The 57671-nt window shown below is 45.7% G+C and carries 50 protein-coding genes, 1 tRNA gene and 1 pseudogene (1 of these 52 running past the window's edge); 22 read left to right on the top strand and 30 right to left on the bottom strand.

The window, feature by feature from the left end:
- The 3 genes from OQJ86_RS07415 to OQJ86_RS07405 form a co-directional block, all read right to left on the bottom strand.
- Positions 1 to 653, bottom strand: partial view of a membrane dipeptidase gene (locus OQJ86_RS07415; RefSeq protein WP_045402513.1) — the 5' portion only. 340 nt of this gene lie to the left of the window's left edge; only the first 653 of its 993 coding nucleotides appear in the window; the start codon lies at positions 651 to 653; the stop codon falls past the left edge of the window.
- A gap of 67 nt (positions 654 to 720) precedes the next feature.
- Positions 721 to 2181, bottom strand: coding sequence for an aldehyde dehydrogenase family protein (locus OQJ86_RS07410; RefSeq protein ID WP_265987359.1), 1461 nt, complete (start codon positions 2179 to 2181; stop codon positions 721 to 723).
- Positions 2182 to 2279: 98 nt separating this feature from the next.
- On the bottom strand, positions 2280 to 2678 hold the full coding sequence (locus OQJ86_RS07405; protein ID WP_009704646.1) for a RidA family protein: 399 nt from the start codon (positions 2676 to 2678) through the stop codon (positions 2280 to 2282).
- A 155-nt stretch (positions 2679 to 2833) separates the two neighbouring features.
- On the opposite strand from OQJ86_RS07405, the gene OQJ86_RS07400 reads away from it, so the two are divergent.
- Entirely contained in the window at positions 2834 to 3730 is an 897-nt protein-coding gene (locus OQJ86_RS07400; RefSeq protein ID WP_039975208.1) for a LysR family transcriptional regulator, read from the top strand.
- A gap of 340 nt (positions 3731 to 4070) precedes the next feature.
- Here OQJ86_RS07400 and OQJ86_RS07395 read toward each other — a convergent pair whose 3' ends face one another.
- From OQJ86_RS07395 to OQJ86_RS07325, 15 genes are all read right to left on the bottom strand, one after another.
- A complete protein-coding gene (locus OQJ86_RS07395) occupies positions 4071 to 5165 on the bottom strand; it encodes an NADH:flavin oxidoreductase (protein WP_265987358.1) in 1095 nt (364 codons plus the stop codon).
- 203 nt (positions 5166 to 5368) lie between these two features.
- Positions 5369 to 5797: a hypothetical protein gene (locus OQJ86_RS07390; RefSeq protein ID WP_230676717.1), complete on the bottom strand. Its 429-nt coding sequence runs from the start codon at positions 5795 to 5797 to the stop codon at positions 5369 to 5371.
- Positions 5798 to 5813: 16 nt separating this feature from the next.
- Positions 5814 to 6683 (bottom strand): hypothetical protein, encoded by an 870-nt coding sequence (locus tag OQJ86_RS07385; protein WP_265987357.1) that lies wholly within the window; start codon positions 6681 to 6683, stop codon positions 5814 to 5816.
- 177 nt (positions 6684 to 6860) lie between these two features.
- Entirely contained in the window at positions 6861 to 7733 is an 873-nt protein-coding gene (gene cyoE / locus OQJ86_RS07380; RefSeq protein WP_265987356.1) for a heme o synthase, read from the bottom strand.
- A gap of 8 nt (positions 7734 to 7741) precedes the next feature.
- A complete protein-coding gene (gene cyoD / locus OQJ86_RS07375; protein ID WP_005443825.1) occupies positions 7742 to 8053 on the bottom strand; it encodes a cytochrome o ubiquinol oxidase subunit IV in 312 nt (103 codons plus the stop codon).
- Entirely contained in the window at positions 8053 to 8652 is a 600-nt protein-coding gene (gene cyoC, locus OQJ86_RS07370) for a cytochrome o ubiquinol oxidase subunit III (protein ID WP_265987355.1), read from the bottom strand. The genes cyoD and cyoC overlap by 1 nt, the downstream gene beginning before the upstream one ends.
- The gene (gene cyoB / locus OQJ86_RS07365) at positions 8642 to 10678 is read right to left on the bottom strand and encodes a cytochrome o ubiquinol oxidase subunit I (protein WP_265987354.1); all 2037 of its coding nucleotides are present in this window, start codon (positions 10676 to 10678) and stop codon (positions 8642 to 8644) included. Before cyoB ends, cyoC begins: the two co-directional genes overlap by 11 nt.
- Before the next feature lie 5 nt (positions 10679 to 10683).
- On the bottom strand, positions 10684 to 11565 hold the full coding sequence (cyoA, locus tag OQJ86_RS07360; RefSeq protein ID WP_265987353.1) for a ubiquinol oxidase subunit II: 882 nt from the start codon (positions 11563 to 11565) through the stop codon (positions 10684 to 10686).
- 912 nt (positions 11566 to 12477) lie between these two features.
- Positions 12478 to 13236 carry an SDR family oxidoreductase gene (locus tag OQJ86_RS07355; RefSeq protein WP_265987352.1) on the bottom strand — a complete coding sequence of 253 codons (759 nt, stop codon included), beginning with the start codon at positions 13234 to 13236 and terminating at the stop codon, positions 12478 to 12480.
- Between the two features lie 59 nt (positions 13237 to 13295).
- Entirely contained in the window at positions 13296 to 14216 is a 921-nt protein-coding gene (gene mmsB / locus OQJ86_RS07350; protein WP_265987351.1) for a 3-hydroxyisobutyrate dehydrogenase, read from the bottom strand.
- Positions 14217 to 14227: 11 nt separating this feature from the next.
- On the bottom strand, positions 14228 to 15352 hold the full coding sequence (locus tag OQJ86_RS07345; protein ID WP_265987350.1) for an enoyl-CoA hydratase/isomerase family protein: 1125 nt from the start codon (positions 15350 to 15352) through the stop codon (positions 14228 to 14230).
- Positions 15353 to 15360: 8 nt separating this feature from the next.
- On the bottom strand, positions 15361 to 16149 hold the full coding sequence (locus OQJ86_RS07340) for an enoyl-CoA hydratase (protein WP_265987349.1): 789 nt from the start codon (positions 16147 to 16149) through the stop codon (positions 15361 to 15363).
- Positions 16150 to 16216: 67 nt separating this feature from the next.
- Positions 16217 to 17371, bottom strand: coding sequence for an acyl-CoA dehydrogenase family protein (locus OQJ86_RS07335; RefSeq protein ID WP_265987348.1), 1155 nt, complete (start codon positions 17369 to 17371; stop codon positions 16217 to 16219).
- Between the two features lie 17 nt (positions 17372 to 17388).
- Positions 17389 to 18882, bottom strand: a complete 1494-nt coding sequence (locus tag OQJ86_RS07330) for a CoA-acylating methylmalonate-semialdehyde dehydrogenase (RefSeq protein ID WP_265987347.1) — start codon at positions 18880 to 18882, stop codon at positions 17389 to 17391.
- Positions 18883 to 18918: 36 nt separating this feature from the next.
- Entirely contained in the window at positions 18919 to 20130 is a 1212-nt protein-coding gene (locus tag OQJ86_RS07325; protein ID WP_265987346.1) for a thiolase family protein, read from the bottom strand.
- A gap of 290 nt (positions 20131 to 20420) precedes the next feature.
- Here OQJ86_RS07325 and OQJ86_RS07320 point away from each other — a divergent pair, with 290 nt between their 5' ends.
- The 5 genes from OQJ86_RS07320 (at position 20421) to OQJ86_RS07300 (ending at position 25474) form a co-directional block, all read left to right on the top strand.
- Positions 20421 to 20804: a MerR family transcriptional regulator gene (locus OQJ86_RS07320; protein WP_005440681.1), complete on the top strand. Its 384-nt coding sequence runs from the start codon at positions 20421 to 20423 to the stop codon at positions 20802 to 20804.
- Positions 20805 to 20914: 110 nt separating this feature from the next.
- Positions 20915 to 22084 (top strand): isovaleryl-CoA dehydrogenase, encoded by a 1170-nt coding sequence (locus OQJ86_RS07315; RefSeq protein ID WP_105067310.1) that lies wholly within the window; start codon positions 20915 to 20917, stop codon positions 22082 to 22084.
- Between the two features lie 21 nt (positions 22085 to 22105).
- Positions 22106 to 23710: a carboxyl transferase domain-containing protein gene (locus OQJ86_RS07310; RefSeq protein WP_265987345.1), complete on the top strand. Its 1605-nt coding sequence runs from the start codon at positions 22106 to 22108 to the stop codon at positions 23708 to 23710.
- A 25-nt stretch (positions 23711 to 23735) separates the two neighbouring features.
- Positions 23736 to 24581: an enoyl-CoA hydratase-related protein gene (locus OQJ86_RS07305; RefSeq protein ID WP_104047525.1), complete on the top strand. Its 846-nt coding sequence runs from the start codon at positions 23736 to 23738 to the stop codon at positions 24579 to 24581.
- Positions 24578 to 25474, top strand: coding sequence for a hydroxymethylglutaryl-CoA lyase (locus tag OQJ86_RS07300; RefSeq protein ID WP_265987344.1), 897 nt, complete (start codon positions 24578 to 24580; stop codon positions 25472 to 25474). The genes OQJ86_RS07305 and OQJ86_RS07300 overlap by 4 nt, the downstream gene beginning before the upstream one ends.
- Here OQJ86_RS07300 and OQJ86_RS07295 read toward each other — a convergent pair.
- Together OQJ86_RS07295 and OQJ86_RS07290 are read right to left on the bottom strand one after the other, a co-directional pair.
- Positions 25471 to 26022 (bottom strand): DUF2301 domain-containing membrane protein, encoded by a 552-nt coding sequence (locus OQJ86_RS07295; RefSeq protein WP_045420822.1) that lies wholly within the window; start codon positions 26020 to 26022, stop codon positions 25471 to 25473. The two genes, OQJ86_RS07300 and OQJ86_RS07295, sit on opposite strands and share 4 nt — an antisense overlap.
- A gap of 74 nt (positions 26023 to 26096) precedes the next feature.
- Positions 26097 to 26975 (bottom strand): DMT family transporter, encoded by an 879-nt coding sequence (locus OQJ86_RS07290; RefSeq protein WP_104035523.1) that lies wholly within the window; start codon positions 26973 to 26975, stop codon positions 26097 to 26099.
- Positions 26976 to 27318: 343 nt separating this feature from the next.
- On the opposite strand from OQJ86_RS07290, the gene OQJ86_RS07285 reads away from it, so the two are divergent.
- The 5 genes from OQJ86_RS07285 to OQJ86_RS07265 all read left to right on the top strand — a co-directional run bounded on the left by OQJ86_RS07285 (position 27319) and on the right by OQJ86_RS07265 (position 32441).
- The gene (locus OQJ86_RS07285; protein ID WP_164492026.1) at positions 27319 to 27489 is read left to right on the top strand and encodes a hypothetical protein; all 171 of its coding nucleotides are present in this window, start codon (positions 27319 to 27321) and stop codon (positions 27487 to 27489) included.
- Between the two features lie 398 nt (positions 27490 to 27887).
- A complete protein-coding gene (locus tag OQJ86_RS07280) occupies positions 27888 to 28250 on the top strand; it encodes a c-type cytochrome (RefSeq protein WP_104035524.1) in 363 nt (120 codons plus the stop codon).
- A gap of 15 nt (positions 28251 to 28265) precedes the next feature.
- Positions 28266 to 29675, top strand: coding sequence for a cytochrome-c oxidase, cbb3-type subunit I (gene ccoN, locus OQJ86_RS07275; RefSeq protein ID WP_038877236.1), 1410 nt, complete (start codon positions 28266 to 28268; stop codon positions 29673 to 29675).
- 1 nt (position 29676) lies between these two features.
- Positions 29677 to 30288, top strand: coding sequence for a cbb3-type cytochrome c oxidase subunit II (locus OQJ86_RS07270; protein ID WP_045420816.1), 612 nt, complete (start codon positions 29677 to 29679; stop codon positions 30286 to 30288).
- Entirely contained in the window at positions 30285 to 32441 is a 2157-nt protein-coding gene (locus OQJ86_RS07265) for a c-type cytochrome (protein WP_265987343.1), read from the top strand. The genes OQJ86_RS07270 and OQJ86_RS07265 overlap by 4 nt, the downstream gene beginning before the upstream one ends.
- Positions 32442 to 32523: 82 nt before the next feature.
- On the opposite strand, the gene OQJ86_RS07260 is transcribed toward OQJ86_RS07265, so the two are convergent.
- Positions 32524 to 33717: an acetate/propionate family kinase gene (locus tag OQJ86_RS07260; protein ID WP_038866598.1), complete on the bottom strand. Its 1194-nt coding sequence runs from the start codon at positions 33715 to 33717 to the stop codon at positions 32524 to 32526.
- A gap of 363 nt (positions 33718 to 34080) precedes the next feature.
- Positions 34081 to 36024, bottom strand: a complete 1944-nt coding sequence (locus OQJ86_RS07255) for a DEAD/DEAH box helicase (protein WP_265987342.1) — start codon at positions 36022 to 36024, stop codon at positions 34081 to 34083.
- A 379-nt stretch (positions 36025 to 36403) separates the two neighbouring features.
- Here OQJ86_RS07255 and rnb point away from each other — a divergent pair, with 379 nt between their 5' ends.
- Both rnb and OQJ86_RS07245 read left to right on the top strand, forming a co-directional pair.
- Positions 36404 to 38407: an exoribonuclease II gene (gene rnb, locus OQJ86_RS07250; RefSeq protein ID WP_265987341.1), complete on the top strand. Its 2004-nt coding sequence runs from the start codon at positions 36404 to 36406 to the stop codon at positions 38405 to 38407.
- Positions 38408 to 38479: 72 nt separating this feature from the next.
- Positions 38480 to 39274, top strand: a complete 795-nt coding sequence (locus OQJ86_RS07245; RefSeq protein WP_038877240.1) for a helix-turn-helix transcriptional regulator — start codon at positions 38480 to 38482, stop codon at positions 39272 to 39274.
- Between the two features lie 24 nt (positions 39275 to 39298).
- Here the strand turns inward: OQJ86_RS07245 and OQJ86_RS07240 are convergent, their stop codons facing one another.
- Positions 39299 to 39655, bottom strand: a complete 357-nt coding sequence (locus tag OQJ86_RS07240; RefSeq protein ID WP_102386898.1) for a DUF3024 domain-containing protein — start codon at positions 39653 to 39655, stop codon at positions 39299 to 39301.
- Between the two features lie 298 nt (positions 39656 to 39953).
- Between OQJ86_RS07240 and OQJ86_RS07235 the strand changes: the two genes are divergently transcribed.
- The gene (locus OQJ86_RS07235) at positions 39954 to 40781 is read left to right on the top strand and encodes a phosphate ABC transporter substrate-binding protein (RefSeq protein ID WP_265987340.1); all 828 of its coding nucleotides are present in this window, start codon (positions 39954 to 39956) and stop codon (positions 40779 to 40781) included.
- Between the two features lie 64 nt (positions 40782 to 40845).
- Here OQJ86_RS07235 and OQJ86_RS07230 read toward each other — a convergent pair whose 3' ends face one another.
- The gene (locus tag OQJ86_RS07230) at positions 40846 to 41526 is read right to left on the bottom strand and encodes a MaoC family dehydratase (RefSeq protein WP_265987339.1); all 681 of its coding nucleotides are present in this window, start codon (positions 41524 to 41526) and stop codon (positions 40846 to 40848) included.
- 330 nt (positions 41527 to 41856) lie between these two features.
- On the opposite strand from OQJ86_RS07230, the gene OQJ86_RS07225 reads away from it, so the two are divergent.
- Together OQJ86_RS07225 and OQJ86_RS07220 are read left to right on the top strand one after the other, a co-directional pair.
- Positions 41857 to 41947: transfer RNA gene (locus OQJ86_RS07225), tRNA-Ser, on the top strand.
- Positions 41948 to 42199: 252 nt separating this feature from the next.
- Positions 42200 to 43648: an ATP-binding cassette domain-containing protein gene (locus OQJ86_RS07220; RefSeq protein WP_265987338.1), complete on the top strand. Its 1449-nt coding sequence runs from the start codon at positions 42200 to 42202 to the stop codon at positions 43646 to 43648.
- A 4-nt stretch (positions 43649 to 43652) separates the two neighbouring features.
- On the opposite strand, the gene OQJ86_RS07215 is transcribed toward OQJ86_RS07220, so the two are convergent.
- Positions 43653 to 45119, bottom strand: coding sequence for an EAL domain-containing protein (locus OQJ86_RS07215; RefSeq protein WP_265987337.1), 1467 nt, complete (start codon positions 45117 to 45119; stop codon positions 43653 to 43655).
- Positions 45120 to 45568: 449 nt separating this feature from the next.
- Between OQJ86_RS07215 and OQJ86_RS07210 the strand changes: the two genes are divergently transcribed.
- The 3 genes from OQJ86_RS07210 to OQJ86_RS07200 all read left to right on the top strand — a co-directional run bounded on the left by OQJ86_RS07210 (position 45569) and on the right by OQJ86_RS07200 (position 50440).
- Complete coding sequence (locus OQJ86_RS07210; protein ID WP_038869667.1) at positions 45569 to 46303, top strand: IclR family transcriptional regulator; 735 nt, start codon at positions 45569 to 45571, stop codon at positions 46301 to 46303.
- Between the two features lie 6 nt (positions 46304 to 46309).
- Complete coding sequence (locus tag OQJ86_RS07205; protein WP_038869659.1) at positions 46310 to 47149, top strand: arginase; 840 nt, start codon at positions 46310 to 46312, stop codon at positions 47147 to 47149.
- Between the two features lie 315 nt (positions 47150 to 47464).
- Entirely contained in the window at positions 47465 to 50440 is a 2976-nt protein-coding gene (locus OQJ86_RS07200) for a DUF6701 domain-containing protein (protein WP_416236446.1), read from the top strand.
- 80 nt (positions 50441 to 50520) lie between these two features.
- Here OQJ86_RS07200 and OQJ86_RS07195 read toward each other — a convergent pair whose 3' ends face one another.
- The gene (locus OQJ86_RS07195) at positions 50521 to 51813 is read right to left on the bottom strand and encodes a DEAD/DEAH box helicase (protein WP_038869656.1); all 1293 of its coding nucleotides are present in this window, start codon (positions 51811 to 51813) and stop codon (positions 50521 to 50523) included.
- A gap of 289 nt (positions 51814 to 52102) precedes the next feature.
- Here OQJ86_RS07195 and OQJ86_RS07190 point away from each other — a divergent pair, with 289 nt between their 5' ends.
- Positions 52103 to 52345 (top strand): hypothetical protein, encoded by a 243-nt coding sequence (locus tag OQJ86_RS07190; RefSeq protein ID WP_265987335.1) that lies wholly within the window; start codon positions 52103 to 52105, stop codon positions 52343 to 52345.
- Between the two features lie 209 nt (positions 52346 to 52554).
- Positions 52555 to 52830 (top strand): hypothetical protein, encoded by a 276-nt coding sequence (locus tag OQJ86_RS07185; RefSeq protein ID WP_265987334.1) that lies wholly within the window; start codon positions 52555 to 52557, stop codon positions 52828 to 52830.
- Positions 52831 to 52907: 77 nt separating this feature from the next.
- Here OQJ86_RS07185 and OQJ86_RS07180 read toward each other — a convergent pair.
- From OQJ86_RS07180 to pcp, 4 genes and pseudogenes are all read right to left on the bottom strand, one after another.
- A pseudogene (locus OQJ86_RS07180) lies at positions 52908 to 54493 on the bottom strand (diguanylate cyclase domain-containing protein).
- Between the two features lie 163 nt (positions 54494 to 54656).
- Positions 54657 to 55643, bottom strand: a complete 987-nt coding sequence (locus OQJ86_RS07175; RefSeq protein ID WP_038882276.1) for a CobW family GTP-binding protein — start codon at positions 55641 to 55643, stop codon at positions 54657 to 54659.
- Positions 55644 to 55707: 64 nt separating this feature from the next.
- Complete coding sequence (locus tag OQJ86_RS07170) at positions 55708 to 55971, bottom strand: hypothetical protein (protein ID WP_265987333.1); 264 nt, start codon at positions 55969 to 55971, stop codon at positions 55708 to 55710.
- Between the two features lie 174 nt (positions 55972 to 56145).
- On the bottom strand, positions 56146 to 56784 hold the full coding sequence (gene pcp, locus OQJ86_RS07165) for a pyroglutamyl-peptidase I (protein ID WP_265987332.1): 639 nt from the start codon (positions 56782 to 56784) through the stop codon (positions 56146 to 56148).
- 262 nt (positions 56785 to 57046) lie between these two features.
- On the opposite strand from pcp, the gene OQJ86_RS07160 reads away from it, so the two are divergent.
- Positions 57047 to 57295: a hypothetical protein gene (locus OQJ86_RS07160; protein ID WP_038869647.1), complete on the top strand. Its 249-nt coding sequence runs from the start codon at positions 57047 to 57049 to the stop codon at positions 57293 to 57295.
- Positions 57296 to 57671 lie beyond the last annotated feature (376 nt).

Here is a 57671-nt window from a genome sequence, read left to right as displayed (position 1 = left end):
TGGCTACCATTTGGTAAGTGGAATGGGTACAAACTAAAGCCAATCAAACCACCTCGTTCGGTGAGTGCTTTGATGACGGTATTCGATTTGTTGCGTAGCGCATCGTGAGCAAAGGTTGGATTCGCATGGCTGATACAAATTGGGCGAGAAGAAAGGTCTATCGCTTCCAACGTTGAGCGCTCTGCACTGTGGGACATGTCGATGATCATACCGACACGATTCATCTCTTCGATGGCTTGTTTACCGAAACGTGTGACACCCGAGTCATTCTGCTCATAGCACCCCGTCGCCAATAAGCTTTGGTTGTTGTACGTCAGCTGCATAATCAGCAAACCTTGGCGACGCATGACTTCTATTAAGCCGATTTCATCGTCAATTGGGGAGCAGTTCTGCGCACCAAAAAAGACACCAACCTTACCCTCGGCCTTTGCTTTCTCGACGTCAGCCATCGAGTAAATAGGCATAATCAGGTCTGCATTTTGTTCGAATCTCAGGTTCCATTCGGCAAAGCGAGTTAAGGTTTCTCGTGCATTTTCGTGATAAACGATCGTTGCATGTACAGCTGTAATACCGCTCGCCTTCAGCGTTTGGAAGTATTCTCGATCCCAATTGCAGTACTGCAATCCGTCAATCACAATCCGTTGTTGGTACATAACCACTCCTTAAACGTTAATGAGCCTTTAAGGTTGGGCAGCGGAATCCTCGGCTGCCCTATTTCACTTAGTAAGGACGTTGATAAGCGGTTTTCACCACGGTGTAGAACTCTTTTGCGTATTGACCTTGCTCGCGTGGACCAAAGCTCGACTCTTTACGACCACCAAACGGCACGTGATAATCCGTACCCGCGGTTGGTAGGTTGACCATGACACAGCCAGTTTGAGCTTGTTGTTTGAAGATCGCGCTATTACGGAGGCTTTGTGTAATGATGCCGCCCGTCAAACCAAAGCGAGTATCGTTCGCTACAGCAATGGCTTCATCCAAATCAGAGACTCGAATCACACTTGCCATTGGCGCAAACACTTCTTCTTGGTTCACTTCCCAACTGTTTTGCGTATTGAGGAAAAGGGTTGGCGACATGTAGAAACCATCATGTGCTAAGTTCAAGCGCTCGCCACCGAACGCTAACTCCGCACCACTTTGACGTGCTTTCTCAATCCATTCGAAGTTGGCATTCAATTGGTTTCCATCCACAACGGGTCCCATGAACACACCGTCTTCTAATGCGTGACCGACTTTAAGCTCACTCATACGTTTAATCAGTGCTTCCACGTAGGCATCGTGAATGCCATCCATAACGACGAGACGAGATGACGCAGTGCATTTCTGACCTGCGCCAGAGAAAGAACCTGCAATGGTTGCTTCAACGGCGATTTGAATGTCAGCATCGTCGGCAACCACAAGCGCGTTCTTACTGCCCATTTCTAGCTGGCAGCGAACAAAATTTGGTGCCGTCGCTGCGGCGACCTTGCGTCCGGTATCAACCGAGCCAGTAAAGCTCACACCATTTACATCTTTTGAGTTGATAAGCGTGTTACCTACTTGCGAGCCGCTGCCTAACACAAGGTTAAATGTGCCTGCTGGTAAACCTTGACGATGGATAATCTCCGTCAGTGCAACCGCACTAGCCGGCGTTAGGTTAGCGGGTTTCCATACTACACTGTTGCCGAAAGCAAGCGCTGGTGCGATTTTCCATGCAGCTGTAGCGGTTGGGAAATTCCAAGGAGAGATAATGGCGATAACGCCAACAGCTTCGCGAGTTACCTCAACGGAAACGCCTGGACGGACGGAAGCCGCGTTATCGCCAATTTGACGCAGCACTTCAGCCGCAAAATATTGGAAGAATTGACCAGCACGGTAGATCTCACCGCGACCTTCTGCAAAAGGCTTACCTTCTTCACGAGAAAGCAACGTACCAAGTTCATCACAACGGGCAATCAACTCATCACCAATTGCTTGCAATACCGCTTGTTTACGCTCAATTGGCGTTTTTTCCCATTCGGGCTGTGCAACTTTAGCAGCTTGAATCGCTTGCTCTACTTGCGCTCCACTCGCCTGTGCAAAGTGACCTAAATTTTCACTGATGTCTGAAGGGTTAATGTTGGCAATCGTATCAACGCCCGATTGCCATTCGCCTGCAATATAGAGGGATTTTTCTGCTTGAACATTATTGATAAAAGTCATTGCTCTGTCCTTGTTCTTCCTGACGTCCAGTGGTCTTCCACCAGTTCATTAATCTGACTTACAAAACCAACTAAGTATTGGCTCTGTGCTTTTATAATTTACTCGGGCTGGCTCGCCGATGCGTACACCACAAATTCCACCAGCATTTCTTCGCGAGCTAATCCTGCTACCACCATCGCGGCACGGTTTGGATAAGGCGCCTCAAAATACTCCGCGTACACTTGGTTAACCGTTTTGAGATATTCACGATCAGTCACGTAAATCAGTACTTGTAAAACGGAGTCTAACGATTCACCCGCGCACTCTAAAGTATGGACGAGGTTATTGAAGGTTTGGCGTGTTTGCGCTTCGATACCACCCTCTACAACAGCACCTGTATCATCAATCGGAATTTGTGCCGTGTATAAAGTGCCATTGTTAACGATGGCCCACTCGAGTGGTGCTTTAGAAGCAAACAATGCGGTTTTGACTGGGTATTTTTTCGTAGAAGTATTCACGTGCCTTTCAACCTTTGTAACAACCTTGTTTCAAGATAGTTAAATACTGCACATTGACAGGCGATAAATCGAACGGTAAATTTTTTACATTTGATAAGAAAAATCTATCACCTTATTAAGACTAAGGTAAATAAAGGGATTGCAGAGGTTTCGCCATGAGTATCAAGCTTCAACAATTAAAGCATTTTGTGATGGTGGTCGAGGAAGGTGGTTTTCGAGCGGCATCACATAGAGCGAACCGCTCGCAAGCGGCGCTGTCAACGTCGATCAAAGAACTGGAAAAAAACCTAGGGCAAACGCTGTTTGAAACGGGCAACAAATCCAAGCTCACTCCCTTCGGTGAAATCTGTTTACCTAAAATTATTCAATTTCTCAACATCTACAGTGCATTGGATAATGACTTGAAAGCCGCCGCCGCGGGCCAACAAGGTCGAGTACGCATCGCTAGCGTTCCCTCCGTTGCGGCTAAATTGATTCCAAGTGTTCTAGGCGCGTTTTGCGAACAGTACCCAAACGTTGAAGTCAGCTTGATTGATGATAACGCCGCTGGCGTCGAAGCCCGTTTGTTATCAGGCGAAGTCGATTTAGCGTTAGGTAACCCATCACATTTAGACGAAGGCGGTATCGAGTTTACCCCGCTAATCTCTGACCCCATTGGTGTAGTGTGTTTGAAGGACAACCCTATCGCTCAGCATCCAGAAGGGATTGAGTGGCAAACACTGTTAGAACAACCTTTTATTCGAAACGGGACTTGTACCCTACTCGATCCCACTCCTGCGCGCGCACTAAGTGAACAAGCTTTGTATTCTGTTGAAAACATCACGTCTTTATTCTCAGTTCTTGAGCTTGGTATTGGTGTCACCACCTTGCCCAAATTAGCGTTCCCGACCAACGAAACTCGACTGGTTTGGATTCCACTGATCGATCCACCTTTGGAAAGACAAGTTGGCATCTTTACTCTGACGGATAGAACCATCTCCCCTCAGGCAAAAGCGTTTCATGATTTGTGCATTCATTACTTGAACTACCAAGAAGAAGTCGAAACTGCGTAAGCATATACCCAAGTGACTTCAAGATGCAGGATTCAGAGCGTTGTCATTGATTCGAGGGCAAGGAAGACAACGCAGCGTAATAGCCAGCTATTTCCAAGTTGTTTGACGCAGCAATCGGGTCAATGACACGCTCCCAAAGGGCGAGTTGCCTTGGCTTGTATACTTTGTTGTCGATTCTTGATTTAGAACCACCAAACCTTTAAATCGCCGCCGCGTCTACAAACCAAATCATTCTCGCTGAACCAGCATCTCGAGGTTACTTGGGTATAACTCACAACTAAAAAAGCCCCTGACACGTTAATCATCAGGGGCTTTTTAAAATTTCATGCGTCAAAACACGTTACTTTCTGCGCTTGTAAACCACGCAGAAGTTGCCACGCTTGGTGCGACACTTAGAGCAACGTTCGCAGTCCACTTCGGCGCGGTTACCGTCTTTCCAGCGCTTGATCAATTGTGGCTCTGCCAATAACGGGCGAGAAAGCGCGAAGAACTGAATCTTGGTATTTTCAGCCAAGTCTTCAATCGCGCAGAAGTCGTTTAAGCCACCTACGGTAATTACCGGTACGTTCACATCTTGGCTGATCACTTGACCGTATTCGTGGAAGTAGCCTTCTTCTTGTAACGTGTAACCGTCGAACGATTCACCTACCATGGTGCTTGCGTTGCCGTGAATGTTACCCGATACAATGATCGCATCCACGCCCACTTCTTCTAACTTCTTACAAACAATGCGCGTTTCATCGAACGTCAAACCGCCATCGAAGAACTCTGTTGCTGTCAGTTTCACCAGAATCGGGAAATCGTCACCAACTAGCTTGCGTGTTTCGGCATAGATCTCCATAAGGAAACGCATGCGGTTCTCAAGACTGCCGCCGTATTGGTCTTCACGACGGTTGTAGTATGGGCTTAAGAACTGGTTGATCAAGTACGTGTGCGCCGCGTGGATTTCTACACCATCAAAGCCAGAATCTTGTGCACGCTTGCTCGCTAGCGAAAATGCTTTAACGATGTAGTCGATCTCATCTTGAGTCATCGTTTTGCCTTCAGTTTTGGTGCCGCGCTCCGGCACTTCACTTGGAGCAAAAATCACACGCTCGCCAACGTTGAAGGTCGTTTTTGTGCCGCCGTAAGCGATCTGCATAACGATCTTAGAGTCATGCTCATGAACAAGGTCAGTCAGCTTTTTGTATTCATCGATGAAAGAGTCGTTGTAGATCCCCATCATGCCTGCGTTCGGCTTCTCTTCTTCTACGATGTTTGCGTAGCCAGTAACGATCAGCCCCACTTCACCTTTGGCAAGTTCTTCATAAATGTCGTACAACTTCTCGGTCATGTGACCGTCTTCTGTCGCCATATTTTCCCACGTTGCACTACGTACAAAGCGGTTCTTTAGTGTCATGTTGCCAATGCGGGCTTCTGAAAACAAAATGCTCAAGTCCAGTCCTCTTAAAATATGTCTTTTTAGATACATCACTACCGAGCAGGAACGAAAAAGGAACAGCGATACACAAAGCATGGCTGTTCCTTCTCTGAATTTCTGTTCAGTGCGATGAGCGACGCGAACCTTACCGCCGAAACTGCGGCAAAACTTTAATCTGGATTAAGGTTTGGTGAGATAAATAGGTAAGCAAACAAACTCTATTCTACCTCTTCGTGTTCTTTTACTGAGCATTCTGGTTGCATGATTTTTCCGTTGTTGAATGAGACTTCACAGTCGACAAGGACACTCCCACTTTGCAAATAAAAATAATCCAATACAAAAAACAGCTTAGTGCCTCGTTTTCCGTAATCTTCGACAAAAACGCCTGCGGAGTCAGTAAAAGCTAAAACCTCTTTATCTAATAAAATAGAGGTTATCTTCTTGGAATCATTGAGCCTATAACTGGGTGTATCAATGGTATCTATCTCAATTAAAGGATTTATTTCCATATTGTGAATCGCAATCCGCACTAACTGCTCATTTACTCGATAGCTACTTACAGAGCTTAAAGATGCAGGGAGTGCAGCGTAAACACTATAAGGAATCAAAAAAACGATGCACATCAAGATACTTTTCAAATTAGTCATATTAATCACCTTAAGGCTATTGTAGGAACTTAGCTCTAGCCTCAAATCTATCTTGAGGCACACTCTGCCAATTAGCACGGTTACTCATAACTTCTTTGAATGCTTTAACATCATTTTTTACCACAATAGGCTGAATTAATACTCTCGTTAAAGGACTGTAATCACCTCTAAATTTTAAATCAACAAGAACTTCTTTTATTTTCTCATCTAAATTATCCCAATCTGTAACTCCGTAGCGATTAACTACATCTAACTTTTTACAAATTCTAATAACTTCTGACTCTTCATGGTTATAACTAATTTTAAATAGCTTAATCTGAGCATCGGTTGTTAGCTCAAAATCTAATAAATCATTATCGATTATGAAGCTTCGCGCTTGAGCGCCTTTTAAGCCTTTAGCTTTGAGTAGTATTGTTATTTTCTCTTGCTTGATACCAGAGAATGCAAGGTCACGACGAATCGTTGTGATTGATTTTAGTTTCAAATCATAACCTCTTCCTAGTGTAAGCCCTGAGTTTTCACTTGGTACGTGTAGTTTTCTACTATGAAACCTTCCTCCCTCATTACCTTCTGAGTTCCAAGTTAAAGATCCTTCTTTCGGTGGACTAACTGACTTAACTGTAAACGTCTTAGCTAAGAACTCCTTAAGGACTTTAAAAGTATTCCCATTGGGTATTACACTTTCATCTAATAGCTGTTTATGTTGGAAGGATTTCTTAAAATTAAGCAGCGATTGTGATGTTTTTTCGTCAAATACTCCCGTTATATTGATGATAGATAGACCCTTCTTACGATTGAAAACATTTAGAAGAGCCTGGATTTTCTTTACATCACTACTTTTGTTAGCTCTATTTTTTCCTACTGGTTTCTCTATTGTTAATAGCACTTTATATTGCCTAGTCGAAATATGATCAAACTCATCGATGAACAAACATGTTAAACGTGACCAATTTAACTAGACTTTACTTAGTAAGAAAATTTAGGCATTACTTTTTCGATACTAGCTTAATAAAAATGCAATATATATGTTTATCATAAAGAGCGAACCACATAGATATGCTCTTTAATGAATAAACGGCAGTGGAATCAACTCTAAACCAAGCACGCCGCTGATGCTCATCACGACCAATAACGACACCTTAAACACCGCTTTGGACCATTGGATATAGTTGTTGTAATTCACTTTTTGGAATGTCACCCGTGTCCACATAAAGCACACCGCTGCCGAGACCGCTAAATACTCGTACCCAGCTTCACCCAACATAAACAATCCGATAGCAACTACACCAAAAGCAACCACGTACGCTTTCATATGCTGATGCGCTTTAGCGATCCCCTCTTTAACAGGAAGTACTGGAATGCCTGCGTCACGGTAATCTTGCATGCGGAACATGGCAATCGCGTAGGAGTGCGGCATCTGCCAGAGACAAAACATGATGAAGAGTAAGATCGCTTCTAAGCTGATGTAGTTCGTCACAGCAAGGTAGCCCACCAGCGGAGGAACGGCGCCAGAAATGCTGCCGACTAAGGTGCCGTAGACTGAATTTCGCTTGTACCACATGGTGTAGAAGAAGACGTAAAACACGTAACCCAAGAGTACAACCACAGCCGAGAGCGGATTCACAAGTTGAAACAGTAACGCTGTGCCATTCAACAGCAATACCAAAGCGTAAACAAACGCCGCGTCGATGTTGATGTTTCCCATCACCAATTCACGGTTTTGTGTGCGCTTCATTTTTTGGTCGATATCGCGGTCGAAGATGTTGTTCACCACGCATCCTGATGCAATCACAAGCCCGACACTAACTAACGTTGTCAGCAACAACAGAAAGTTAGCGGGTTCTGATTTTGCGGCGAGGAAGAACCCCGCCGCAACAGAAATCAGGTTGCCGAAAATGATGCCCGGTTTAGTAATAGACAAATAACTTTTCAGCATACCCTAGCCTACAACTTCATGTTGACGTTCATGTTGTAGATGATCCAGATCGAACCAGCGATCAGAATCAACACAACAATGGCGGTAAACATCAGTGACACCACGTTCCACTGACCTTCTGACGTCTTCACTTCCATGTGCAGGAAGTACTTAAAGTGCACGAAGATCTGCACAATCGCACAACCAAATAACACGGCATAAGTCGCGGTATCTGGCAGCACTTGCGCCCAAACACAATAGAAAGGAATCACGGTCAGGATCAGAGACGCAATAAAGCCTTTTACGTAATCAGAGGCACCTGTATCTAGATGTTGTTCCATTACATAACCCCCAATAAGTAAACGATGGTGAATACACAAATCCAAACGATGTCTAGGAAGTGCCAGAACAAGCTCAAGCACTGGAATCGCATCGACATGTTATCGTTCAAGCCTTTGGTTGACAGTTGGTGGTAGCACACGGCTAACCAGATCAAACCAAAGGTTACGTGCAAACCGTGTGTTCCGACCAAAGTGAAGAACGCAGATAGAAATGCACTTTCTTGTGGACCATAGCCTTCAACAAACAGGTGATGGAACTCGTACACTTCCATCCCGATAAAGCCAGCACCAAGTAAGAAGGTCACTTTTAACCAACGTTTTAATCCTGCAACGTCTTTGCGCTTCATCGCAATCATGCCGAAGCCAAACGTGATACTACTGAACAGCAGCAACATGGTTTCTACAAACACAAACGGCAGTTCGAAAATGTCTTTACCGGTTGGACCCGCAATAGAGCCACTTTCTAGTACTGCGTAAGTCGCGAACAAAGTCGCAAACAATACACAGTCACTCATTAGGTAAATCCAGAAACCAAACAGCTTAATGCCTGCAGAATCATGGTGATGATCGTGGTCGTGAACCGCAACATTAGCTTGCATAAGTCACCTCCAGATCGTCTTTCTTATCGTTGTCTTTCACTTCGTTTTTCTTCGCTTCTTCAAGTTGAGCTCGACGCTCCGCTTCAATCGCTTTGATTTCTTCTACTTCAACGTAGTAATCCACGTCGTCGTTGTAGCTGTGTTGGATACACGTCACGATGATGCCAACAAAGCTTGCAGCTGCCAGCCACCAGATGTACCAGATCATGGCGAAGCCAAACACCAACGCCCATGCAGACACATAGATACCTGTTGGTGTGTTCTTCGGCATATGAATGCGTTCGTATTCCACTTCTTTGGTTGGATCGAATTCGCCATTCTGCTTTTGGTACCAGAACGCGTCTAGCACATCACCTTTTGGTAGGTGCGCAAAGTTATAGAACGGCGGTGGTGAAGACGTCGCCCACTCAAAGGTACGACCGCCCCATGGGTCACCCGTTAGGTCACGGTTTTGCTCGCGGTCACGAACACTCACGTAAATTTGGATGAACTGACAAACCACGCCAAGCGCAATCACTGCCGTACCTGCTGCTGCAACTGCCAACAATGGGAAGTATTCTGGGTTAAGGTCTTGGCTTAGACGACGCGTCATGCCCATAAAGCCCAGCGCATAAAGCGGTAGGAACGCCATTAGGAAGCCAACAATCCAGCAAATGAATGCACGTTTGCCCCATGTTTCGTTCATGGTAAAACCCGTCGCTTTCGGGAACCAGTAAGTGATTGCCGCGAAACAGCCGAATACCACACCACCAATGATTACGTTATGGAAATGCGCAATCAGGAACACAGAGTTGTGCAGAACAAAGTCTGCCCCCGGAACCGCCATCAGTACGCCCGTCATACCACCAACTGAGAAGGTAATCAGGAAACCAACTGTCCACATCATCGGCGTGGTAAAGCGGATTCGCCCTTTGTACATGGTGAATAGCCAGTTGAAGATCTTCACCCCGGTAGGGATGGAAATAATCATGGTGGCGATGCCGAAGAATGCATTCACATTTGCACCTGAGCCCATGGTGAAGAAGTGATGCAGCCAAACGACGAACGCCAAAATCGTGATTACGATGGTTGCCCATACTAACGAGGTGTAACCAAACAGCTTCTTGCGTGAGAAGGTTGCCGTTACCTCAGAGAACACACCAAAAATAGGCAAGATCAGGATGTACACTTCTGGGTGACCCCATGCCCAAATCAGGTTGACGTACATCATTACGTTGCCGCCAAGGTCATTGGTGAAGAAGTGCGTACCGATGTAGCGATCCAGCGTTAGTAGCGCGATGGTTACGGTTAGGATTGGGAATGAAATGATGATTAGAATGTTGGCACACAGGGACGCCCACGTGAACACTGGCATCTTCATCATTGGCATAGACGGCGTACGCATGCGCAAAATAGTCGCAAAGAAGTTCACGCCCGTCAGCGTGGTGCCGACACCGGATATTTGCAGCGCCCATATCCAATAATCCACCCCAACTCCGGGACTTGCCTCAATACCAGACAGCGGCGGATACGCCAACCAACCAGTACGACCAAACTCACCCAAGCCAAGTGACATATTGGTGAGGATCACGCCCACAATAAACAACCAGAAACTTAGGTTGTTTAGGTAAGGGAATGCCACATCACGCGCACCAATTTGCAGCGGCACGATGATGTTCATCAAACCAATCACTAACGGCATTGCCACGAAGAAAATCATGATTACGCCATGGGCAGTAAAGATTTGATCGTAGTGATGTGGTGGTAGATAACCGGTCTCACCTGCCGCAGAAAGCAGCTGTTGGCTACGCATCATGACCGCATCAGCAAAGCCACGAACCAACATCACCATTGCCACAGCGATGTACATAAAGCCTAGTTTTTTGTGGTCTACCGAAGTAAACCATTCATTCCATAAGTATTGCCACTTACCCGCTTTGGTTATCGCCGCAACGACAGCCAAACCAACGATCGCGATCACCGCTAGAGTGACGACAATAATCGGCTCGTGATAAGGGATTGATTCAAGTGTTAATCTTCCAAACATTGCGATTATCCTAGATTTTCCGGCAAACAGTTCATTGAACCCGGATGCTGGGTCACGACGTCGGTGAACAAAAATGGTGGAATACTAGAGAACATCTTCACAGGCTCCGCCACCGTTGGTGATGCAAGCGCACGAAATTGCTCCCAGTCTTCGATTCGATCAGGGCTGGCTTTCACTTGCTGTACCCAATTCAGGAATGCAGTGCGATCTTCCATTGCTGCTGCGGTAAATTTCATCTGCGAGAAACCCTTACCGCTGTAATTAGAAGCAAAGCCTTTGTAATCCCCTGTGTGGTTCGCAATCAGATTCAACTTGGTCACCATGCCTGGCATCGCATAAATCTGAGTACCGAGACGCGGGATAAAGAACGCGTTCATGATGTTGTCTGAGGTCAGTTTGAACTGAACCGGAGCATCTTTCGGAAACGCCACATAGTTCACTGTCGCAATGTTCTCTTCTGGGTAGATGAACAGCCATTTCCAGTCGAGTGACACCACCTCAATGGTGATGGGTTTGACGTCACTTGCGATGGGCTTGGATGGCTCTAACTCGTGAGTAGAACGCCAAGTGATGGTTGCCAGAATCGCGATGATGATGATTGGAATCGTCCACACCACCACTTCGATCTTGGTCGAGTGCGCCCACTCTGGAGCGTATTCCTCGCCAGTGTTCGACTCTCGGTAGCGGTAAGCAAAATAGATTGTCATTAAAATCACAGGGATCACGACAATCAGCATCAGTAAAAGCGCTGTAATGATCAGTTCTTTTTCCTGAACGCCAATACTACCTTTCGGGTCAAGTAGAGCAGAGTTACACCCTGAAAGCATAAGAATGGTTCCTGCCAAACTTATCCTCGCTAAGATGCGTTTGTATCTTGAAGCTTCCATTAACTTTCTCGATGGTTAGCCAACAACAGAGCAAGCCCTGCGATTGGTTGTCTTGGTCATTAGAATATTTTTGTGTTGAGCTTGTGCAGCAATGAACTTCTTGGTGGGAGGTATCAAGTTGCTTGATGGTTAAAACCACATTCGCAACGTGAGTTTATTGTTACACTTTGAAATACATTGTTACATTCGAGCGCATTATGCGGAGGGAAAAAGGAAAGCTCATCAGCCACAGATGGAAACTAACGTTCCATTTATGAAAGCTAATATTGATATAGGAATAGCAAAGCTGGTGCACAATATTAACGCACTACAGCGTATATTCTTTTCTTTACAGCAACTTAAGTAACGCAAACGAGAAGAGTAATCAGTTGCGTATTCGGCGCGAGAGTGTGAGCTACATTAGAAAGTGCGAATTAAGGAAAGCGTGACCAGCATCATAGTTATGAATTCACATACTATTTACATGGCATTTCAAATTTCAATCACCGCGAACGATATATCATTCACGAACTCTATGTTTTAACGAGTAACGGGGAAAACGCCCACTGAACTGTTAACTCAATTAAAACTAAGTAGCGACGTCTTTAGCTTGAGATCATTTCATTCTGTACATTTAAATTCGTGAGTTCATTCGAGGCTAGGAAGCTAACAGTCTTTGTTGGGCTTACGATGAGTTTATTGTTTGATTACGGTGAAAAATCAGGCATTCCGGTCATGTCCAAACTTCTTATTCTAACGTTCTATTACGTCATCATTTTTTCTTTCACAGTGTGGCTCTGGTCTGACGCAGACGACTCGACTAAAACTGGTTTGTTTTATTTCGTGTTCGGAATAGCATTCTTCCAAAATGCTTATCACACACACAAAATTGAGACACTCAAAAACAAGAAAGAGCCTTAATCGGCTCTTCCTTCACATTCTCATCCCACCATCCACTTCGAGCACTCGCCCTGTGAAGTAGTCGTTTTCAAGAATGTATTTCACGGCATGAGCAATCTCGCCCGTCTCCCCCATCCTACCGACGGGTATCATCTTTTGCAGCCGGTCTATGGCTTCTGGTTTCATTTGATCTGCCATTGCCGTTTTGATGACACCGGGCGCAATAGCCGCAGAGCGAATTCCATATCTGGCGAGTTCTCTTGCCCATGTTGTTGCCATGGTTGCGACGGCAGCTTTCGAGGCAGAGTAATTGGTTTGTCCAATATTGCCCGCTCTCGCCACGCTGGAGATGTTGATAATAGCTCCCTTCGAGCCACTCTCGATCATTTTGACTGCCGCTTCTCGAGCACACAAGAAGGTGCCCGTGACATTGACGTTCATCACTAGGTTGAACTGCTCAAGCGACATCTTAGTGATCTCGCCGTCTTTGGCTTTGACTAACAATCCATCTCGCAAGACGCCAGCGTTATTAACTAAGCCGTTTAACTGTCCAAAATCTTGAAGAATCTCATTAAAGGTATCTTCCACCTCAGATTCATTGGTGACATCAAGTCGATAGATCAATGCTTTGGCACTGAGCATCCGGCATTGTTCTTGGGTATTCAGCAGTCCCGTTTCGTTAACATCAAGCAGCGCTAAATCCGCGCCCGCTTGAGCAAGGCTGACCGCCATCATCTGCCCTAGCCCCTGACCCGCACCTGTGATTGCAATGACACTGTTTCTTAAATCCATATCTGTTCTCCATTACTGGATGACTTCCATGCTTAAACGCCTGATAAGGAAACTAGCTTTTAGCCCTTCTGATTCTTGTCCTTCTGGTTCTTATAGAATTCAAACAAGCTGGAGAAGTCGAGTTCTGCATGACCTGCTGCGTTATGAAATGCATAAAGGTTACGAGCCAAAGAGCCCATAGGGACAGAAGAGTTAGTTTGCAGTGCTGCGTCTAAACCCAAGCCAAGATCTTTTAGCATCAACTTGCTCATAAAACCTGGGTTGTATTGATTGCTCGCTGGCGCAGAATCCATCACGCCGGGACACGGGTTATAGAGCTCTAACGCCCAGTTTCGACCAGAACTTTGCAGCATGATATTGGATAGAACTTTCGGGTCGAGACCATGATCGATACCGAGATTGAGCGCTTCACAGGTTCCCGACATCAAAATGCCCAGCATCAGGTTGTTACAGATTTTTGCCATCTGACCGTCGCCCGCTTTCCCAGCATGGAACACGTTCTTACCCATGTATTGCAAAATCGCATTAGCTTTGGAGAACGCTTCATCCGAACCACCAACAATAAAGGTCAGCGTTGCCGCTTTTGCGCCTGCGACACCACCAGAAACAGGAGAATCGACAAACAACAATCGTTTGTTCTGCGCTTCATTTGCCACTAAGCGAGCGGAATCTGGATCGATGGTCGAACAGTCAATCAGCAATGCGTTGTCCTGCACAATGTTGAGTAGACCGACACCACCGTGTAAATCCCCCAAATACACCGTGCGCACGTGTGCGCCTGCTGGTAGCATGGTGATGACTGTTCCTGCGCCATCTACGGCTTCTTTTAACGTACTAGCAACCACCGCGCCAAACGGTTCGAGTTGCCTCGCCGCGTTCATATCCACATCGAACACTTGCACGTGAAACCCTGACGCCAATAGGTTTTGTGCCATTGGACTGCCCATGTTGCCCAAGCCAATAAATGCAATGGTACTCATGTTGTTTCTCCTTATTTTCCTAGCTGTGCAAGTGGATGTTCATCTTTTGACCAAAGAGAAGTGAACAAGGTGTCGATGACGCTCTCATCGACTTCACTGACGCTGTTAAACATCCATTTTGGATTGCCGTCTTTATCAACTAATCGAGAGCGCACGCCCTCTTCAAACTCACCGAGTAATGCGCTGCGAACTGACAAGGTTAGCTCTAAACGGAAACAATCCGCCAACGACAAACGGTGGTACTCTTTGACTTGTCTAAAACAGATATGTGCGGTGATCGGACTGCCCGCAACAAACGATTTTTTAGCGACTTCAAGCCATTGGGTGTCGCCTTCCATTGCTTGAATACGTTGGGCAATCTGATTTAAGTCATAGCCTTTGCAGGCTTCTTTAATTTGGTCGAGATAAGGGCAAATCTGTGTTGTCGGCTTACTGTCTATGACTTGATCTTCCATCAATTGAAGTAACGCACTGACGAGCGATTTGGCATCGGCAGAGCCCCATTCGACTTGTTTTAGCTCTTCTAACAGTGCCGGATATTGCTCTTCCAACAGCAACCATTCCGCCAACCCTATAGTGACAGCGTCACTTGAATTCACCATTGCACCGGTTAGCCCAAGGAACAAACCTATCTCTGGGTCGATTTGACTTAAGAACCAAGTGCCACCCACGTCCGGGTAAAGCCCGATATTGATCTCTGGCATCGCGAGACGAGATTTAGGGGTGACGACTCTATGGCTAGTGCCCATAAACAAGCCCATGCCACCGCCCATCACAATGCCCTCTCCCCAGCCAATGATTGGCTTTTGGTAGGTATGGATCAGATAGTCGCATTCGTATTCGAGCGAGAAGTAGTTAGAACAGAACTCTGCGGTCTCTTCTTTGCTTTTCTCGTGCATGACGTTGTACATGGTTCGTACATCGCCCCCTGCACAAAACGCTTTTTCACCCGCTCCATTGAGGATGACGCACACCAAATCAGGGTCATCTTGCCATTCGATAAGTTGGTCGTTGAGCTCTGCCAACATGTCGTAAGTCAACGCGTTCAAAGAAGCCATGTTGTCTAACGTCGCGATACCAATTCGGTGCACGCCGCCTAAGCAATCTATTTCGCTAATGGTTACTTTCCCTGTCATGCGACCTCCTATTGATTCTTCCAGTTGGGTTTACGTTTTTCTAAGAAGGCACGAACCCCCTCGGTTTGATCTTCGGTATCGAATAAGTTTAGAAACAGTTCTCGCTCTTTAATCAGACCATGTTTGAGTGGCGCTGAACGCATGTTTTGGATAAGCGCTTTACATGCGGTTACCGAGGATGGAGATTGATTGGCAACCGATTCTGCAAGCTCAATGGCTTTATTAAGCGCTGCACCTTTTGCCACCACTTCTTCTGCTAGTCCGAGTTCTCGCGCTTGTGCTGCACCGACTTGTTCACCGCACAATATGATGCGCTTCGCCCAACCTTCACCGACCAATGCGGTTAGGTTTTGCGTACCACCAGCACAAGGCAGTAAGCCCACTTTCGCCTCTGGCAGTGCCAGCACAGCTTGCTCTTCCACCACGCGAATATCACACGCCAATGCGACTTCTAATCCGCCTCCCATTGCGTAACCGTTGATGGCAGCGATAGAAACCCCACGAAATGCAGACAGCGTTTCAAAGGCTTCACCAAAGATGCGCGCCATTTCTAACGCCACCGCTTTATCGCCATCGGCAAACAACTTGAGGTCTGCCCCTGCAGAGAAAAACTTCTCACCATTCCCTGTGAGCACTAGAGCGTAAACGTCTTTATTGTCGTTTAACGCCAGCACAAGCTCTTTCAATGCGGTTAAGCTTTGTGACGTCCAAGTATTGGCGGGCGGGTTGTTCATGGTCACCACCGCAACATGATTGCTGATGGTATGTTGAATCGCTTGTTGTTCTGTTAGTGACATATCTCTGAATCCTTTCTTGATGAAAATGACCTGAGCGTTATGAATAAAAGCAGAGCTTGGGCTGCACTTATAGCAATGCAGACTCTTCTGCGAGCAATCGACGCGCGATGATCAACCGCATGATCTCGTTAGTACCTTCCAAAATTTGGTGTACTCGAACATCACGGAAATAGCGCTCCATCGGGTATTCTTTGATGTAGCCATAGCCACCGTAAAGTTGCAGCGCTTGGTCACAAACTTGAAAGCCGACGTCGGTTGCAAAGCGTTTTGCCATGGCACAATAAGTCGTGGCATCTGGGTCACCTCGGTCTAACTTGCTGGCGGCGTAACGTACCAGTTGGCGAGCAGCGACAAGCTCGGTTGCCATGTCTGCCAGTTTGAATTGTAATGCTTGGAATTGAGCTAATGATTTGCCGAACTGTTTACGTTCTTGCATGTACTGCGCCGCTTGATTCAACGCTTGTTGAGCCGTGCCGACTGAACAGGTCGCAATGTTGATGCGTCCGCCATCCAAACCTTTCATGGCGAACACAAACCCTTGTCCTTCTTCCCCGAGCAGATGTGATGCGGGAATAGAAACACTATCGAAAGTCACCGCGCGTGTCGGTTGACTGTTCCAGCCCATTTTCGGCTCTTTACGTCCATAGCTAATGCCGTCTGCATCGGCGGGGACAACAAACGCGGATACACCTTTCGCGCCCGTATCGCCGGTTCTCGCCATCATGACTAAAACGTCGGTATCGCCTGCGCCGGAGATAAAGGTTTTTCCGCCGTTGAGAATGTAGTTATCACCTTGTTTAGTCGCAGAAGTCGTTAGAGACGCCGCGTCCGAACCTGCGTTTGGTTCAGTTAAGCAATAAGATCCGAGAAATTCACCCGTAATGAGTTTTGGGCAGAATGCGTCTTTCACTTCATCGGTCGCAAAGCTCGCAACCATCCAAGTCACCATGTTGTGAATGGTCATAAATGCGGTGGTCGATGTGCACCCCATAGAGAGCTGCTCGAAAATGATAGATGCATCCAAACGGCTTAAACCCAAACCGCCTTGTTCTTCTGGGGTGTAGAGGCTCAAGAAACCAAGCTCTCCTGCCTCTCGTAGGATGTCTTTCGGGAAGATTTGTTTCTCATCCCACTCTGCTGCCATTGGCGCTAAACGCTCTGCCGCAAACTGTTGAGCGGTATCGGTAAACATACGTTGATCTTCGTTGAGTTCAAAATCCATATGAGCTCCTTACTTCGTTAGCGCAAGTTAATGGTGAGATTTGGACCGGTTGGGATGTCGTCATCAAACCAACGAGCCGTCACGGTTTTGGTCTCGGTGTAGAAGCGCACCGCTTGTTTGCCGTAGGCGTGTAAATCACCGTAAAAACTGCCGCGCCAGCCCGTAAACGAGAAGAATGGCAAAGGCACAGGAATCGGAACGTTGACACCTACCTGACCGACTTGAATCTCATGTTGATACTTTCTCGCCGCCGCACCATTCGCAGTAAAGATGGAAGTGCCGTTGCCGTATGGGTTGCGATTCACGAGCTCTATCGCTTCTTGTAACGTGTCGACCTCAATACACACCAAAACAGGTCCGAAGATTTCTTGGGTATAAATCGACATCTCGGTGGTGACGCCACTGAATAAGGTTGGACCAACCCAGTTGCCCTCTGGGAAGCCTTCCACTTCACATTGGCTACCGTCAAGCTCACACACCGCCCCTTGTTGTTTGCCTTCTTCAATCAAACCGAGCACACGCTGTTTTGCCTGTGCACTGATCAAAGGACCATACGCTGCGTTTTCATCATCCCAAGCGCCAGGGTGCACTTTCGCCATCTCTTGTTTTAAATCGGCAATCCACTCTTTCGAACTGCCTACAAACACAGCAACAGATATCGCCATACAACGTTGCCCTGCTGCACCAACCGAAGAACCAACTAAGTTATTCACCACTTGGTTTTTGCTCGCATCTGGCATTACTACCATGTGGTTTTTCGCGCCAGCAAAGGCTTGAACACGTTTGAAGTTCTGCGTGCCTGTGGTGTAAATGTATTGCGCTACAGGTACCGAACCGACAAAAGAAATGGCTTGGATATCGGGATGCTTCAGCAGCAAGTTGACCTGCTCCTTACGACCATGCACGATTTGCAGCACACCTTTTGGCGCACCCGCTTCTTCGAACAGCTCAGCCAAGCGAATTGACGTGAGAGGCACTTGTTCAGAAGGTTTGAGGACAAAGGTATTTCCGCTCGCAATCGCGATTGGGAACATCCACAAAGGGATCATGGCGGGGAAATTAAATGGCGTAATACCGCAGCACACTCCAAGTGGTTGAATCAGCGAATAGCTGTCGATATCGGTCGCAACGTTCTCGACGGTTTCTCCCATCATGTTGCTGGCAATATTGGCAGCTTGCTCGACGACTTCGATACCACGCCACACATCCCCTTTTGCATCCGCAAAGATCTTACCCGTCTCGTGAGACAGCAGCGTCGCCAGCTCATCATGATGTTCTTTCAGTAGATGTTGGTAGCGCAGCATTAAGCGTGCGCGCTCCGAAACTGCGACATCTTTCCAACAGGTAAAGGTGGCTTTTGCACTCTCAATTGCCGCGTGCATCTCTTCATCCGTTGCGCATGGCAAGCGCGCAATCACGTCATTTGTGGCTGGGTTTGTCACTTCTACCCAATCCGTTGCTTGAGATTCACGAAACTCACCATCGATGAATAAGGGAACCGTGCGAGTCATAATCTAGTCCTTTGTTAACGTTTGTCGTAATTGGAATTAAAGCGGTATCTCGATACCAATGGCAGTGGCTTCACCACCACCGATACACAGTGATGCAACACCTCGCATCACCTTTTTATTGTTGTTGTCACCATCTACACCAAGCGATTGCAGTTGGCGTAGGCTATGAATGAGAGTCACTAAAATACGAGCGCCACTTGCTCCAATTGGATGCCCAAGCGCACACGCACCGCCTTTGATGTTTACTTTGTCTTTATCGATGCCTAATTGGCGCACCGCGATTTGCGTGACAACGGCGAACGCTTCGTTGATCTCCCAAAGATCGACTTCGTCTACTGACCAATCGAGTTGAGATAACAACTGCTCTATTGCAAAGACGGGCGCGAGGGTAAATTCGGCGGGCTTTCTGGCGTGGGTCGAGTGTCCCTTGATGATTGCTAATGGCGTTAAGCCTTGATGCTGTGCCACCTGCGAGTCCATTAACACCAAGGCTGCAGCACCATCGGATATCGCACTTGAGTTTGCAGCCGTCACCGAGCCGTTCTTATCGAATGCGGGTTTGAGTTGAGGGATCTTATCGAGCTTGATGGAGCGTGGATGCTCGTCATAATCCAATGTTGAAGTGCTATGACGCGTCGTGATTTCTATCGGCGAGATTTCATCGTCAAACAGACGCTGCTCTTGCGCTTCCAATGCTCTTGTCGCAGATAGGATCGCCCATTCATCCATTTGTTCACGGGTAAATTCAGAACGATCAGCCGCTTGCTGCGCATAGACTCCCATCAAGTGCCCTTCATACGCATCTTGAAGACCGTCGAGAAACATATGGTCGTGAGTAGATTGGTGACCCATTCGCATGCCGTTACGTGCTTCTTTAAGCAGGTACGGCGCATTAGTCATGCTTTCCATACCACCAGCAATGGCACTGCGAATGCTGCCCGCTTTGATAAGATCGTGAGCTAACATGACGCTTTTCATGCCAGAGCCACACACTTTGTTGATGGTGGTACAGCCTGTCGTCAGTGGAAGATCTGCACCTAGTGCTGCTTGTCTGGCTGGTGCTTGCCCGCACCCCGCAGGTAATACGCAGCCCATATAGACTTCGTCGACTTCGCTAACCCCGCTCGCATCCATTGCCGCTTTGATAGCAAATGCCCCTAATTGAGGCGCTGAATAACCTTGTAACTGACCTTGAAAGCGCCCGATTGGCGTTCGCTTTGCACTGACAATCCAGATGTCGTTTCCCATGATCTCGTCCCTTCTGACGATATTTCACAGTTCACGAACTCATCCCTCACACCTGCTACCACGGAGCTTTCACACAGAATGTGGTGTCACTCCAGCCTCTCATAAAACGATGAATTTTCGCACTGTGATTTCTTGACGTTTACGTAAGCATAGCACTAACATTTACGTTAACGTAAAGAAACACATTAATAACAACACAAATTTACTCTCATGCTTTTAGCTAGCCCGTTTAGTTCAAGGCTTGAAGGGATTTTAAGAAGCCAAAACTATTCATTAGAGGGAAAAACCGAGTGGATAAATTCAAGATAAGTGACCTCGCCAAAGAGTTCGACATCACGACCCGAAGCATTCGTTTTTATGAGGATGTCGGGCTGATAGAGCCGGAACGAAAAGGCAACATTCGCGTATATCAACGCAGAGATAAGATCCGTCTCAAGCTGATTTTACGTGGTAAGCGACTGGGCTTTTCGCTTGCGGAAATTCGGGAATTGTTCGAGCTGTACGATACCCAACAAAGCGATGGTCAGCTGCTTAAAATGCTAACCATCATTGATGAAAAGCAAGCGCACTTACAACAGCAACTGGATGATATTAGCGTTGTAATGAACGAGCTAGAAACCGCTAAAGAGCGCTGTAAACAAGCGCTAAGCGACAATAAAGCTAACAGCCAATAACTAAAAACTTGTAACGACTAAAACAAACAAGAATAACGATAATTTCCAAGCCCAAGCAGTGTAACTCGAACCTTATCCGTACTAATGAGTACTTTCAACAGGGAAATGTTATGAAAAGCAGCTACACCCCACTCAACTTTGGGCTTGATGAAACCATCGATATGCTCCGAGACCACGTCAACGCGTTCGCCACCGAGCATATCGCCCCCATCGCCGCAGACATCGACCGCGATAACCAATTCCCCAATCATTTGTGGTCCAAGCTTGGTGACATGGGTTTGCTCGGCGTAACCGTCGATGAAGAGTTTGGCGGTGCAGGCATGGGCTATCTTGCTCACGTTGTTGCTATGGAAGAGATCAGCCGAGCTTCGGCGTCTGTCGCGCTCAGTTACGGCGCGCATTCCAACCTTTGTGTTAACCAAATCTTTCGCAATGGCTCCCCTGCTCAACGAGAAAAGTACCTACCTAAACTCATCGATGGTTCTCACGTCGGCGCACTAGCCATGAGTGAGCCGAACTCAGGTTCTGATGTGGTTAGCATGCAGCTCCGTGCTGAAGACAAAGGCGACCACTTTCTGATGAACGGCAACAAAATGTGGATCACTAACGGTCCTGATGCCGACACTTTAGTAGTTTACGCGAAAACCGATCCCAGTGGCGGGTCTCGCGGCATCACCGCCTTCATTATTGAGCGGGACTTTGAAGGCTTTAGCCATGCGCAAAAGCTCGACAAACTTGGTATGCGCGGCTCCAACACCTGTGAATTGGTGTTCCAAGATTGTGCCGTGCCAAAAGAGAATGTGTTAGGCGAGTTAAACCGTGGTGTCGAAGTGTTGATGAGCGGTTTGGATTACGAACGCGTGGTATTAGCAGCCGGTCCACTTGGCATCATGCAAGCCTGTATGGACGAAGTGGTTCCGTATGTTCATGACCGCAAACAGTTCGGCAAATCCATCGGTGAATTTCAACTCGTGCAAGGAAAGCTTGCTGACATGTATTCACGCATGAACGCCGCTAAAGCTTATGTTTATGCTGTCGCAGCCGCCTGTGACCGAGGTGAATGCACGCGTAAAGATGCCGCTGGCGTGATCCTTTACAGCGCAGAGCTTGCCACACAAATGTCGCTCGATGCTATTCAGCTGTTAGGCGGCAATGGCTACATCAACGAATACGCGACTGGGCGTTTACTCCGTGACGCCAAGCTGTATGAGATTGGTGCTGGCACCTCTGAAATTCGCCGCATGTTAATTGGACGAGAGTTGTTCGAAGAGTCTCGCTAACCCACCGACAAGGAAGTCACTATGGCAATCATTAAAAGTAAAACCAAGCCAACCGACGAACTGTTTTTGTCGAATAAAGCGGTCATGACCGAGTTGGTGAGCAACCTTAAAGCCAATATCAACGCCATCAAACAAGGTGGCGGACAAAAAGCCATTGACCGCCAACGCCTGAAAGGAAAGCTGCCCGTTCGTGAGCGTGTAATGCACCTTTTGGATGAAGGCAGCGAGTTTCTTGAAGTCGGACAGTTTGCCGCTTGGAACGTTTATGAAGAATCAATTCCATGCGCAGGTGTCGTCGCGGGCATCGGCACCATTGAAGGTATTCAATGCATGGTGATCGCCAACGATCCTTCTGTTAAAGGCGGCACCTACTACCCACTCACCGTGAAAAAGCATCTGCGCGCGCAAGAGATCGCTCAACGTTGCCAATTACCTTGCGTCTATTTGGTGGATTCTGGCGGCGCGAACCTTCCTCACCAAGCGGAAGTCTTTCCTGATAAAGAGCACTTTGGGCGCATCTTCTTCAATCAAGCCAGAATGTCGGCACAAGGCATACCTCAAGTCGCGGTTGTGATGGGGCTTTGTACCGCAGGCGGCGCTTATGTCCCTGCGATGGCAGACGTTTCCATCATGGTCAAAGAGCAAGGCACCATCTTCTTGGCTGGACCGCCCCTAGTAAAAGCCGCCACGGGCGAGATCGTCACCGATGAAGAATTGGGCGGTGCCGACGTGCATTGTCGCAAGTCTGGCGTTGCCGATTACTACGCAGAGAACGACCAACACGCCTTGCAACTTGCACGCGAAGCCATCTCCAATACCAACCAATCACTCCCAGTTCAAAGCGACAAACCGGTTTTACCACCACGTTACGACGCTGAAGAAATGTACGGCATCGTCAATGCGAATCTGCGCTTGTCTTTTGATGTTAGAGAGATCATCGCTCGTGTGGTTGATGACTCAGACTTCGATGAGTTCAAAGCACTTTATGGCAAGACCTTAGTATGTGGCTTCGCACGAATCCACGGTAATCTAATTGGCATTGTGGCTAACAACGGCATCTTGTTTTCTGAGTCCTCGCAGAAAGGCGCGCACTTTATTGAGCTGTGTGCCAAACGCAAAATTCCCCTACTGTTTTTACAAAATATCACTGGGTTTATGGTGGGCAAAAAGCTCGAGGCGGAAGGCATTGCCAAACACGGCGCGAAATTGGTGATGGCGGTTGCGTGTGCGGATGTGCCTAAGTTTACCGTGATTATTGGCGGCTCTTACGGTGCCGGCAATTACGGTATGTGTGGTCGTGCTTATGACCCAACCATGATGTGGATGTGGCCAAACGCACGAATCTCCGTCATGGGCGGAGAACAAGCCGCAGGCGTGCTCACTCAAGTGCGTCGAGAAGTGAAAAAACGCCAAGGTGAAGAATGGCCAGAGCCCGAAGAAAGTGCATTCCGAGAATCTATCGTAGACTTGTATGAGTCTCAGGGTCATCCCTACTACGCCAGCGCACGTTTATGGGATGACGGCATCATCGACCCGAAACAGACACGTCAAGTATTGGCTCAAGCCTTAAAAGCCGCGCTCAATGCGCCAATTCCTGACAGCAACTTTGGCATATTCAGAATGTAGAAATGTAGAGAGAAAAGGACGTCACATGCAGGATCATCAACCGAGTATCATCCCCAATACCCAACGACAAGATGAAGTACTTTGGAACGTCGATGAATTCGGCGTTGCAACGCTTACGCTCAATCGCACAGAGAAGCACAATGCGTTTGATGCCTGCATGATTGACTTGCTGATCCACAGGCTGGACTACCTCGCTCTGCGCACCGATGTTAGATGCTTGGTGCTTCGAGGAAACGGCAAACATTTCTCCTCTGGGGCTGATTTGAATTGGATGAAATCCATGGCAAGTAGCACCAGAAAGCAAAACCTAGAAGACGCGCAAAACCTTGCTCGCCTGATGCATACATTGGACGCTTTCCCTCAGCCTACTATTGCTGTTGTGCAAGGTTCCGCTTTTGGTGGTGCATTGGGCTTGATCTGTTGCTGTGATATCGCAATCGCAGCGGAGAATGCGAACTTCTGCTTGAGTGAAGTCAACCTGGGGCTGGTTCCAGCAACCATCTCTCCTTATGTCATGCGAGCTATGGGCAACCGACAAGCTCGCCGCTACATACTCAGTGCCGAAGTGATTAACGCCACCAAAGCTGAAAAGTTCGGCATTGTGCATGAGGTTCATAAGCTGGATAAAATCGAAGCCGTAGTAGAAAGCTTGATTGATTCTTTGCTGCTCAATAGCCCAGATGCGATGCGAAAAGCCAAAGCGTTATGCCATCAATGCCACCAAAATCCGATTGATGGTCAGCTTATTCAATACACGAGCCAGCTTATCGCAGACATTCGCGTATCGCCGCAAGGACAAGATGGTTTGCAAGCCTTTCTAGAGAAACGAGAACCGGGTTGGATAAACAAGCCAGCTAAGGGCAAGAAATGAATTTGCCAAACAAGGTAAATATTGTCGAAGTGGGCGCGAGAGACGGATTACAAAACGAATCACCAGTGTCCACGCAGGCCAAGATCCGCTTGATCGACTTACTCTCTGATACAGGACTCACCCATATTGAGGCAGGATCTTTTGTCTCGCCTAAATGGGTACCTCAAATGGCGGATTCACTCGATGTGATAACGAAAATCACCCGCCGCCACAACGTCATCTACTCAGCACTAACGCCTAATGTGCAAGGTTTTGAAAAAGCGCTTGAAGCCGGTGCTACCCAAGTAGCCATCTTCACCTCCTCATCGGAAGGCTTTTGCCAACACAACATCAATTGCTCGATTGCAGATAGTCTTACCCGCTTTGAACCAGTAATGGAATTGGCAGCAAAGCATGACATTCCCGTTCGGGGTTACTTATCTTGCGTGGCAGACTGCCCTTACGACGGACCAACCAAGCCCGAGCAAGTCGCAAGAGTCGCCAACCTACTGATGGAATTAGGCTGCTATGAGGTTTCACTTGGAGACACCATAGGTACAGGCACGCCGATACGCATCGCTAAAATGTTAGAAGCCGTACAATTGAAAGTACCAACCCACAAGCTCGCAGTGCATTTTCACGACACATGGGGACAAGCGTTGGCGAATATCTACCAAGCCTTAATGATGGGCATCAATACCATCGATAGTAGTGTGGCTGGGCTTGGGGGCTGCCCTTACGCTCATGGCGCTTCAGGTAATGTTGCTACCGAGGATGTGCTCTACCTTTGCCAAGGCTTAGGAATCGAGACCGGAGTAGATTTAGAGTTGCTCGCCAAAGCCGGATGGATGATCAGTGAAGAATTAAACCGCCAGCCGACCTCAAAAGTCTCGCTGGCGTTAAAGCAGCGTTAGATCTCGTAATTCGCTTTGATACCGATATCGAAATGCAGCGGCATACGCCATTTAGCAAAAGACAGGAAGCCCATTACTAAACCAGCCAATAACATAGTGATGGCAGCAAGGATTGGAAGGTTAAACCACAGCGCAAACGTTGCGACAGCGAGAAACGCGGGTACCATCTTCAAGCCTGGCACTTTAAAGCAAAAAGACTCTTTAAGTGCAATGCCCGAAAAGGTCACAAAGATAAAGCCAAGCCCTAACCAAGTGCGCTGAAACTCCAAGTCACTCACCATCAGTACCAAGCCAATCCAAGACGCCCAACTGATCACGGCACGTACGTGTTTGCTGTAAACGTGAACATTCGCGGCAGATAACGCACCAGCCATACAAAGCGTAATGACTGAGGTTTGGTAAATCAACGGTGAACTAGAAATTGCACCAGAGACAAGAACCGAAAAAACAAGCAGCGCCATAGCAAACAAAGTAATACCAAAGCGATACAAGCACACGCTGATTTTATCAAGTGAATCCAGCGTCTCTTGATGTTCTGTGTTTGCCATGGAAAGCATCCTGCCTAAAAATGAAAAGGAATGAAAAGCCAACGAGGGTGAAACCACTGGCTCTATAAACTTGATTACGCCCGTTTTGGAAAGCGGAGTTTACCGCCAGTTCGGTAGATCACCAAAGAGAATAAGATAAGAGCGCAGCCGACGAGTTTATTAGAGGTCAGCACTTCGCCATACCAAATCACACTCAGAATTACAGTCCACACGGGTTCAAGGATCATAATCAGTGCAGCGTTACCCGCTTGGACAAACTTTTGCCCCATGGTTTGCATTACGTAACGCAAACTGGTTGCCAAAAGCGTGCTCAACGCAAACCAAATCCAGATAGATGTGCTTACCTCTGTTGGCACCGTTTCCACCAACGATGAAATCAGCAAACCAATCAAGCCCGTGACAAAAAGCTGAATACACGTTAGCAACAACACAGGCAATTTTTGCGAATACTTGCTGTTTACGTTGAAGTGCAGAGCGAGCATCAAAGCCGCGCCCAAGAACCACAGCTGACTGCTAGATTGTTGCCAACCACCAGCCAGAGACAAACACCCTAGGCCAAGAATCGCGATCGGTAGTGACACCCAAAAAATTCGTTGAGGTCTTTGACGAAACATAATCCAAGCGACAATGGGTACAAACAGCATTGACAGGCTCATGATGAATGCGCCCTCACCTAGCGTGTCACTGATTGAAATCGCGTAGATCCAGCACATCAGTGCGCCACCTAAAAGCACACCTACGCCTGCCGCGGCAAAAATATCTTTCTTATTGGCAGCACGAAGCGGTTTGATACACAGAGGCAGCAAACACAGTGAAGCGATGGAGAATCGCAGACCGATAAATCCGAATGGTGGGAGACCTTGAATGGTTTCTTTGGAGAAGATCCACCCTAATGCCGCGATCATCGTAGTAGCGACGAGCACGAATGCAGCTTTGCGTTCTGAGTTAAGCATAATTACTCACAAAAAAGACCCTGCGAGGGATTCGTCAGGGGTTATTTATCATTGATTTTAATGCGTGATAGCTAGTTATATTTGCATCGCAAATGCTGACTTTATATGTAATTAGAAAGGAGGGTGTTAACGTTTGCGAAACGCTCACAGTATACATGGCAGCTTGATTATCATCGAGATAATTACTGCATTTATCAGCGATTATTTATGCAGTTTATACCGAATGAAATCCCTATCAAATCATCAGGCTAAAGCTCAAATATTGTGCGGAATAACCTCCCTTTCTGGCATCACGAAAATGGTATAATTCAAACGCAATAAGACAGACATCAGGAGGTGCTTTATGAGACATTCGACCGTACTCTTTTTCATTCTGATTGCCTTGCTTATTATCGCGCCAGTAGGCCTTGGTTCCTTATTCAGTTTCGTCTCTTCTATACGATCTAGTCACTTAGAAGCTGATCCGGTTTCTATTGCCCATATTTACGACATGATGATTTATCGCGGGCGTTAGTTTGTTTTCGATCCTATCTTTCATTCATGGGGTCTTCCGTGAAAAGAAGTCTCCCAGACCTTGAAATTCCAACTCACCTAAAACTTTCTTCAAAAGCTCTTTTGTTTGATTTTGTATCAATTCCCATCCATACCCTATTCAACCGTAGCTAACCCGTTATTTTCCTGTCGATTTTATTCACCAAAATTTTGCCCTAATCGTTACGTGTTCACGTATTAAATAGAAAAATTCACAACTAAATCGGCTCGTACGTAGCGATATTGTCAGTACCTGCTTACTCTTTAACCTACAACTATAAAAAATACGCCAGTACATTCACGCCATCAACAACAGTGAAAATCTGGAATATCAAGACCCAAGTTAGTGAAACACGCATTCAAATTACTAGGGAATCAGTGATGAGATTAAAGAACACCCAAAACATGAGCGCAGCTTTGAGGACGGCTCTCGTCGCCGCTGTGTGCTTCTCTCCCCTCACCTTTGCTGCAGAAGGTGGTGAGCAATTCGAAGTCGGCAAAGAAAAAGCGAAAGTTTGTATGACTTGTCATGGTGTCGATGGCATATCGACCATTGATGCGTACCCCAACTTACGCGGCCAGAACAAAACTTATCTGATTTCTTCCCTTAAGGACTACAAAGCGAGGGAGCGAACCAGTGGTCTCGCGGTGCTGATGCAACAGCAGGCCGATGCCCTCTCTGATCAAGACATTGAAGACATTGCCCACTACTACTCTCAGCTAGGCAAAGAAGCTCAACCTTAAACGAGGAGCGTTCTTATGGAACAAGCAGCAACTCAATACAACACTAAAGTTGTGAAGTATTTTGTGTTGGCATCGTTAGTTTGGGCTATTGTCGGGATGATCATTGGTGTGATCCTCGCGGCGCAGTTGTATTGGCCAGTACTTAACTTCGATTCTCAATACTTCCAATTCGGTCGACTCAGACCACTACACACTTCCGGCGTAATATACGGCTTTGTAGTCAACATTTTGATGGGTACCTCTCTCTACATCGCTCAACGCACCGGACGCTGTAACCTCTTTAACCAAAGCTTATCTTGGATGGTTTTCTGGGGTTGGCAACTGGTACTCTTTTTGGCGTTAATCAGTCTGCCCGCAGGCTACACAACATCAAAAGAGTACGCTGAGTTAGAGTGGCCGATCGACCTTTTGATCGTCTTAGTCTGGGTGCTTTATGCGGTGCTTTTCTTCGGCACAATCGCCAAACGAAAAGTCGACCACATTTTCGTAGCCAATTGGTTCTTCGCAGCGTTTATCATTGTCATTGCCATGATCTTCATCGTGAACAACTTGGCCATGCCTGTATCGTTGATGAAATCTTATTCCGTCTTTGCTGGAGCGCAGGACGCCATTGTGCAATGGTGGTGGGGTCACAACGCAGTGGGCTTCTTACTGACTGCTGGTGTGATTGGTATGAATTATTACTTCATACCAAAAGTGGCAGACCGCCCTATTTACTCTTACCGTTTATCTGTCATCCACTTTTGGGGCTTGGTTGGTTTTTACACTTGGGCAGGTACCCACCACTTGGTTTATTCATCGGTGCCTATTTGGGTGCAAAACATCGGCATCATCATGTCACTCATTCTTTGGCTTCCATCTTGGGCGGGCGCTTTCAACAGTGCGATGACACTGCTACAAAACAAAGAGAAGCTTAAATCTGACTACATTTGCCTGTTCTTCTTCTCTGCCATTCTTTACTACTGCTTAGCCACATTCGAAGGGCCTCTACTGGCAATTCGCTGGTTCAATATGCTCGCGCACAATACTGAATGGGTCATCGGTCACGTTCATTCCGGCGCATTAGGTTGGGTCGGTATGTCAGGCATTGCGGTGTTCTACTACTTCATTCCTCGTCTATGGAACAAAACAGAGTTGTGGTCAAAGCGTTTGATAAAATGGCACTTCTGGCTCGCGCATGCTGGTGTTGCGATTTACGCCATCGCGCTCTGGGTTGCTGGTATTGGCGAAGGCTACATGTGGCTAACTCAGAATGAGAATGGCGAACTGGTTTACAGCTTTATTGAAGCCATGAATTTTAAAGCGCCATGGTTGTTCCTACGGTTCTTTGGGGGCGCACTCTTTGTACTTGGCCTATTCCTGATGGCATTCAACTTGTACAAAACCGTGCGTTCTCCATCGGTGTTAGTGGCAAAGGAGGCATAAGATGAGCAAAGACTTTACTCACTCAGTGGTCATCTTGATCATCACCACGGTGGTTGTGGCCTCCTTCTCACTCGCGGTTTGGGTTGTGCCGAACATTCTTCGCACCGACGACATCGCCAAAGGCAGCTTGGCCAAGCCTTTAACCGCCATTGAGCTTGCGGGTCGCGATATTTACATCAGTGAAGGGTGTCATGTCTGCCACACGCAGATGGTTCGTCCTCTAGAGCCTGAGACCAAACGCAACGGTCGCGCAAACAAGGAATCAGATGACATTTACGAATTCCCTAACCTATGGGGTTCAAAACGCACAGGTCCGGACTTAACCAACCTTGGCCGTAAATATTCTGACCAATGGCATGTATTGCATCTCATCGATCCTCGTCAGGTCATTCCAACGTCCATAATGCCGGCCTACCCTTGGTTGTTCGAACAAACTCTCTCGGGCGATGCAATTGTCGACAAGATGGAGACACTACGCATATTAGGGGTTCCATACACAGACCAAGAAATTTCCGATGCGCGCTTGCAAGTTCGCGGTAAAACCAAAGGCGAAGCGCTAATTCGTTATCTTCAAAGTCTTGGTCAAGATACAGCACAGGAGGTGGCACCATGAGCACATTCTGGAACTGGTGGGCCGTTGCCTGCACCATAATCTTCTTTGTTCTGATGGTGGGCGTTATCGTCAAGTATTGGCGTAGCAACCACAAAGCGGACCAAGACCACACTATTGCCTCTTTTGATGGGATAGATGAAAAGGACGCACCACCACCTAAGCTCCTCTTCGTTAGTTACGCTGTCGCGTTTTTACTCTCTGCGGGGTATTTGGTTCTGTATCCGGGGCTTGGTGAATGGAAAGGCTTGGCGAACTATGACCAAGCGGACGACAAACTTAGCTCACCATCAACCACACTCGACCAGCAATTTAGTCAAGTAGCCGACACCTCTTTGGCGGCACTTGCGCAAGATGCCGACATTGTCCGTAGCGGTCGTATGTTGTTTCAAACCCATTGCGCAGCCTGTCATAGAGATAATGCACAAGGTCAAAAACACTTCCCTAACCTTATCGACAAAGAATGGATGTACGGCGGAGATGATGAAGCCATCATTCATTCCATAGCGAAAGGCCGTAACGGTGCGATGCCCGGCTGGGTTGAAGTGATGAGAAAGGACGAAGTGGACAAGGTTTCTTACTATCTTGCGTCGCTCAATCAACGCCACAGCAATGTGCCTGAAGTTAAAATAGAGTTGGGTAAGACCTTGTTCGTTCAATACTGTGCCTCATGCCATGGAGACGGTTCTATCGCTAATCAAGAAACGGGAGTGCCCGACCTTTCTGATAGCGTATGGCTTCATGGTGGCAGTATTGAAGAGATTCAACACACCATCAATTACGGTTTGAACAACTTGATGCCTGCGTTTGAAAACCAACTCTCAGAGCACGAGATCCTCGCGATTGGTGCTTACATCCGCAAAGCCGGCGAAGAAGAAGAGCAGAAACTCGCAGTACTTAACGCTCAATCTGTCGAGCGTGGTGAATATCTGGCACACGCGGGGGATTGCGTCGCTTGTCACAGTGCAGAAGGTGGCGAACCTTTTGCCGGCGGCCTACCGTTTGTTACGCCATTTGGCACAATCTATTCGACCAATATTACTCCTCACGCTAGTGAAGGGATTGGTGAATACGATTACGACAACTTCCGTGATGCTTTGGTACACGGGAAAGGCAAACATGGTTACTTGTACCCGGCGATGCCTTACACCTCTTATCAATACCTTACGGAACAAGACATGACGGATTTGTGGGAGTATATGCAGTCTATTCCTGCCGTGGCGCGTCGTAACGATGAAAACCACATGATGTTCCCATCGAATATTCGTCTTGGCCTCCTTGGCTGGAACATTGTCTTTATGGACACCGACCCTATCGACTACAACCTACCCTCAGAGCTTGAGGGCGCGGTGGATGACGTAGAGAAGTGGCAGAAAGGCAAATACTGGGTTGCAGGCTTAGGACACTGCTCAGAGTGCCACACGCCGAGGAATATTGCTCAAGCATTGATTCCTGAGCGCATCTTCCAAGGTAACTTGATTGACGGCTGGAACGCACCTGACATTACGTCCACGGAGCTGTATGTGGGCGGTTGGGATGAGAAGACTCTGACCGACTTCTTGCACACAGGTCACTCAGATAAAGGCACTGCTTTTGCTGGGATGGCTGATGTGGTCAAAAACAGTTTGAGCTTAATGACTCGTGAAGACGTTGAGTCTATGTCCTACTATCTACTCAATGGTGACGTAAATAACTTCATTGCCGCCGATGCCGTTCCTTTGGAGCCTAAAGGGTTTGATGAAGCGGCTTATCAAGAGCCAATCTATGCAACTTACAAGCAAACATGTGGAGCATGCCATGGTAACGATGGTAAAGGACGAGATCCGATAGCACCAACGCTCTTGAACAACGGCATTATCATGCACAGTGACCCGTTTAACACCATTGCAGTAACGGTACGAGGTTTACAACCAACTTACATTGACCCTGAACGTAACTTTATGCCGATGGCAAGCTTTGAAGACATCTTATCAGACGCTCGCTTGGCAGAATTGATTACCTTCGTACGTAAACACCTCGGCGATCAACAATCGCCTGTTACGCCAGCAGACGTTCGAGAAGTAAGGGAAACCTTAGAAGCCGCAGGTTATGCCGGAGGACTGCATACCACACCAGATATGTATGACCGACGAGATAACAACATCCATATCAAGTAACTAAAGTGGCGAGTATCAGGTACAAAAAAAGCCCTTTCCAATCGGAAAGGGCTTTGAGTTAGTTCCCAAAATTTTTGCCGTTTTACAGCAGTTCTACCGACTGTTGAGCGATAACCCACTCTTCATTGGTAGGAATAACCAGTGCTTTCGCACCAAGCAACTCAGATGTAGCAACAACACCTGCGTTACCAAATCGAGCGTCTTCGTTACCTTTCACATCTTCAACAAAACCTAGCAGTTTAAGGTTGTTTAAGATTTCACGACGAATTGGCATAGAGTTCTCGCCAATACCGCCAGTGAAGATGATGCCGTCAAATGAATCTAGAGCAGCAAGGTAAGACGCAATGTATTTAGACACACGGTATGTAAACACTTGGAACGCTAGAGTTGCACCTTCGTGACCCTCTTCCATCGCTTCCAAAATACCGCGTGCATCACTTGTTAGGCCAGAAACACCTAAGAAGCCTGAAGCCTTGTTTAGTGAGTTAAACACTTTCTCTTGAGACCAACCTTTCTTCAGAAGGTACTCAATGATACCTGGGTCTAGGTCACCACAACGTGTGCCCATCATCAGGCCAGACAGCGGCGTGAAACCCATAGATGTATCTACAGACTCACCGTTGTTGATTGCACAAACAGAAGCACCGTTACCTAGGTGAACAGAAATGAAACTTGATTCTTCCACTGGTTTATTCAGCATCTTCGCAGCTTCACGGCTTACGAAGTAGTGGCTCGTACCGTGGAAGCCGTAGCGACGAATTCCAAAGTCTGTGTAAAGTTCTTTAGCAATTGCACCGGTGTAAGCTCTTGCAGGCATTGTTTGGTGGAACGCAGTATCAAACACAGCAAACTGAGGGAGCTCAGGGAATGCAGCCATAGAAGCACGCATACCAATCGCATGAGCAAGGTTATGTAGAGGGGCTAAGTCACTTAACGCTTCTACGTCTGCAATAACAGACTCATCTAAACGGACTGTCTTGGTAAACTTCTCACCGCCGTGAACCACTCGGTGGCCAACAGCAACAACATGGTCAATTAATTTGTACTCTTTTACTAACTCAACTAATTTTGCTACTGCAAGTTGATGGTGGTTCTCATTACCTTTAATAGCAAATTCAAATTTTTCACCGTTGAATTTCCAGCTCATACGAGCGTCTGATAGACCAAAGCATTCGCCCAGACCACTTAGCACAGCATCGCCAGATTGTGAGTCGATGACTGCAAATTTTAGTGATGAGCTACCTGAGTTGATCACCAGTACAAACGAATTAGACATGAAATAGTTTCCTGTTGTGGAGCAAAGGTTGTAATTGCGCATCCGCGCTTCGTACTTCTTGTTTGTGCTCTCTATTATTCAATAATTTTTTAATCTTTCAACTATCTTTTAGTGTTAGTTGCTCGTTTGCGTAATTTTTGTTGATCTATGACAAGTTTAAAATTTATTTGAGCAGTGAAATATATCGAGTTCACTCAACTAAAGTGGAATCAGACACTTAAAATCATCAATATATGAGTAAGAAAACAAAAATATTACGAATTTTTTTGAATGAATAGAGTATAGAAGAGCAGAGACAAAAAAGCCGAGCATTTCGCTCGGCTTTCATATTCAACTATTTTTTAATGCAATAGTGTGCAGATATTATGCGTCTTGCGTGCGACGACCACGGCCGTGACCACGTTCACCACGGTGTGCACCACGGTGATCACCACCACGGTTACGGTCGAAACGACGCTCGCCACCTTCACGGTTACCTTCGCGGTTGCCACCTTCACGGTTGCCATCGCGGTTACCACGGAAGCCACCTTCGCGACGACCGCCTTCACGACGATCACCACCACGGTTGCCGTTGCCGCCTTCACGGTTGCCACGGTAACCGCCGCCATCACGACGACCACCATCGCGACGACCGCCACCACGAGACTCACGGAAGTCATCGAAGTCACAAACTACAGCGCCAACTTCTTGTTGACGGATGCGAAGCTTGCTTAGCTTGCTTGCTGCGTCTGAAGTCATTGCTTTTGGTAGCTGAACAAATGTGTGACCTTGAGCTAGCTTAATCGCACCGATAGAGCCTTTGCCTAGACCAAGCTCGTTAGCTAGAGCACCAACGATGTCTTTCACTTGAACACCTTGCTCACGACCAACTTGAAGCTGGTAAGTATCCCAATCTTGTGTATTGAAGCTGCGACCGCCTTCACGACCACCTTCGCGGCGCTCTTTACGACGTTGCTTGTCACGTTCAATCGCTTCAACCATTGGATCTTCGCCAATGTAGAATAGAGGACGTTTACCTTGCTGACGCTTAAGAAGCATTGCCGCAAGCATCGATGGGTCGATTTCTAGAGAAGTTTGTAGTTTCTCTACTAGCTCAGCGAATTTGTCTAGAGACTTGTGCTCTTTCTCAGCTTCTAGTTCAGCAGCTAGCTTGCTTAGACGAGCTTCAGCAACTTGGTCACGTAGAGGAAGTTGGATTTCTTCCATAGATGACTTAGTTACGCGCTCGATAGTGCGAAGCATGCGGATTTGGTTAGTGCGAACAAGTAGGATCGCTTTACCTTTACGTCCAGCACGGCCAGTACGACCGATACGGTGGATGTAAGACTCAACATCGAATGGGATGTCGTAGTTAAATACGTGTGTAATACGTGGAACGTCAAGACCACGTGCAACAACGTCTGTTGCAACTAGGATGTCGATAACACCTTGTTTGATATGATCAACAGTACGCTCACGTAGAGACTGAGGAATATCACCGTGCAGTGCAGCAGCTTTAAAGCCACGTGCAGATAGCCAATCAGCTAGACGCTCAGTGTCTTGACGAGTACGTACGAATACGATTGACGCGTCAGTTTCTTCAGTTTCAAGAAGACGAGACATTGCTTCATCTTTCTCTACACCCTTCACTACCCAGAACTGTTGTTGAACTTTGTCTACAGTGTGGTTTTTACCAGCAACGTCAACAGTTACAGGATCACGTAGGAAGCGCTCAACAATGTTTTTCAGCATTGGTGGCATAGTTGCAGAGAATAGAACGCGTTGAGCTGATTCAGGAGCGTGCTCCATGATTGCAGTTACGTCGTCCACGAAACCCATGTTTAGCATTTCGTCCGCTTCATCAAGTACGAAAGTGCTAACTTCGTCTAGATGTAGACGTTCACGGTTGATAAGGTCTTGAACACGGCCAGGAGTACCTACAACAACGTGTGCACCGTTTTTAAGAGCACGCATTTGATCCACGATAGAAGCACCACCGTAGATTTCTAGAACTTTAAGACCTTTGATATTTTTACCAAGGTTTTTCATTTCAGCCGCAACCTGAATCGCTAGCTCACGAGTTGGAGCAAGAACGATTGCTTGTGGTTTACGCTGATCAAGATCTAGCTTGTTTAGAAGAGGCAGAGAGAATGCTGCCGTTTTACCTGTACCCGTTTGTGCCTTGCCCAGCGCGTCAGCACCTTCCAATAGGTGTGGGATTGCCGCAGCCTGAATTGGAGTTGGTGACACGAAACCCATTCCGTCTAGAGCAGAAAGGATAGAATCATTCAGAGATAAATCACTGAATTGAATAACAGAATCTTGCATTGGGATCCTACTTAATTAAACAAAAAAACAGTCCCATATGCTCTTCCAATTCGATACTGATCCATCCAGATACTAAATCCATTCAGAAAGGAATTAGCACAGTACACAACCGCGATAAGCCATTAGGGACGACTAAGGGAGGCGGATTATTCCTTAAATGCATAAAAAAAGCTAGAAAAAATTGAATTACATCACAATTTATTCTCACTAATGGTAATATTCGCATAAAATTCCACCTACCCCTCCATTCTCCGTAGAGAAAAGCACCACAACGCTGTTCAATTCATCAATAATTCACAGTGAATTTGGGGGCTTTAGGTAGTAATAATAGCCCGCAATGATTATAGTGTGCCCAATTCCATTGGTAAGTTAAGAAAAGATGTTTCAAGATAACCCTCTATTAGCTCAGCTTAAGCAACAAATCCAAGAAAACCTGCCTAAAAAAGAAGGCTCAATCAAAGCAACCGATAAAGGCTTTGGCTTCCTGGAAGTGGACAGCAAAACCAGCTTCTTCATCCCACCAGCGTACATGAAAAAGTGCATGCACGGCGACAAAGTCGTTGCCATCATCCGCACTGAAAACGAACGTGAAGTCGCAGAACCACAAGAGCTGCTAGAACAAGCTGTAACTCGCTTTATTGGCCGAGTAAAAATGTTCAAGGGCAAGCTAAACGTTGCACCTGATCACCCACAGCTGAAAAAGCTCTCTCTTAAAGCGAAACTAAAGAAAGGCTTAAAGCCTGACAATTTCGTTGAAGGCGACTGGGTTGTTGCTCATCTTATTCGTCACCCTCTTAAAGGTGACAACTCATTCTTCGTAGAGATTTCTGAGAAGATTACCGATGCAAACGACAAGATTGCACCTTGGTGGGTAACGCTTGCACAAAACGATTTGCCAAACTCAGAGCCTGCTGGCATTGATAACTGGGAATTGAAAGACGATGCTGATCTAGAACGTGTTGATATGACACACGTACCTTTCGTCACCATTGACGGCGAATCAACCAAAGATATGGACGATGCGCTGTTTGCGAAGAAGACAGAGTCTGGCGACTTTGAACTGACCATCGCAATTGCCGATCCAACTGCATACATTACACCAGAAGACGAAATGGATAAGGTTGCACGTGAACGTGGTTACACTATCTACCTTCCAGGTCGTAACATCCCTATGCTTCCACGTGACCTTGCAGATAACCTATGTTCACTGATTGAAGATGAAGTACGCCCTGCGATTTGCTGTACTGTGACAGTAAGCAAAGAAGGTGTCGTTGGTGATGACATCAACTTCTTCGCAGCAAACATTAAGTCTCATGCGCGCCTTGCTTATGACAATGTGTCAGATTGGCTAGAAAACGGCAGCTCAGACAAGTGGCAACCATCAGAAGAAATCGCAACCATCGTTCGTGACCTATATGACTTTTCTCTTGCTCGCGCTGATTGGCGAGAAAAGAATGCCGTTATCTTCCCAGATCGCCCCGACTACCGTTTTGAACTAAGCGAAGACAACGACGTTATTGCTATTCACGCGGACATGCGCCGCAGCGCAAACCGTCTTGTTGAAGAATCCATGATCACTGCAAACATCTGTGCAGGCCGTACACTACGTGACAAATTTGAAACGGGCGTGTTCAACACACACGCTGGCTTGAAAGCTGAGAAAATCGAAGAAGTCGTTCAAATGGTAAACCCTGAAGGTACACTTGAATTCACAGCAGAATCAGTTGCGACACTAGAAGGCTTTGCGGCACTTCGTCGTTGGTTGGGCGAACAGGAAACGGCATACCTAGATAACCGTATCCGTAAATTCCAAACGTACAGTGAAGTAGGCAACCAGCCACTTCCTCACTACGCAATGGGTCTAGATATCTACGCGACTTGGACTTCACCAATCCGTAAATACGGCGACATGATCAACCACCGCATGCTGAAAGCCGTCATTCTTAGCAAAGAACCAGTTCAAACACCTGATGATGAAGTCGGCGAAGAATTAGCACTGCACCGTAAGCACCACAAAATTGCCGAGCGAAACGTGTCAGATTGGTTATATGCTCGTACTCTTGCAGAAGAGCCAAGTAAGAAAACGTGTTTCACAGGTGAGATTTTCGATATTAATCGTGCTGGTGCACGTGTTCGACTTCTCGAAAATGGCGCAGCGGCCTTTATTCCTGGTAGCTTGATTCTTGATAATAAAGAAAGAATTGAGTGTAACGGTGACAACGGTACCATTTCTATTGATAAAGAAGTGGTATACAAACTGGGTGATACATTGGAAATTGTTCTTTCGGACGTAAACCAAGAAAACCGCAGTTTAGTTGCAAAACCGACCCAGGTATTCGCTGATAAGCCAGCGACACAAACAGAAGAATCTGTGAGTGAATAATACCGGTTAAAGTTTAAAGGCGCTCAACTGAGCGCCTTTTTTATTTGTCATGTAAAAACGATAAGAACGAATATGCCGAACATTGAGATCATTCGCTTTAATCACTTCACTGCTCGCAAAAGTGAACGCTACACCGCCACCCACAACGGGTTATATGTTGTTGAGGAAGGCACCCTTGTTATCAACCAGCCAAGTGGCGAACAATTTGAACTGAAAGCAGGAGATTTCACCCTTTATAATTCAGCGGACTTAAGAAGTGCAGAAGCCAAACCTGGCGGTTTTAAAGCGATTGCCTTGGTCTTTGACATTGGTTTGTTCAGTGAATTCAAATCGGCCCACCCTACGATTACATCAGACACCGACGATCGTCGCTTTTATCCATTTTCAGCTCAAGGCCACCTAGTTATCTCGCAGCTTAAGAGCGCGTTAATTGAATTAGCAGATAACAAAGCACCACAATACGCTCAAAGCCATATTGCCCTCGCCCTGTTGTCACTGATGGTAGAAGTTCAGCCAGACATCTTATCTATCATTGATGACGCAAGCAGCCTAACCGCGTCTCAGAAGGCGATTAAGTATATTGAAAAGAACATAGAAAAAGACATCACGTTAGAAGCGTTAGCAACGCACATGAGTATGTCTATCGCCACACTCAAGCGTAGATTGGCAGCGGAGAACCTTTCGTTCTCTCATATTTTGAAAGTGAAGCGCATCAACCATGCAGCAACCCAACTTCGTGTCTCTCAGAAATCCATTACTCAAATTGCCTTTGAATCTGGATTTAAAAGCGCAGCACATTTTAGTACCGCATTTAAATCGATTTACAGCATCACGCCAAAAGAGTTTCGTAGCCAAATCGCAAAATAATAGGGGTTGAAGATAAGTTAGCCATCAATCCCAAAAACACGCTTGAGGATCGCTTTCCAGTTCGGCGAGAAGCACCTCAAGCGTTTGACTACTTGGTAGCTTCTCGTAAGGTATCCATACCAGTTCTTCTTCACGATAGATCGGAACATAAAAGCACCAAAGTTGAGTTTTAGCATCAAATAGGATTTTAGCGATGGGAGATGTGTACTCACTGTGTTGTGAATCAAGTAAGAAGTGCGCATGATAAAGCTCGACACCGTTCTCTATAGGCTCGTACAAGCACTTCCCCAGCGCTTCTACTGGCAAATTGACATTTCGTCTAGCGCAAAGCGTTTGAACCAACTTATGTAGGCGACTGGTCGCCATTTGAGACACGGACATGAGCGTACTCCTGATATGTTGTTCTTAGTATATACCCAAGTGCCTGAGAGAGGCAGAAATCACCATCGGGCATGCGCCCGCTCAAGTCTAGAATAGCATCGCATTTGATGCCGAAAAGCTAACTGCGTCACCTCTTTCACTTCAAATCAGTGAAATCCTCCCATCCGATATTATTGATAGTTATCAACATAAAACGAGCGCAATCGATAATTCGCTATGGATATCAATCTGCATTCACAAAAGTGTAACCTGAACGAAATATGATGAGCGCTGCGATATACCGTATATGGAGTTCAATATGTTACGTTTTACTGTGGCAACTGTATTAGCCATGGCTCTTTCCCTTCCTTCTGCTGTGGCAAAAGAAGTGAATATTTCAGGTTCTACCTCCGTTGCACGAGTAATGGATGTACTTGCAGAAGAATATAATAAAACACACCCTGATGATTATATTGCCGTGCAAGGTATTGGCTCAACCGCTGGTATCACTATGGTAAATAAAGGTGTGGTTGAGATGGGGATGAGCTCTCGCTATTTAACAGAAAGAGAGAAAGGAGAAGACTTAAACGTATTCCCTATCGCTTATGATGGTCTTGCTGTTGTTGTTAACCGCACTAACTCTGTAGCCAACCTTTCGGAACAACAACTGTTTGATATCTACAAAGGTAAAGTCGACAACTGGAAGCAAGTTGGCGGTACAGACCAACCTATCGCAGTCGTCACTCGTGAAGCCTCTTCCGGTTCTCGTTACAGCTTTGAAAGTCTACTTGGATTAACCAAGATCGTGAACGACCGCCTGGTCTCTGATATCAATCCGAACAACCTTGTCGTCAACAGCAATAGCATGGTAAAAACCATCGTAAACCATAACCCTCACGCGATTGGTTTTATCTCTGTTGGCTCAGTTGACCGGTCAATAAAAGCGATTCAATTTGAAGGCACTGCTCCTACAGCGAGCAATATCGCCAATCACAAATACAAGCTAGCTCGCCCATTTTTAGTTCTGTACAAGGTAGATGGATTGGAAAAAGCAGGCAAAGACTTCGTGAAGTTTCTGAAGTCGCAAGAAGGTCAAAAAGCGATTGCAGATTACGGTTACACACCGGTAGAAAGCTTCAATCAGTAAACCGCAGATACAAAAAAGAGAGCCTAGTTGAGCTCTCTTTTTTGTTTGAATCTTTTTATTCCAATTAGAAATGCAACTGAATCACAGAAACAACTACCGCTCCAGGTCGACGAATACCTTCAATTTCTACTTTGATTTCACGCTCAATCTCAAGGCCTTTCTTGATTGGTGTGATTTTAGTAAGCGTACTTGATGCACGTACATTGTTACCCGCCTTCACAGGGTACGGGAAACGTACTTGGTTTAAACCTAGGTTCACGACCAACTTTGCTGTTGGGAACATTGGTTTTTCTGGATCAACAGAGTCTGTCAGCTTCGGCAAAAGCGCCAGCGTCAGGAAACCATGAGCAATCGTAGTTTTAAATGGTGATTCTGTTGAAGCACGTTCTGGATCGGTGTGGATCCATTGCATGTCTTCCGTTACCGAACCAAATTGGTTGATACGTTCTTGAGAAACATGAACCCAATCACCCACGTGGATCACCTCACCAACCTTGTCGCTCAACTCATCGAAAAGCACTTGTGCTTCTGGTTTTAGGACAATTGGATCAGGTTGAGAAATCACTTCCTCATTCACAGCAGGCTGCTGATGATCACGTACTTTAGAAAAAAGAAAATTGCTTTGTGCTCGACCTAAAAAGTCACCCCAATAATCGCGTAGCGTTGGAGACATCCAATTCATAAACTCTGATTGGTGAGCAGAGATCGCACCAACTTTGTCTTTAAATAGATTCGTGACTTTCATAAAAACCCTTCGATAAATTCAAGCACAACTGGCTATACCAGTTAATTTTGAATTAACTCACACTATGTTGCAAATACTTTCGGGCGAACACATGTATACTCAAAGTCATTTAATTCTTATTTTTCATTAAGATAGCAATAAAACACTATTTTATTAAGTAACCACAACATAAAGTAAATACTCTACAACATATCGTAACAATCATCTTTTCTACGGTAATTTGTGATGTTCACCTTCTAGAAGTGTGACTATAAAACGCGCAAACAGTTCTTTTAGATGAAATCAATACTTTACAACGTTTTCTACTCACCCTATTATACGTTCCGCAACGGAGAGATGGCTGAGTGGTTGAAAGCACCGGTCTTGAAAACCGGCATACGTTAATAGCGTATCTAGGGTTCAAATCCCTATCTCTCCGCCACATTTAGAAAGCCCGTTGAGAAATCAACGGGCTTTCGTCGTTTTAGCGCTTGGAACATTACGGGATTTCTAAATCCCTAGTGGTTTGCTCCCCCACTACATATTCTTCCCTTTCACCTTCTTCTAGATTTACTGACCAACTCCGCACTTATCGCAATCGACGAAAAAATCCGCACATCAATTCGTTCTATGCAGACTCAAGACTTGTTATAACTAGGAGCAAGATAACAATAAATCATGGAAGACAGACACAATGCCGATTCAATTTCATCAGCTTACTGCAAAGGAAAACACTTCTACTCTCTCTATCGACGATTGGCAGATTGAAGCCGGGCAATCTTGGGGTATATTCAGTTCTGAGGGCGATATTGGTTCGATGCTTGGTGACTTACTGTGTGGTGAGATTAAACCTGAATCAGGTAAACTGAACATCGAAGATTGTCATATTGCTCAGGTCTCCCTTTCTGAGCAACAACGATTATTGGAACTGGAGATAGAAAAGGACGATACCGACTTTCTCGACCGTATTGACCAGGGCAGTTCCGTTTACCAGTTAATTTTTGAAGTCTGCCAAGATGAAGCCTTCACACAGGCTCTGATTGAAGATCTCGACTTATTATATTTAGCAGAAAGCGGTTTTCGAGTGCTTTCAACGGGTGAAACACGACGCGTTATGCTTGCCCGAGCGCTAGCGACCAAGCCTGACTTAGTGTTGCTAGACAACCCGTTTACTGGTTTGGATGTCGCTCACCGCGCCTCATTGGCGGCTTACCTTCAAACACTTTCTCAATCAGTGCAAATGCTGATTACCTTCTCTCGTGAATCTGACATGCCTGACTGGATAGAACGTATTGCGCTGTTCAACGCAGGCCAGCTTGATAGCACCATGGATAAGCAAAGCTGGGACCTACACCCTGTCATAGCGCAGATCAAATCACAGTCAGAAAAACAAAGCGAAGAGATGATGACGTTGATTCGCCAACACCAACATTCAACTCACTTCGATAACCCCATCTTTGAGCTAAAAAACGGCAAGGTCGAGTATACAGAGAAAACCATTTTCACCGACTTGAACTGGCGTATCGACAAAGGTCAGCATTGGCAAGTAAAAGGACCGAATGGCTGCGGAAAAAGCACGTTATTAGGGCTGATATTTGGTGACCACCCTCAGTGTTACAGTAATGATATTCAGATCTTTGGTAAAAAACGCGGTACTGGCGAAACCATATGGGAAATCAAGCAATACATTGGCATGGTTTCTTCCGCACTACATCTGCAATATCGAGTCAATTGCAGCGCACTAGATGTCATTCTATCAGGGTTTTATGACTCAATTGGGTTGTACTCCAAACCAAGTAAGAAAGAACTCAATATAGCTAAAGAGTGGCTGACAATCTTGCATATGGAGCAGTATGAGAAAACGTCGTTCAAACAACTGGAATATGGTCAACAGCGCTTGCTCTTAATAGCTAGAGCGATTGTAAAACAACCAACGTTGTTAATACTGGATGAGCCCTACCAAGGTTTAGATTACCTTGGTCGAGTGCTGGTAAAAAACACCCTTGAGTTAGTTGCAAAAGAAAACCTAAGCCAGCTCCTATATGTTTCTCACTATCAGGAAGATGGCTTAGAGAGTATTCAGAATTATCTAGAATTCAGATTCGACGAACAGACTCAATGCTATAAAGGGAGTACTGAGTAAGCATTTACTGAGAACCAACCACTTCCGAATAAGGAAGTGGTTTAGCATAGAAATAGCCTTGGTGTAGGTTCACACCTAACATCGTCAAGTGTGCTGCTTGCTCCCGAGTTTCGACACCTTCTGCAATCAGATCGACATGTAGATCCTCAGCCAATCTAACAATTGCATTCAATACCGTGGAATTAACGCTGTCAATCCCGATGGTATCAACAAAGCACTTATCAATTTTCAGATAATCGACCTTCATATGTTGCAGAACTGCCAATGCGGTTTGCCCTGTGCCAAAGTCATCGATCAACACCTGAATCCCATGTAACCTGAGCGCCGCAATATGGCACCTTGCCTCCCCATCAATCAATTGCCTCTCGGTAATCTCAATGCTCATCTCAACATTGTATTGTTTCAGTTTCCGATGAATGGTCTCGATTTTTCTTATTACGTGAGCGCCAGCAAGATAACCTGGTGGGACATTGATGCCTAGATGGACTGGCTGTTCGAACTTAAATTGAGAAAAATCCTCACACGCTCTTTCTAATACGAAATCAGTTAGCATCTCCACCAACCCGCTCTCTTCTGCCGCAGGTACAAATTCATCAGGAGAAATAAAACCCTTCTGTTTGTGAGGCCAACGCGCTAAGGCTTCATAGCCAAACGTTTTACCAGTACTCGAATCTACTTGAGGTTGGTAATGCAATAAGAGCTCCCGCTTCTTAATCGCTTTGCGTAAGTCAGAAACTAAACTTCGCTGAGGATCGATGAAGCGATTTACTAAGAAAATTAAGAGATAAAAGAGTAATAATATTGGAAGCGCTGAAATCACATATGAAAAGCGCTTCTGCTCAACGTAAAAATCGCTGGCTTCCACTAGAGCCTCGTAGTCAAACAACTTAGAGTAGCCAAGTGATACTGCGTTTTCTCCCTGCATAGAAGCATCTTTGGGCGCAGAATCCTTACCAACAAACATAGCCGAACGCTTTAAACGTACATCATTACGATAACCAATCGTCGCGCCAAAGTAGTCTCTATCCACGATAGTAACGGCTTGGTATTCCGGTGCATCCTCTTTGGGGGTGATCAGAAATAAGACTTGGTCAGCATAGCCAGTGATATGACCTAGCGTAAGTTCACCTTTGCGATATAGCTGAACATAGTTCTCCATCGGACGATTCATTGATCCCAGTTTCGAGGAACAAATGATCTGACCATCTTTTACAATCAAGGTCTCGTCAATGTGTCTCTCAAACATTAAATTTTGTTGTATTGCTTCACAACGCTCCGGATTGATCAATGCTGTCCGGTTTTCTGTCTCTATTTGAAACAGGATTTCATCCGCAACTTGCAGATTTTTATCAAGAATATGGTCAAGGTTACGTTGAACACTTTGATGCGCTAAATAGAAAACTTCCGCGACAATAAGGGGCAGCGGGAGCAAGTAAATGATGGCTTTTTTCAAAAGCTCTTTATTTATCATCGAGGAATAATCTCTTCTCAATCAAACTTACAAACAAAATACAAATAACGCTTCCCTATCAGCCACTTAAGAAACCACTTCAAAAGTAACCGCCAAGAACCTATCCACTGATTGAGTATGGTTAACAAGTAATAAAGCCGCAAATATAACAATGAGTTATTGATACATGGCTCATTTGAGAGACAGAGTTTACCAATTTTCTTGATTGGAATGCGATCTGTGAAGGGGAATTCACACAAAAATTGCTAATTTAACCAGTAGGTAAAGGTAAAGTCTGCAGGAAGAAAAATCATGACCTGATGCTTAAATGGCGAGCCCTCCTCTTAAAGGAAAAACATTAATATGGCTTTTTCTCATTATATGAGAATATTCAATCCCAATTATTTTCCTTTTCTCAACGTTTAAGAATTATAGTTGTTGCATACCCATTATCACGTTACAACATGCTCATGACGACAAACAAAGCCAACGCTAATCAGGTAAACGAAAAGGCGCTGCAATTGCTCATGCAAGTCGCAGTTAGTCCATTCCCAGTCTCTGCGAAAACGCTCAGTGAACAACTGGCTGTTCCTTTGAGTAGTCTTTATCGACATTTAAAGCTGCTTAAAGAATGGAACTTGATAGAGGAAAGTGTCCACGACAAGACATTTGTAGTCGGCCCAGCCGCTTTGTTGCTAATGCATAGCTATGAGACCGCACAACATGGCTTAGATATGGTGGAAACCATTTTAGCTCGCCTAGTTCAACAAACAGGCGAAATGGCCGCTTACATGGTGCCTTCTGGTTACCGCGCGCTTTGTGTCAGACAGAAAGAGAGTATGCAGGCGCTTCGATGCAGCTACGTCCAGGGTCAAAGTCAACCATTGCTTCGTGGCGCCTCATCTAAGGTGATGCTGGCTTTCATGCCTCAAAGCCGTTGCGAAAAAATCTTGCGTCATTTTGGGCAAGATCATCGCCTCAGCGAATGGGAACAAGAGCTCAGTACCATCCGTAAGAACGGATACGCTGTCAGTACATCAGAAATCGATCCTGGTGTTTCTGGCATTAGCGCACCAGTCATGAAAGGAAGTAAATTGATTGGCGCAGTCTCGGTAATGGCTCCGGCTCACCGGGTCGAAAAGGATAAGCAGCGTATCATTTTGCATGTGTTGCAGGCAGCGAGAGCGTTGCCGCCAGAAAGGTAATTCATCATGTTAGGCTTTTTCAAACGCTACAAACTTCATCGAGCTCATAAGTCCGTCCACCATTACCCTTTTTCTTTTATGACGGTTTGTGAGCATTTAGCCCCGATGAGCAGTGGCACGTTTGATTTAGCCGATCAAAGTTTAGAGAATGCCAGTGACTGGCTCTATCAACAACACGATCAAGGCTCAGCCGCAAACCTTGGGCACTTTTCCCATCCCCAGATTGAGAGTGGCGATTTTCAAGAGGCATTAAGCTTGTCTCTTTCGCGCCACTCAATACCGGTTGTCTTATCGAATTGTACCGAAGCCATTCTATCCATGTTGCCAGTTGTGGTTTGCGATAATGACGAAATAGGCATCATAAATATCGGGCACCGAATGAGCCTAAAACCGACACTAGACCCTCGCCTTGGCTCCGCTTTTCATTTTGCGCTGTCACGCTACCCAAATGTCCGCATGTTCTTTGCTGGCGCGAGTGAGCAAGATACCAAACAAGAAGCTTGGGACTATGCCGAAGATCAAGGGTGTGATTGGGTTACCGACCGCGAATTTACCTTTCGTTACCGCAATCACCTCAAGCAACAAGTCGGAAGCTATTTAGACCATTGTGATCAGATCGTCATATCAATTGATTTGGCATCACTACTGACAAAAAACAGTCTAGATGGAACACCCGCGCTGGATATACAAATGGTTCTTCGTACGATTCGTTTGTGTCTGGTATCAGGAAAGGTAAAAGCGGTACAACTTGTCGGAGACAAAGATCGTCTTGTCTATTCGAAACAAACGAAAGCGATTCTCCAAGAGCTTTATCAAATGGCTCCTTTAATCGACCATGCCGCATAAGACGTGCTTCTACATCAGAGCCAACATTAAGGTGTTGGCTCTATCAGTTTGGTTACATATAACCCTTTCTTATTATTTTCTAACAATTTGATACGCTAAAAGTGCGACACATACCCACCAAAACTATTGAACTAAGATCACATTCACGTTTTAATAGACTCATATAAACTTGGTATGACATACGAATAAAAAGCAACCAAAGTTCAATAACTAAGCGGGCATACTATAAAAAACTAAACCGCAAACTTAACTTCGATGAGCCTTTTGCTCACACTCGCTTGGTGCCATTAAGTTCCACTAGATTTAGGATACTTGATGATGCTAAAACAAATATTCATCACACTCGCATCTATTTTTTCCCCCTACGCTCTGGCAACAGTGTTTGATTTAGCTGACATTAAAACCGGTGATGAGCTCGGTTTTTGCCCAGAGAAGATACAGATACAAGAACCTACCGACCAAAAATATGATAAAGCGTACTACTGTCATGGAAACATAACACTTGAGCTAGATGAACAAATAATCAACACCCAAGATACCAAGATTCAGCTTCGTGCTTTTACCGGCTTGAACTTTAAAGGTAGAAATAGCATTGGCTCTCCAGAAAACCCGATAGGTATAAAATCCCTATCCCAAGGCGTAATAGTTAGCAATGCCAACCACGAAACTGACTACACATACATTTATGGCGATGTAAAAACGGATTATACGATTTCACTTGAAAACGTACTTATCGATGGTGATGTAGATTCAAGAGGCATGACTGTCGAGCTAAAAGGCCTCTACAACGTTGTCAATGGTCAAGTAACTGCAAGTCAAAACCTCAAGCTTGAGAACGCTCAAGTCTGCGGAGATGTTTGGTCGTCAGGCGGTTTAGTAGAAGTTGGAGCGAACAAGAATGTTATTGTCGGCGGCCTCTTTTCTTTACAAAATCTAACGCTTTCAAATACCGATGTTTTTGGTGCAATAGAATCCAAAGGTGCAAACATCACGCTAGACAATACTTCGGTTTATGCAAAATATAATGCTATTAAAGCGTTTCATACTGCAAGTTTTGTGGATGGTATCGGCCAAGTGTGTGGGAAAATAGAAGCCCACCGAGTCAACAACGACATCGCTCAATACTGCGGAAAAGATGATCAAAACTGCTCATATGCAACCAGAAATTGCCCAGAGAAAGAAGTCCCTGTTTGCGAGTTAATCCCACCGAGTTATGACGATTTCGACCTTATCGTCACACCAACAGAAGACATCGCACTAATGTGTGGTGATGAACTCCCTCAGTTTACCGTGACTACAACCAACAATGATGAAGTAACGAGCGCTAAAGTATTGGCTACTCTCTCTCATCCTGACCTATTCACGCTTGAAATGGTCGAAGGAAAACAGAAAATTGATGACAACAACTTTATCTCAAAAGATGACGGTACGCTGATAGTAAAAGTCGTCCCTAACAACATTGATGCTATCGCTCTCGATGCAAACTATACCCTCACCTTTACCATGGTGGACGACACAAACAAAATGCAGACTGTCCAGTTTATGTTTACGCCATATATGTTCGAAGCCTACGCTGAGGACCTGAGTAGCCTTAAAGAAATCCACGTCATTGCTGGTAAATCGCAGACCGTGGACACTCGCTTGTTGGCGTGTGCAACTACTGGTGAGCAAGTCATTGCAACCAATTATGATGGCAAACCTCAAATCACTCATCCTCTGATCAAACCCGCAGGTGGCAGCGAAGGCAACTTTAGTTATTCTGCAGATTTTAAAGACGGTGTCTCGAGTCACGGCTTAATTACGAATGAATCCGGATTGTTCTCTGTAAAAATGTCCGATAGATTCGAGTGCTTAGGTTTCGCAGAATGTCCAGATGATGGCTCTGTATACGTTGAAGGTACATTTGATGTCAAATCTCGACCATGGACACTGGCCATTTGCGACGGTTCAACCACACTAGCTTCTGGTACTTCGAAAAGTGGTCCTGGATTTATTGCCGCTGGAGAACACTTCTCACTGACCGTTAAACCCATCATTTGGCAAAGTGGTGGCTCTGTTACTGGTGAAGTAAATACAAAGAGTTATTGCGATGCAGATGTTACTGGCAACTTTATGTTGGAAGATGCACCCTCGGCAAGCATCGTATTAAGCAGTAAACAAAAGACACCGACCGAAACAGCAAACCAATCCGAGAAGTTACTGGAAAGTACCTTGTCACTCACTCGCAGCCATACCGAGAGTGAGAACTCTAAATACACCTTCTCCGGCTTGTACTGGGAAGAAGTTGGCAGCCTAAAGATCAAAGCAAGTTTAAGTAGTCAGTACCTTGATATGACGGTTAACACTGGCTTTCGAAATGTTGGTCGCTTCTACGCCAAATACTTTAAGGTGAGAGAGGCAGAATGGACGTACCCGACGAAACAAAACTTCATTTACATGAATCAACCATTTGAAGAGGTTCGTTATGACGTGGTCGCCCTTAATGCCAAACAAGAAGACATCGAGAATTACGTGTATTTCGATGCCAGTCTTCGAGAACACTTCCATTTGGGCGAATTGAGTGACTACGTAGACCGTTTCATTCCACCAGCAGCGCACTCGGTTGAGTGGAACTTGGTGGGTGACGCAAGTGTTGGCAGTTTCACAATTGAAAAAGCTACTGGCAACGCGAATTGTGACAATAGCCCTTGCTGGGAGAAGGATGCGACTGATGGTCAGTATCCAGATGGCCCATTCAATAAAGACTCAAAATCAACAAAGAGTGAAATAGGTCTAACTCACACAAACGTCGTCGATGAAATACACTTCTTTGATGACCGACATATCTTAAAAGAACAACCGGATATCCGCTTTGGCAGGCTTAATTTTAAAGACGTTGGCGGCAACCAAGGTATGACCATCAAGGTCCCACTTGACGTCGAAGTTTGGCAAGGTAGCCGCTTTGTGACGCACTTTGAAGACAGCGCAACCACTGCCAACGGAGAACATCACTCCAGAACCCCTATTTGGTCGAATTCTTCACCAAATAACACCAAGCTATCTGGCGAAGGGACGATGCTAGCAGGCAGAACGTATGACCTTGTCGCAAGCCAAGTGGACTCTGCACGAGAACAGGTTCGCTTTCATTTAGACCTAAGCAGTGGCGGCAATAACTTACCTTGGTTGAAATACAATTGGGATAAGACCAATAAAGAAGAAGATAACCCGCCAACGGTCGTTACCTTTGGCATTCATCGTGGTAATGACCGTATCATCTATCGAGGAGAACCCAATTTTATAGGGATGAATTAACCTCTTCATTTCATAGATAAAAAAGCGCCCCTCGGTTGAGGGGCGCTTTTCGTAGAATGTTCTTTTTCAATAAACGATGATTAGTTTGATGAACGACGTGCTTTCAAACGTTTCACCATCGCTAAACGACGTTCTGCTGAGCCTTGGTCCGTAGCCGATTGGTTCGGGTTATTACGTCGGCCTTGGCGATTTTTGAATGCCGGTTTTGAGTTCAACTTCTCGATGTAAGCTTCACGTTGTTTTGGTTCGTAACCAGCTAGTTCGATTCGACGAATATGCTGCTGGATTAGGTTTTCCACCTGTACAACCGTCAACTCTTCTTCACGGTTAACAAACGACACGGCATGACCTTGCTTACCAGCACGACCAGTACGACCGATACGGTGAACGTAGTCTTCTGCTAAGAATGGCATGTCGTAGTTGACTACGTGAGGTAGATCTTCGATGTCCAAACCACGAGCAGCAACGTCCGTCGCTACCATTACGCGTACTTTGCCTGTTTTGAACTCTTCCAGAGCACGACGGCGAGCACTTTGCGCACGGTCACCATGACAAACCACCGCTTTAATGCCATCCAGCTTCAACTCTTTTACTACGTCGTTTGCGGTTTCTTTATAGTTGACGAAAACCAGCACTTGTTTCCAGTTTTTACGACCAATCAGTTCAGAAAGTAGTTCTGTCTTACGCTCCTGGTCTACTGGGTACAATACGTGAGCAATGGTTTGGGCCGTAGTATTCGCTCGTTCTACTTCGATACGCTTTGGCTTACGTAGAATGTCTCTTGCTAGAACGTTCAATTGGCTAGAGGTTGTTGCTGAGAACATCATGATCTGTGGGTCGGTATCCACATCTAACATGATTTTACGAACCGCATTGATAAAGCCCATATCCAAGATTCGGTCTGCTTCATCAAACACAAGAAAATCAATGTTTGCTACTGAAACGTTACCCTGTTCAATGTGCTCTTCTAGGCGTCCTGGCGTTGCAACCAGAATATCCACACCGTTTTCTAATGCTGTCACCTGTGATGACATCTTGCGACCACCAAAAATAGCCGCAACAGAGAGGTTCGTATACTTAGTGTAAGCTTTGATGTTATCAGCGATTTGCTCTGCTAATTCACGAGTCGGAGCCATGATAAGTGCACGTGCCGTCTTACGAGACGCGTTACGACCACTATCGAGCAAACGTTGAATCATTGGCAAAGAAAAGGCTGCGGTTTTACCCGTACCCGTTTGTGCAGTAGCGAAAATATCATGGCCTCGACGAGCCATTGGAATCGCCTTTTGTTGGATTGGCGTTAACTTCTCATAACCGCATTCTGCCAGTGCTTTAACCACTTCTGGCGCAAAACCTTGAGATGAAAATGACATTGAGCGTATTCCTTAAACAAACCACTAGATAGCTTTGAAAATTTAGCCGTGCACTATACCCGAATTCAAGTGATTTATCTCACTTTTTTCAATACCTAATCTGCAAAAAAAGGTCACCTTTTTTTGGGCTTTGCGCCTAGGTCATTTCTTCATACATAAATTAGCATTTTTATAAAATATTTTTTCATAATGCCTACCGATTGATATATATCAAACTAGTTGTGCACTTATAGGCATACACTGCGCGCGTTTAATCAACCTAACCAATTTAACTATAGAGAATAGAATCATGAAAAAATGCTTGTTGGCTCTCGCAATGGTTTCTTTAAATTCATACAGCGCTACCGCGACGATGGGCTGGTCGGGCGTCGTACCTTCGATCGCTCAAGTTCCCGCTAATATTACCGTCGAGAAAGAAACCGTACACTTTGTTCTCTACGGAAAGCATGTTGATTTATCAGTAACTAACCTAACAAAGGAGCAGATCATCATCGCTGACGCGAACGTTCCTATGTTGGCTCTAGACCTGTAATCGGTTTGCCAAGGAGTGGCAGCCTATCTTCTTTTTGTCACTTTAATTCTCATCCATAATCCCTCCCAAGTTTAATCATTTTCGCGGTCCGGTCGCCTTCTTTACTTTAAATAAAGAACTGTGAGTCTCATCACTCCTGTCAATAATTAGCATTAAAGAATTTTTGTACTGGTCGATACAAAGATGCAACATAAACAAGGAAGGTTATCATGAAAAAGCAAATATTATCGTTAACGCTAATCGCCCTCTCATTCAACGTGAATGCAGCAGGCGCTTTAATGAATTGGTCAGGAAAAGTGAAATCGGTAGCCGTCCTACCGACTAACGTAGAGGTCAAATCAGGTTACCTCGATTATGACCTTGACCAAAAACACGTTCGGGAGAACCTCGGCATTGACCGTGTTGATGACACCAAACCCACTCTAGAAAAAGATCAACTTATCGTGTATCAAGCAACGGTACCGATGTTATCGCTAGAGCTTTAAGCAATGGTTTTTAGCCATTTCTAAAGTTAAGGCGCATTGGAATTCTTTCGCAGTATGTGCCTTACTTTTAGAATTGATTATTTTATAAAGTAGTAACGGTTCTTACCTGACTTCTTCGCTTCATACATCGCCATATCAGCTTGATGCATTAGCTCATCGAGTGTGCAATCTTGCCCTTTTGTATAACAACCGCCAATCGAGGTAGTCACTTGATGGAAGGTCCCTGGTAACACTTCAATTGGATCTTGAATCAACTGAATCAAAGATGCCGCGTAGTGTTCAGGATTTTGCATATGCTCTTGGGTGCTCAACAAAATAGCAAACTCATCACCGCCTAGGCGTGCCAGCAAGGCTTTACTACCAAATACGCGATGCATTACAGATGCTACATGAATTAAGGTTTTATCTCCTGCTGAATGCCCATATTCATCATTAATGAACTTAAAACCATCAAGGTCGAGGTAGATCAAGCACACCATTTTTCCTGCTTTTAAGTTTTGATCCAGCGTATTCGTCGCTTGATTTTGAAATGCGCCACGGTTAACGAGACCAGTAAGGTTGTCGTGGTGTGCCAAGTAGTGGATACGTTGATTATCGGCGAAGGCTCGCAGTTGGAAACGCGCAATAAAGTAAGCCAGAATAATGCTCAATACCACGCCAACCTGCATTAACCACTTTCGCTAAAATCAACATAAGAAACTAACTTCCATGCCGTCGAGCTGTTTTCGCTAACGTGGTAGTCCTGAAAGCAGTATGGATTGATGCGATCAACAGCACCAACGGACTCGATCGTCATGATGCTTTTATCCGTCTCGATCTGACCTGTAGACGTATTGCGAATTTTTTCGGCCAACTCTGGAAATACACTGTAGATGGTCTCATCACTTCGTTGGTTGTACATAAATGCAAACTCAGAATCGCGACGCTGTTTGTTAAACAAAAAATAACCGTCTTTGTTGAGCAACATGTAGTTGGTTCCCATATCGAGATTAAACAACGCCATGCCTTCCATTAGGTATTTCGCAAGATAGTTAACCACGACGATGCCACGCTTTTGCCCTTTTTCATCAAAGACAGGAGTGGCCAGACGAATCATAGGCTTAAGCGGTACTTCAATCTGACCATGCTCAACATTCAAATCTAAAGGCGATACATAGATCTTTCGGCAACCTAGCTGCAATGCTTTATTGAAGTAGTAACGGTGGCTTTTGTTTTGTAGCTGCTCGGTCGGTACGACCTGTGAGTGTCCATCGTTAAAGTTAATACGAACCACTTCATTCCCTTCCAAATCGAGATAACGAAGTTGGTCATACACTTCTTTACGCTGACTGACTGCTTCCAAAATGGTACTCAGCCTTGTGAGTTCAACATCGCGCTTGGCCACAGGCAACAATGCCACCACGTCGTACACCTTTCTCGCTTCCATAATGTCGGATAACAAAGCGGTTTCTCTTACCACGGAGCCCATTACCCACTCGATGTATTGCTTCTTGCCTTCTAACAGTGCTTTTTGTTGAACACGGATGTTGCTCTTTTCTGCCTCTTCAGACGCAGACTTATCGTAATGAATGATGGCGCCAAATACCGCAACGAGCAGAAAGAAAATCGCGATAAAGCGTAAGCAAAAGAACTTCAACTCAGAAAAAGTAAAGGTAGAATTCAAGTGGTCTCCGGTTTCTTACCTAGTGATAAAACCGGCAATTATAGTGATACAAATCACATATAAATAGGTTCGTATCGATAAAAATTTTCTATCGTCTCAACAGTGAAAGCGAATAAAAAAGGCCCGAGTATCCACTCAGGCCTTGTTCCATCTTGGTTGGTGTCTATTCTGAGATGTCACAAAGCTTTAGTAGAAGCGCTTCCAACTGGTCCCAAGGCATCAATTGAGAGTCAATAACCTCAAGGCGTGATTCGAAGCCCTGTAGGCTCATTTCATTGACTGAAACCACGCCATTCGCCACGTTAAACGCGTAGCAACCTTGGTCTGTGTTCATCACGGCTTTCACACGTTCAGCAGTTAGCTCAGATAGCATGGAGAACAGTTGATCAAAATTGAATGAGTATTCCGCGCCGAACAACCAACCACAGCTGAAGTAACCCTGCCCTTTGTTCTCTTTACGAATGAAAGCTTCACCCGGAGGTAGTTGGAATTGAGGCTCTTGGTGAGCATGATCATGATGATGCGCTTCAATATGAGAAGAAGCACTGCCGTGCACCCGTTCGATATCTAACACTTCAATCGGTAAGTCACCGTCGTGAATCAGCTTACTGAACACTTTAGAAGGCGTTTGGTCTGTCACCCAGTCATTGAAAACATCAATATCATGGCTTGTACACAGGTCAACTTTGCTACCAATGACCACATCTGCGCTATCAAGCTGATCAACAAAGTTTTTGTTAGAAAGGTACTTCTCGTTACTTAGGTTACGCGGATCCACCAGCGCAATCGTCGCTTTAAGATCCACATACGGTTGGTATTGCTCAGACGTTAGCGTCGCAACTACTTGCTTTGGATGGCCCAAGCCCGTCGGCTCAATAAGAAGACGGTCAGGGTTCTGGCGCAGCAAAGCCGTAATACCAACAGACATAGGCACGCCAGCCGTGCAGCACATGCAACCGCCCGGCACTTCTTTGATCATCGCGCCTTGGTCAGTCATCATCGCGCCATCGATACCAATTTCACCAAACTCATTGACTAACACAGCCCAGTTCTCGTTCTCTGGTTTGTTTTTCAATAAATTCAAGATAGCGGTGGTTTTACCGACACCCAAAAATCCTGTCAGTATATTGGTTGGTACTCGATTTGACATGCTCTTCTCCGACAAGCTTGTGCTTAAATGCTTTTGCCAAAGTATACGGAGAATGTGGCTTGCTTCAACGCTTTTTATCGCGAGGGTCTAAGCCTTTATGCAACTCATTCGCTTTTGTCTGCTGAGATTGTTGGTAATAACCAAATGCATCCGCATTTTTAACACCAGAAAGGTGCATGCTGGTGTGAATCACACAAGTAAAAAACGCGACAATCGCTACAAGGATTGGAAGCAGTCCGAGGGTGTTTTCAAATTTTAAAGCGGCAATAGCCAAAGCGAAAACAACCGCAGAGGAAAGTGCAATGATCTTACTTCTATTGCTTTTCATGATAGTTCGCCTTATTTGAACGAGAGATCAAAGTGAATCGGTGTTACTTATCCATTTCACAATTCAATGCTACTCCTTTCATACCCCACAAAATTTGAGCGACTTAACAGATACAAAAACACCGAGCTTAATGGTGCTCGGCGTTCATCTAAGGATTTGAATTTGGCTTGTGTATCAACAAATTTGGCCTGCGCTGACTCCAATGTCAGATTCGTTGTCAATCGCTGCTTGAGCCAAGAGCGCTAACCCTTCAACAATCACATCCAACGACATGGTTGGCTGGTTGCCTAAAGCGTCTTGCTCTGGCAAAAGAGGAATATGCACAAAGCCATGACGTACCGATTTATCACGCAAGTAATGCTGGATACCATAAAACAGGTGATTGCATACAAACGTCCCTGCCGTATTTGATACTTGGCATGGAATGCTCGCGTTTTGTAAAGCGTTTGTCATCGCCTTGATGGGCAGCGTTGTGAAGTAAGCGTCTGGGCCATCTTGAACTACTGGCTCATCGATTGGTTGATGGCCACCATTATCAGGGATACGGAAGTCGTCTACATTAATTGCCACACGTTCTGGAGTAATCGCTGCACGCCCTGCTGCCTGCCCTACTGTGATGACAATATCTGGTTGGTATTGCTCAATCGCGTTAACCACGGTATCGATAGATTCATAACGTGTGACGGGCACTTGGCAAATCATCACCTCGCCGCCATCGAGTTTCTTTCTATCAAGTCGCTTTACTGCTTCTAAAGCAGGGTTGATGGATTCACCACCAAATGGCTCAAAACCTGTCATTAACACTTTCTTCATCGGACTATTTTCTCTTGATAGTAAAATTCAATGGTTGAGACTCGAATTTACAATAACTTAGCGTCACAAAGCCAAGTATTATTACATCGCGGCAATGAACTGCACAAAACCGCGACTTACATTTAGCGTAAAATTGGAGATAGCCCCTATCTTGAACTTGCAAAGCAATGTTCTGCTGAGCAAATCCTAGCTTGGTTTCTAACGGTAAGTTAGGTAGAGTACGCGACCATTGAGTATCTGCAATTCGAAGAGATCGAAGATAATGAACATTGATAATCACGTTATCGAAACATTGGAAGAGCTAGAAGCTTTCCTACATCTAATTGAAAGTGGCGCGCTAGGTCTTGAAGGCGTCGCTGGCGTAGCATTAGCAACAACCAACACTGATGGCCGTCCATTTGTTGCAGTATTGGACGAAAAGCATCAATTAGTTCTTGGACGTTGGGTTTCTCAACACGTTTACGAACACGGAAAAGACATCGTTCGTCACGGCCCGCAGCGCAAGCATTAATCCTGCTTTTAAATGACAAAAAGCTCGCTTATATCGCGAGCTTTTTTGCACCCTCCGTAAGGCATTTCAGCCCATTCCTACAATGCCCGCTGGCTTTCTAAGCTATTGTTCAAAAATAAAAAATAAGCTTGTCTGCATGGTAACCAGTCGTGACATTTCGCTGACAAAACAAGATAAGAAATTCCTAGAATTTATCTCGGAGGCGATTTCTAATTGTCGTTTCCAGACACCATCGCAGAGCAGTGATCCTAGTTGCTCTGTTTGCCCCTTATAGTCCGCTTGACAGCCTTGGGCTATACGGGGCTAATTATATGGTCCGCCTCACTCTCAAGCCCTACGCTTAGAGTAGGCTCTCAGAACGAGGTGAACCATATGT

This window comes from Vibrio sp. Sgm 5, assembly GCF_026241575.1.
Taxonomy (GTDB): domain Bacteria; phylum Pseudomonadota; class Gammaproteobacteria; order Enterobacterales; family Vibrionaceae; genus Vibrio; species Vibrio jasicida.
Note: the sequence above shows the minus strand (reverse complement) of the source record. Positions and strands in the feature narration are given on the sequence as shown.

Bases quoted from the DNA above. Each gene is read 5' to 3' on its own strand.
- OQJ86_RS07410 (WP_265987359.1), bottom strand. From the start codon at position 2,181: ATGACTTTTATCAATAATGTTCAAGCAGAAAAATCCCTCTATATTGCA.
- OQJ86_RS07400 (WP_039975208.1), top strand. From the start codon at position 2,834: ATGAGTATCAAGCTTCAACAATTAAAGCATTTTGTGATGGTGGTCGAG.
- OQJ86_RS07390 (WP_230676717.1), bottom strand. From the start codon at position 5,797: ATGACTAATTTGAAAAGTATCTTGATGTGCATCGTTTTTTTGATTCCT.
- cyoE (WP_265987356.1), bottom strand. From the start codon at position 7,733: ATGCTGAAAAGTTATTTGTCTATTACTAAACCGGGCATCATTTTCGGC.
- cyoD (WP_005443825.1), bottom strand. From the start codon at position 8,053: ATGGAACAACATCTAGATACAGGTGCCTCTGATTACGTAAAAGGCTTT.
- cyoC (WP_265987355.1), bottom strand. From the start codon at position 8,652: ATGCAAGCTAATGTTGCGGTTCACGACCACGATCATCACCATGATTCT.
- cyoB (WP_265987354.1), bottom strand. From the start codon at position 10,678: ATGTTTGGAAGATTAACACTTGAATCAATCCCTTATCACGAGCCGATT.
- cyoA (WP_265987353.1), bottom strand. From the start codon at position 11,565: ATGGAAGCTTCAAGATACAAACGCATCTTAGCGAGGATAAGTTTGGCA.
- OQJ86_RS07355 (WP_265987352.1), bottom strand. From the start codon at position 13,236: ATGGATTTAAGAAACAGTGTCATTGCAATCACAGGTGCGGGTCAGGGG.
- mmsB (WP_265987351.1), bottom strand. From the start codon at position 14,216: ATGAGTACCATTGCATTTATTGGCTTGGGCAACATGGGCAGTCCAATG.
- OQJ86_RS07345 (WP_265987350.1), bottom strand. From the start codon at position 15,352: ATGACAGGGAAAGTAACCATTAGCGAAATAGATTGCTTAGGCGGCGTG.
- OQJ86_RS07340 (WP_265987349.1), bottom strand. From the start codon at position 16,149: ATGTCACTAACAGAACAACAAGCGATTCAACATACCATCAGCAATCAT.
- OQJ86_RS07335 (WP_265987348.1), bottom strand. From the start codon at position 17,371: ATGGATTTTGAACTCAACGAAGATCAACGTATGTTTACCGATACCGCT.
- OQJ86_RS07330 (WP_265987347.1), bottom strand. From the start codon at position 18,882: ATGACTCGCACGGTTCCCTTATTCATCGATGGTGAGTTTCGTGAATCT.
- OQJ86_RS07325 (WP_265987346.1), bottom strand. From the start codon at position 20,130: ATGGGAAACGACATCTGGATTGTCAGTGCAAAGCGAACGCCAATCGGG.
- OQJ86_RS07315 (WP_105067310.1), top strand. From the start codon at position 20,915: ATGAAAAGCAGCTACACCCCACTCAACTTTGGGCTTGATGAAACCATC.
- OQJ86_RS07310 (WP_265987345.1), top strand. From the start codon at position 22,106: ATGGCAATCATTAAAAGTAAAACCAAGCCAACCGACGAACTGTTTTTG.
- OQJ86_RS07305 (WP_104047525.1), top strand. From the start codon at position 23,736: ATGCAGGATCATCAACCGAGTATCATCCCCAATACCCAACGACAAGAT.
- OQJ86_RS07300 (WP_265987344.1), top strand. From the start codon at position 24,578: ATGAATTTGCCAAACAAGGTAAATATTGTCGAAGTGGGCGCGAGAGAC.
- OQJ86_RS07295 (WP_045420822.1), bottom strand. From the start codon at position 26,022: ATGGCAAACACAGAACATCAAGAGACGCTGGATTCACTTGATAAAATC.
- OQJ86_RS07290 (WP_104035523.1), bottom strand. From the start codon at position 26,975: ATGCTTAACTCAGAACGCAAAGCTGCATTCGTGCTCGTCGCTACTACG.
- OQJ86_RS07285 (WP_164492026.1), top strand. From the start codon at position 27,319: ATGAGACATTCGACCGTACTCTTTTTCATTCTGATTGCCTTGCTTATT.
- OQJ86_RS07280 (WP_104035524.1), top strand. From the start codon at position 27,888: ATGAGATTAAAGAACACCCAAAACATGAGCGCAGCTTTGAGGACGGCT.
- ccoN (WP_038877236.1), top strand. From the start codon at position 28,266: ATGGAACAAGCAGCAACTCAATACAACACTAAAGTTGTGAAGTATTTT.
- OQJ86_RS07270 (WP_045420816.1), top strand. From the start codon at position 29,677: ATGAGCAAAGACTTTACTCACTCAGTGGTCATCTTGATCATCACCACG.
- OQJ86_RS07265 (WP_265987343.1), top strand. From the start codon at position 30,285: ATGAGCACATTCTGGAACTGGTGGGCCGTTGCCTGCACCATAATCTTC.
- OQJ86_RS07260 (WP_038866598.1), bottom strand. From the start codon at position 33,717: ATGTCTAATTCGTTTGTACTGGTGATCAACTCAGGTAGCTCATCACTA.
- OQJ86_RS07255 (WP_265987342.1), bottom strand. From the start codon at position 36,024: ATGCAAGATTCTGTTATTCAATTCAGTGATTTATCTCTGAATGATTCT.
- rnb (WP_265987341.1), top strand. From the start codon at position 36,404: ATGTTTCAAGATAACCCTCTATTAGCTCAGCTTAAGCAACAAATCCAA.
- OQJ86_RS07245 (WP_038877240.1), top strand. From the start codon at position 38,480: ATGCCGAACATTGAGATCATTCGCTTTAATCACTTCACTGCTCGCAAA.
- OQJ86_RS07240 (WP_102386898.1), bottom strand. From the start codon at position 39,655: ATGTCCGTGTCTCAAATGGCGACCAGTCGCCTACATAAGTTGGTTCAA.
- OQJ86_RS07235 (WP_265987340.1), top strand. From the start codon at position 39,954: ATGTTACGTTTTACTGTGGCAACTGTATTAGCCATGGCTCTTTCCCTT.
- OQJ86_RS07230 (WP_265987339.1), bottom strand. From the start codon at position 41,526: ATGAAAGTCACGAATCTATTTAAAGACAAAGTTGGTGCGATCTCTGCT.
- OQJ86_RS07220 (WP_265987338.1), top strand. From the start codon at position 42,200: ATGCCGATTCAATTTCATCAGCTTACTGCAAAGGAAAACACTTCTACT.
- OQJ86_RS07215 (WP_265987337.1), bottom strand. From the start codon at position 45,119: ATGATAAATAAAGAGCTTTTGAAAAAAGCCATCATTTACTTGCTCCCG.
- OQJ86_RS07210 (WP_038869667.1), top strand. From the start codon at position 45,569: ATGACGACAAACAAAGCCAACGCTAATCAGGTAAACGAAAAGGCGCTG.
- OQJ86_RS07205 (WP_038869659.1), top strand. From the start codon at position 46,310: ATGTTAGGCTTTTTCAAACGCTACAAACTTCATCGAGCTCATAAGTCC.
- OQJ86_RS07200 (WP_416236446.1), top strand. From the start codon at position 47,465: ATGATGCTAAAACAAATATTCATCACACTCGCATCTATTTTTTCCCCC.
- OQJ86_RS07195 (WP_038869656.1), bottom strand. From the start codon at position 51,813: ATGTCATTTTCATCTCAAGGTTTTGCGCCAGAAGTGGTTAAAGCACTG.
- OQJ86_RS07190 (WP_265987335.1), top strand. From the start codon at position 52,103: ATGAAAAAATGCTTGTTGGCTCTCGCAATGGTTTCTTTAAATTCATAC.
- OQJ86_RS07185 (WP_265987334.1), top strand. From the start codon at position 52,555: ATGAAAAAGCAAATATTATCGTTAACGCTAATCGCCCTCTCATTCAAC.
- OQJ86_RS07175 (WP_038882276.1), bottom strand. From the start codon at position 55,643: ATGTCAAATCGAGTACCAACCAATATACTGACAGGATTTTTGGGTGTC.
- OQJ86_RS07170 (WP_265987333.1), bottom strand. From the start codon at position 55,971: ATGAAAAGCAATAGAAGTAAGATCATTGCACTTTCCTCTGCGGTTGTT.
- pcp (WP_265987332.1), bottom strand. From the start codon at position 56,784: ATGAAGAAAGTGTTAATGACAGGTTTTGAGCCATTTGGTGGTGAATCC.
- OQJ86_RS07160 (WP_038869647.1), top strand. From the start codon at position 57,047: ATGAACATTGATAATCACGTTATCGAAACATTGGAAGAGCTAGAAGCT.